Raw genomic sequence first — 57671 nt, 5'->3', positions numbered from 1 at the left:
CGAAGCGGGCATCTTATAAAAATTATACCGATAGTTCGTTCGTACTTGATCTTCCGTTGCCTTTTGCATACTTTCTATCGTATAAAATGCAGTAATGGCTTTCCGGTCTTCTTCTGTAAAGGTTTCAAACCCTGCCGGGGCCAATAAGATCAATGCGTCAACCTCTTCCGGAAATTTCAGGGCCGCCGTCACAGCTATTTGTCCTCCCATAGAATGCCCCACCAGCGTCACGTTCTTCAATTTCAACCGGTGGATCAAGCTGGAAATAATTTCCGCGTAAAAGCTCATGGTAGAGGGGTAATGCCCTTTACTCGATCGTCCGTATCCCGGTAAATCAACCGCCACACAACGGTAATTCTGAGACAGCTCGCCTAAGGTTTTCTCCCAAGCGGTCATATAGCTGGCCAAACCGTGGATAAATAGCAGCGTTTGCTTTCCTTGTCCTTCGTCCAGGTAAGCCACCTCTATGCTATCGGCAAGTTGTATATACTTTTCCGGGTAAGGGTAAGGAGCTATTATATCTTTGATAAAAAGATTTTCCGAATCTTGGGCAAGGCTTGGCATTGTGATAAAGAAAAGTGAGATGAGAAAAAGTTGTATTTTCATAAAGTAGAATAGAAAAGAGGATTCATAAAAATTAACGTGCATTCTGCAAGTCCATGGCAAAACTTTATAACAAGCCTTTCCGGTTAATCTTACCACTTTCCGTTTTAGGCAAAGCTTCTATAAAGGTAAAATATTTGGGAACTTTGAACTTCGCCAGGTTTTGCAAACAAAACTCTTTTAAGGCCTCCATATCTATCTCCTGGTACTTTTTGGGTACTACAAAGGCTTTACCTACTTCACCCCACTTTTCGTGTGCTATCCCAATGACAGCGGCTTCCGCAACATGCTCGAATTGCATCAATACGCGCTCCACTTCCACGGGATAGACATTTTCCCCTCCGGAAATAAACATATTCTTTTTGCGATCCACTACATAAAGGTAACCTTCCTCATCTTGCTTCACCAAATCTCCTGTATGAAACCATTCTTGCACAATGGCTTTTCGGGTGGCCTCAGGGTTTTTCCAATATCCCGGGGTAACCATCGGTCCGCGCAAACAAAGCTCGCCTACGGTGTTGATGTTGGCTTCCTGGCCTGTTTCGGTGATGATTTTGGTTTCGACATAAAAATTAGGCCGGCCAATAGAGCCTAGTTTGCGAATGGCATCTTTTTGATGAAGGGAGGTGAGGTTCGGACCTACCTCTGTCAAGCCGTAGCCTTGCCGGATACGAATACCTTTGAGATGCCAGGCATTGATCACGTGCAGGGGCAACGCTTCCCCACCGACTACAAAATAACGGATACTGAAAAGTTCTGTTGAAGCAAACTCCGGGCTTTCCATCATCATTTTCAACATGGTAGGAACCCCAAAAAACAAGTCCAGTCTTTTTTCATCAATCAAACGTAGAATGGTATCTGCTTCGAACTTTTTCAATAAATATACTTTACCACCACGATGTAGTAAAGGTGTTAGCAATACATTCCAACCTCCTGTATGAAATACCGGCATACAACTCACTGTGGTATCTTCCGGACTTAAATCCAAACTGATGGAAGTATTGATACTATTCCAAAACAGCATTTTATGGGTGTAAATAGCCCCTTTGGGAAATCCGGTGGTGCCGGAAGTGTATAAGATAAAAAGTGGATCTTCTTCCTTTATAACCTCGTTGGAAATCCTTTCAATAGAAAAGTGCTTTTTGCTTTCGCAAAATTCCCTTACGTCTTCCAATGACCTCAACGAGGTATGTTCGGTCAATCGACAAGCTTCTATTTGCCGGATAAATTTTTGTTCGGCGAGAATCAAGGAAGGTTCACTATGTTCGATGAGGTATTGAATTTCGGGGGGAGAAAGGCGATAACTCACCGGTACCAGAATAATACCTGTCTTCTGAGCCACAGACAAGAGAATAGCATTTTCAATACAAGGTTCTGCCAATAACATCACCCGGTCTCCTTTCCGGATTCCTCTTTGTTGAAAATCACTTGCCAAGTGACTGGCGCAACAGTGCAGTTCCCGGTAAGTAATTTGCCGGCCGGATTCATACTCTTCCAGCGCGACTTTTTCGGGCGTATACTCCGCCCATTTCTTCATCCAGTCGATCGTATTCATTTTCATATTTTTTTAAGGAATTCCATTGTTCCTTAGTTGTTTGATAATTGGTCAAACCTTCCAGGTTTTTGAAAACCTGGAAGGTTTTTTTGCTGTCAGGCGGATAGTTCTTGTTCTTTCAACGCCGGCCGGGAAACCTTCCAATATCTACCCAAAAGATAAATAAAAAAGCCCAGAGCTAAAGAGCTTAGCAGGGCAAAGGTGGCCGCTACTCCAGGGTTGTTGACAGGTTCTTGCATATAGCCCCCAATTCTGCCGTAATAAATGCCGAAATGCACCGCTAAAGCCGTTACCGAAGCCGCTGCAGGGGCAACCAAAGGTACTTTGTCTAAAAACATTCCGAAGAGTACCGGAATAAACGCAGCTGCAAAATAGGCATAGACACCGTTTTGAGCAAAGATTGCTACGCTTACGTCAGGAGCGACCAGTTGTTGATAGGACAAACCCATACTCACCGCAGCCAGAGTGCAAATTACCAGACGGTTGGTAATAACTTCTCTACCGGTATTTTCTTTTTCAAAAAAACGGGTTCCCAATACAGGTTTGATTAAATCAGCTGTAATGGTTGCCGACAGAGATTGTATCAAGCCTTCTAAGGTAGAAAGCCCCGCAGAAATCATCCCTAAGACCAGTATAAGACTTACGTATACGGGGAACTCTTGTACGACATAAGCAGAAATTAACCCATCCATAGGAATGGATTCATGGTTTATGGTCAGCTGTGGAAAAGCCAGACGTGCATACAAACCTGCAATGACTACCAAAAAGAAAAGCATTTCTACCAAGATCCCCACCAATAGATATTGATTGACTTCTTTTTCACTCTTTAAAAGCAAAGATTTGGTAATGATATGAGGTTGGCAGACGATGGCAATTCCAATGACAGCCTGACAAAAAACGATTTCAAAATAATCGCGAAACAAAAAGCTTGTAGGGTTGGTCCACTGGGATAAGTGGGGGTCTATCGCCTCTAATTTTTGTATAAATCCTTTCACTCCCTGGCTAAAATGCTCATATCCCGAACCTAACAGAATAATCGCCACTACCAACATCAACAAGGCCTGGATGGCATTGGTGTACACCATAGAATTGGCTCCTCCGAACATCATATATCCAAAAACAAACACTCCAATCCCTATCAGTACGGGCAAGACAGGTAAGTCCAGTGCTTTGGATAACACTTGTGTAAGCCCTACCAGAATCAGTACAATAAAAGAAATTAATAACAAGGAAAGCAGAGCAAAGAATAACGCATAATGCTTACTGTTGTAACGGTTGCCAATCCATTGAGCCATGGTCAAGGCTTTGATGCTCTTTCCGTATTTTCTGAATTTTTTGGTGAATACGATTAAGGAAACAAAAATGGCCAATGGCATCACTATACCGAAGGAGAGAATGCCACTTATTCCATATAGCCCTATAAAGCCCGGGTTAATGATAAAGGTAGCGGCACTGGTCATGGAAGCCGCTAAGGCCAAGCCAACGGCTACCGGAGAGAAATGGACACTGCCGACAGCATAATCTGCCATGTTTTTGGTTTTTAATGCTCCGCGGATGACGAAGACCAGGATCAAAACCATATAGGCAATTACTGCCATCCATGTGATGAAGTTATTGGTAAAGGATTCCATAAGGTTCGTTAAAGTTAAAATCGAAAAGCCGCACCGGCAAAGGCCAAGCCCCCGCCTGAGCCTATCAAAAAGATAAGGTCTCCTTCCTTTAATTTCCCTTGGGATACGGCATCGTCCAAGGCCATAGGGATACAAGCCGACCCCGTATACCCCTTGGTTTCCATGATTGTATGGGCTTTGTGTGTAGGAAGATCCAGCGCCTGTAAAGTTTCGTGAATGGAATTAATATTTAGCTGTGTAATGAAGTATTGTTCTACCTGGCCGGGGCGTATTTCCAAGCGTTGACACAAGGAATGAATCATAGAGCTCCATACTTCAGGATTCAGTTCCTTGGGGAAACGGTGCACAAACTTCAATTGGTGATCTTTGGTTTGTAACACTTTTTCATTTACCGGTTGATGTGTACCGCCGGCATAAACACCCATCCAACTATGGTATTGCCCCTCGGTACGCAATTCACTGGTAAGAAAGCCTCTGTCCGTATTCTTTTCCGCTTCTAATAACACAGCTCCGGCACCATCGGCAAACAAGGTGACCGTCTTTTTATCTTCCTTATTCAAATGTTTACTCATCGCATAGGCCCCGACCACTAATATATAGCGGTAGCGTTCATCGGCCATAATGTATTTGGCGGCCACGTCCAATGCCGTTACAAACCCGGCACAAGCCGTATTTAAGTCAAAAGTACCCGCCTTTTTGGCTCCGATACGATTTTGTATTACCGAAGCGGTGGAAGGAGAAATATATTCGGGGGTATCGGTGGCAATGATGATTAAATCGAGTTCTTCGGCACGTATGCCGGCCTTTTGTAAGGCGTCTAAGGCCGCAGCTTCGGCCAAATCGGCTGTGGACTCATGTCCTTTGCACCAATGCCGACTGCGTATATGTAAGTTCTCTTGTAGCCAGGTGTCTACATCTTCGTTTAAAAGTTCGTTAAAGTAGGTATTGGGAAGGAGCCATTCGGGCACGAAAGAGCCTGTAGAGCGAATCAATGCTTTTCTCATAATTTCTTTGGTAAGAGTTTAAAGGTCATCAAAACCTGCCAGGTTTCCGATACCTGGCAGGTTTTTGTCGTGGGGATGTTCTTTTTTTCAGTTTAAAGGGTCACGGCTCCGTCTACGCTGATGACGGAACCACTGACAAAAGAAGCCTCCTCCGAAGCCAGGAAGCTATATACAAAGGCTACGTCTTCCGGTTTGCCCAAGCGTTTTAAAGGAGTTTTCCCAATCATCATGTCCACAACTTTTGCGGGCATAGCTTCTACCATTTCCGTAGCAATAAAGCCCGGAGCTACGGCATTCACAGTAATACTATATTTTCCCAATTCTTTTGCAAGGGTCTTGGTAAAACCTACCAATCCCGACTTGGTGGCAGAATAGTTGGCCTGGCCGAAATTACCGTATAAACCAACCACAGAGGATGTATTAATAATCCGGCCGTGTTGCTGCTCCACCATCCAGGGAATAACCGCTTTCGAGCAATTAAACACCCCTGTCAGGTTAACATCCAACACTTGTTGCCATTCGTTATAGTTCATTTTTTTGATAGTCGCATCACGGGTAATTCCGGCGTTGTTAATCAGGATATCAATTTTACCGTACTTTTCCGCCACTTGATTGGCTGCCTTCTGTGTCTCTTCCGGGTCGGTAATGTTTAAGCAAATTCCATCAACTAATAGTTTTTTCAACTGCAATTCTTCCACCGTTTGATTGGTTTTAGCTTGGTTAACATCCCAGATAATGACTTGAGCTCCCTCCATGCCAAAGGAAAGAGCCGCTGCTTTTCCGATACCGGAAGCCCCACCGGTAATAATGACTACCTTATCTTTAAATTTCTTTTTCATATATACTTGTCTTTAGAGATCTTATGAAGTTCCAATTTATCAAGTGGAGAAAGGAGAAAGAGAAAGTATTTTTAATTTATACCCTGAGACTATAAGGCATATTCTTTATCTGCATAAGTTTAAGTTACTTATAATCAGATTGTTAATTTAAATACAAGCAGATGTGACTTTCAAATAAAGACTTAGCCGGTAGAACTTTCTATTGAGCAATAAAGCGATTTCTACACAGGTGATTTATTTTTGCACCTTTACAAGTAGAACTTTATAAAAAATTTTAAAATGAAATTTGATTGTGTGGAGCAAATAGGGCAGACCCTGGTGCAGCATGGCCCTAACAACAACCGGGTATATTTGATGAAACTCCATCCGGAAGATCATCCTCAGATGACACGGCACTTGGTGGAACTTGCCGAACAAAATCAGTATTCAAAGATCTTTGCCAAAATACCGGATTGGGCTTTGCCTTCATTTTCGGAAAATGGCTTTGAGGTGGAAGCTTCCGTTCCAAACCTGTTTAATGGGGAAGAAGACGGACATTTTATTGCTCGTTTTATGAACACAGAGCGGAAACATTTAGCCGAAAAAAAGGTCATTCGAGATGTGATTAAAACCGCCGAAGATGCAGAAGTAAATAAGGATATCCTGTCGGAAAATTCTTATGAAATACGTTTATTAGGGAAGGAAGATGTGAACGGATTAATTGCTTTATACCAAGAAGTTTTTGAGGTGTATCCTTTTCCGGTTTTTGATCCTGAATATGTAAAAGAGAGTATGGACGAGGGAATGCAATATTTTGGAGTAGTTGAAAATGGACAACTTCTTGCCACGTCTTCCGCTGAAATTAACTTTAAGCAAGCGCATGCGGAAATGACGGACTTTGCCACTCGTCCGGAAGCCAGAGGTAATAACCTTTCTCTCTTTCTATTACAGAAGATGGAAGAAGCCATGAAAGCCCAAGGCATCAAAACCTTATTTACCATTGCCAGGGCAACTTCCTACGGGATCAATAAAACCTTTGGCCGTTTAAATTATCACTTTGCCGGCACGCTCACTAACAATACCTTGATTGGGAAGTCTATTGAAAGTATGAATGTTTGGTTCAAACATGTGTAAGGATAAAAAACCTTCCAGGTTTCCGAAACCTGGAAGGTTTTAAATTTTGAAGAGAAAAAAGGCTTTATTGAGAAATTTCCTCCAGTTCCTCCACTTCGTCAGAATCCTCTTTCTCCGCTTTGATAAAACCGATACCCTCAGCATAGTATTTATATTCGATCGCGTCCGGTTCGAGAGGGTTATGCTCACGAGTTTTTAGACAATCGGTAAAAGTGCCGTAGGGAACGGTTATGGTAAAGCCAAAGCCGATGACTTCGGCCCGGTCTTCCGCTTCTCCTTCATAAAACTCTTGCCGGTATTTCAGTCCCGGAAGTGGTTCTGCCAGCATGATAATCCCCGGTTCTGCACCGTCTTCACCGGCTCTCCAGGAACCTTCGGTACTGACTACTTCCCCGTCTTCTATTTCCTTAGAATCCTCTCCGAAATACCAGACATTGCCATTCTTATCTTGAGCATACCAATCCAGGGTTTCTTCCACCAATTCCCCATCTTCGTATTCGCTGGCTTTGACTACCGTACAGTTTACTCCTAAAATCACCTCTACATTGGCCGTTACCTCTTCCACTACCATGATTGCCGTACCTTCATCATCCACTCCCGTATACGTATAGGTAGTGCCCGGGGTATAGGAGAGGTAGGGGTTGTCAATGACAGTTACAAAATCATCCGAATCAAGATCTTCTATATCCAATAAGACTTTGTCTACCAAGTCGGTAATTTCCACCAGTTCTTCTTTGTCTTCTCCTTCTATAGACTCGGCCAAAAGCAGACCTACACCGGATGCATAGTATTTGAATTCTTCCGAATCAGGTTCCAAGGGGTTAATATCTTTGATCTGCAAACAATTTTGAAAAGAGCCATAGGGAACTGCCACACTGGCGGTTAGACGAATCACTTCCCCTTGATCTTCGGCAATTCCTTCGGCAAATTCCTGACGGTATTTTTGGCCGGGTTGTGGATTCGCCAACATAATAACCCCCGGTTTGGCGCCATTCCTTCCCGCTTGCCAAGAGCCTTCAGTACTGACGACTTCCCCATCCTCTATTTCCTTAGAATCCTCCCCGAAGTACCAAACATTGCCATTCTTATCTTGAGCATACCAATCCAGGGTTTCTTCTACCAATTCCCCGTCTTCGTATTCGCTGACCAGTACTTCTCTACAGGTAATACCCAAAATTTCCTTTGTATTAAAGGTAATGGCTTCTACCACCCGAACTTCCTCTCCCTCTTCCTCTATTCCTTCGTATACAAAGAAAAAACCAGGACTGAGACTGAAATACGGATTATCGATTCCTTCTACAAAATCCGCCTGACTGAGATTGTCTACATTCAATAAGATATCATCTTGAAAGACTTCCACCGGAATAATTACTTTGTCGTTATCATCTTTACAGGCAAAGCACATTAATAGTAAGCATAACCAATAGCAGCTTTTTTTACATGTGTCCATTATTTTATGAGGTATGAGATAAATAAAGGTTAGTAGCTAAACCTACCAGGTTTTCAAAACCTGGTAGGTTGGAATGATTATTCGATGTAGAAAAAGTTTTAGGGATAATGCCTTTCTAACAATGCACGACAATGAGTCCCAAAGGGAAGGGAGGGATTCGGGTATTTTGAAAAAACACCTTTTAATTAGGTTGTAAATAAAGATAAAAAGCAAAAACCTTAACCAACCTTTTCGGCCTGGGCCTGCGTTACGTCTACAGATAAGGTTTGTAATTTCACAGGTCTTTTTTTGAGGGGAATTGGTTTCCGATAAAGAACTATACCGCATCATTGCCTCTTGTCAGAAAGGCAAACGCTCCAGTCAGGATTGGCTTTATCAGCATTATTACGGTTTCGCGATGGGGGTTTGCTTGCGCTATACCCAGTCCCGGGATGAAGCTGCAGAAATCGTTAACGATGGTTTTTTTAAGGTTTTCACCAAATTGGAAAAATATACCAAGGGGCTTTCTTTTATGGCTTGGCTCCGGAAGATCATGGTCAACACGGCAATTGACCATTACCGCAAAAACCTCAAATTCCACCAACATATCTCTTTGACCTATGCCCATACCGAGCCTTCCACAGAATCTACATTGGATCAAATTTCCGAAAAGGAAATCCTGAAGGCGATACAAGATTTACCACCCTCTTACCGGGCCGTATTCAACCTGTATGTGATAGAAGGGTATAAACATTCGGAAATCGCCAATATACTTGGTATTAGCATCGGTACTTCCAAATCCAACCTTGCGGTTGCCAGGGCAAAACTAAAGCAAACCTTACTTCGAAATCAAAAACAGCATATCAAACAACAACATGGATGATCGACAATTCGATAGGGAGATACAAGAAAAGATGAAAAACTACCAGGGTGAAGCCTTCGATGCCAATCATCTAGAAAGCCTGCACCAACGCTTGGATGCAGTGGTTGCCACTCCTTGGTATATACGGTACCGGTCCGAGTTGCTTTTTATTCTTTGCATCCTTTTACTTATGTTATTTTACTTTTTCCTTTATCCGTTTTTTTATAAAAATAGTTATCTTATTGAAAGTCAGTATATTAATTCAGGATTACAAACATTACAAGAGCAACAGGACAAGTTATTGGAAGAAAATAAAAAATTGCTAAACCAACTAGAACAACAAAGACAACAAACAAGTCAATTGAAAGCTGAGTTATACAATACTAAAAAAGAACTTGTCATTTCTGAAAAGAACACAGCGTATTTACAAAATGCATTGTGGGTTTATGCGCAAGAGAAAAGAGGTTCTTCTTTTTCCTTGCGGAAAGGAGAGGGGGCATGGGTACATCAAGCTTTATTACCTAAGGTACCTCCGGGTGTAGCTACTTCCAACGACTGGTTTGAGTCCGGGCTTTTATCGTTTGATCCTGTTCTGCAGGAGGGGGAAACACCTCCGAAAAAGAATGCCTCAGGAATGCTCTCCGGAAAAACGAGATTAAAGTTAAAACAACATTATTGGCGAGGGGTTGGCATTCAGTTAGGAGTTGTAGGAGGGCTTTCAAAAATTAAAAGCGACCTGGGTGAGGGGGATTTTAATCCGGAAATGGGTTTGTTAGGAGAGTTTCGCTTTACTCCGTCCTGGAGCTTGGAGGCGGGTGTCAAGTACAACCTCTGGACACATGAAATAGAAGATAAATTTCTTTTAGAACAATTAAACCTTCCTAATTTCAAATCCGGTTTAGGCGCTTTGGAAGCAACTGAGGTTGAGTCTTTTTTATTGGAATTCCCTTTAAACCTGCGATATAGACATCCTGTAGCCAACCGGTTTTCATTGGTGGGAAGTATGGGTATTTCTCCGGTATACTACATTACTCAGAAATTCGAATACGACTACAAAGTTGATTTTCAGTTGGATTCGGTTAATTATGCCCAATTGACCGTAAATGACAAATCGCCCCGACAAAAGCTGGGAAAACTCTATAGCGGCACATTGAACTTAGCCATAGGCGGAAATAAGGTTTTCTCTGATAGAAGCCAGTTTGAAGTGATGCTTTCTTATCAGATAGGTTTGAGAGAAATGGGTATTGAGCGGATGAAACCAAATCTATTGGCACTGAGAGCAAGGTATTGGTGGAAAGTCAAATAACTTTTCTATTTGACTTTGATGGCCGTTTGTTGAAACCTTCCAGGTTTTCAAAACCTGGAAGGTTTATAATCTGATGAGGTTTTTATACGTCTTTCCTTTTATTTGTAGGGGTGTTTTAAAAGTTTATTTTGTTATATAATTTATGTTATGTTAAATAGAGTTACAGCAAAACTTCCCTATCCAATCAAACGATGGCGAATATATATTTTCTACAGTGCTATTATAAATAAAAAAGACTGTGCAAACGAGACAGTCTTTTTTTGAAAAGTGGAGAGAGTAAACGTATTTGAAATCAGGTAAAAGATTCGTAATGCATTTTCATCAACTTGATCATTTCCGGAGCTATGTTTTCAGAATACATGCCAAAGGCATCGACCAACACTCCCTTGTAACCTTCCTTGGAAGTGATCGCATACAAAACTGAATTGTCATCGGGATTGGACATACCTTCAAAACGATACATCTCATCCACATCCATCTTTTCCACATCCAACTTTCTATGTTCATCCACACATTCCATCCCATCGTTTCGAATCACAAAATCATGGATATACCCCCGGGTTCTCAAATCATTGATTGCCGATGATAAGGTTTCGTAATGTCTCATAATTATATTGGATCAAAATAAATAACTTCACACTGATTATCAGCAGGTTGCTTCACGATGTGCACTTTAGGATTTATTCATAGAAGATACTAAAAATAATCAGGAATAGAAATCATTTAGTGGGATATTTTTACGGCAAATGCTTATTCTGTTTGCAGTTAAAAAATGCTTTTTCTCCCCTACTCTTGGCTTATTTTCCGTTATCACAATTATTTTTATAACCTATTGGTTGACAGTATTTTGTAATAAAATAATCATATACCTTAACCCATGGCATATGCTCCGCAATTAGTAACTTTTCCATAGAGAATATATGTAATTAAGCGGATTTACTTTGATGGGTTTGAACGGCCGGGTTTTGCTGGAAAGCCAGTTTCATCAACCGATAGAGTTCCGGGTGCTTTTTGCGGAAAAGCTTAGGGCGCTTGAAGAAATACTCACTGGCAACGGAAAAGAACTCAGCGGTATTCGTAGCGCCATAGGGATTGATATCCGATTCACTGGCTACAATCGCGGTAATACCCTGACGGATATGTTCTACCCAAGGCAATACATATTGATGTTGTAAAAGTATTTCGGGAATCCCGTCTACCGATCCATCCTCCCGGTCGATCAGGTGGATAAATTCATGAATGCCTACATTGTTCTTGGATGTTTTATTCCGGAAACCTTCCCGGAGCGACCTTTTGGAAAGCAATAAAGAATTTCGCATATAACCATTGCCAACCATACCGGCAATGGTACGTTCGTCCCCATCGGTTTCAAAATTCCGGTTGAAACTATTGGAATAAAGCAATACTTCTTTAAGATCGCGGTATTTCCATTTTGGAAAGGCAAACATCGGAATTACCGCACTCGAAGCAACCAACATCAAGTCCAAATCTTCTACTTCCGTATCCACCCCAACCACTTGTACATCATGGAGAAACTCCATAACATCGTTTTCAAATTGCTTTTTGTTCTTTTGAGAAAGTTGTTGGTAAAACGCCACCTCCTCTTGCAGGATTTGCTTCCATTCCTCCGGGGTTGGAGTGAGAACAGACAAGGTCTCTTTCTTAGAAGCAAAAACCCACTTCCAGCAAAAAAATAAGAATATGGCAACCGTTAGTACAATCAGTCCTTCTGTCACAGTTTTTATATTTAATCTATGAATTAGATAAATGTATACAAATAAGGAGCGCGATGTGCCCCACCCGATTTTCTTTCTTTGAGCCTTTTTACACTGCTCATACTCGATATTTTCTTGGCAAAATTCCTTCTGTCCAATGGCTCTCCCAATATGGTTTCGTACAGCTTTTGTAATTCCGGCATTGTAAATTTCTCAGGCAGTAAATACTTGCCGACCGGCTCCGTATACAATTGCTTGCGAAGTGTACCCAAAGCGGTTTGGATAATATGGGTATGATCAAACATCAAATCCGGAATCTCCGATAGGTTATGCCAACCACAAACGGATGATAACAAATCCGTATTGGGGGTCACCCGGTCGAAGTTGACCAGGGCCAGGTAACCTATCGAAATAAAGCGTTCAAACAACCAGTTGTCTTCCGGTAAAAAAATTCCCATCGCATCCAACATTTGCTGCATATCCTTGCTTCTGCTACGGTGCGGATCCCCAAAAGTAGCAAACTGTTTCAGGTACAATTTTTCAAGCCCGGTCCGCTCTTTTAAAATTCTATTTGCCGCTTGATCAATCGGCTCGTCTTGATGAATAAAACCACCCGGAAGCGTCCACTTATCTAAGTATTTCCATTGTACCAACAAGACTTTCATTTGGTTTTGAGCAAAGCCAAACACCACACAGTCGATAGAACATTGCCGGACATATCGCTTATCTCTATTGGAAATTAAAACTTTAAACTCTTCGGGTACTTTGATGTTTTCCATAGGCATTTAATACATAATGGCCCTGAAAGATAAAACCGAACTCCTCCATTCTCCAAACTTCTTTTATACAGTCGTACTCGAGTTCAGGTCGAAAAATCCGTAAGTGATTGATTCATAAAGTTATAAAACTTCATTGTGTATCAAATACACAATAAAAACATGCTTCATTGTGTATTTGATACACAATGAAGTTAAAAATAAAAACCAGTGAAAAAATAGAGTTTTAGCATCCTGAATCTTATAGGGCTATTCGCTTTCTACTCCGGAAAGGACAACCCCTACCCTTGTGTCGTTGACAACTTGCCTTCCGGGATTCAAATAAAGTCAGTCGGGTTTGTGTGAAGGCTTTAGGATGGCATTGGAAACCAGAATAGAAGATTTACGAACTCAAACACATCTTAAAGAAAAGCAGGCCAGCTATTTAGCAATAGGATAAGGTCGAATCATGATGGGCTCGTCCTTTTGTTGATAAAATTTTTCGGTGTAGGATTCTTAGAATGATGTTTTTGTGGTCCGACTTTCGGTGGTCCGGCATACCGGAGAATAATCAGCAGCTACTTCAGCCCAAATCGCAGAGGAAAAAATGAATCATTTTAATGCACCAGTTGTGAAAGAAACAGTCGCTTGGCACAATATCGCCCCAGGCAGGTTGTTCGGCTAGATGCAGGTACCGGGGCTTTGTATCCGTGTATTCACAATGGTCAGAGTTGACCGGGATACCAGTATTGGTATTGTCTTTTACGGCTTTTTGTTACAGCTTTACGAAGCTAATAAGAAAGGCGAGAATAGAAAGTAGTAATGCATTAATCACAAAAGACAATGAAAAAAATGTCTGATCGAATTGACCTATACAACAGGTATTACACTGAAAGAAATTTTGACAGAGCGGAAGTATTTCTTGCGTTGAGAGAAAAATATCAAATTCAGGATGTTTTATACCCCGGAAGTTTTGTACACATCACACCGGCATTTATTTTCCCTCATGTAGTATTCGTAGATAATGATAAAAATGCCAAAAGATTCTTCAATAATTTGGATCAGGTAAAAAGAATCATTGAAGCAAAGAAAGATTATACAGAGGAACCAACAATTGAGTTTTTGGGACAGAATTACCAAGCTCCCCTTCCACTTGCAGAAAACAAAATTGATCTTTTGATATCCCACTATGCGGGAATTATCTCTCAACCATGTAAACAATACCTTAGAGTAGGAGGCCTGCTTCTTGTCAATAATAGTCATGCCGATGCAGGTGTTGCATACCTTGACAAAGATTATGCTCTGATAGCAACTATAGACCCAAACCGGAAAAGTAGTATTTTAGAGACCAATCTACATCAATATTTTATTCCCCAAAAACAACCTGTTTCTATCAATGACTTAATCATCTCCGGTAAAGGAATCGGCTACACCAAAACGGCAGATTTATATCTATTCCAACGTATTGCATAAGATAAAAAGGGTTGCTGCGGAAATTACGTAACAAAAACTTAAATGAGATAAAAACCTAGCAGGTTTCGGAAACCTGCTAGGTTTTCAAATCCTCTATCCTTTAAATGCCACTTTTTTATGCGAGCCATCGCAGAAGGGTTTGTTTTGAGACGAACCACAGCGACAAAAAGCGGTGGACTTGCTTTTTTGTTCCTCCGTACCGTCTTTATGTACTACTTTAATAGTGCCCTGCACAATCAAGGGGCCATTTTCCGCAACAAGAATCTTCGTCATTTCAACCTTTTGAGTTGCTTTTGAGGTACCTTCTTCTTGATTCATATAATAACTCAATGCTCCCGAAGGGCATTGCTTTACCTGTGCGATCATCTCTTCGGTACCGGCTCCTTTTACATTGATCCAGGGTTTTCCGTCAGGGTCAAAAACATTGGGAAGTCCGTGTACACAAATCCCCGAATGCATACAAACCTTGGGTTTCCACACAATCGTCACTTCCCCATTGCTATACTCTTTTTTTACTTCCATTTTTTTGAATTAAAAAGAGAAAGATGAATGTAAAGGAGGATTATTGGTAAGTGGTTCAGAAGCTTTGTGCTCTCTATAAAAATACTGAATTATTCTCCGGCAACCAATCGCTCCTTCATTCTATTTATCGTTAATGTATCAAAACAAAAATCCCGGCAATGTCGAACATTACCGGGATTTAATGCATTATGTATAATTTACTTATAAGTCTTTGTAAGAAGTATCTTCCAAAAATTTTGTGTTGAAATCACCGGATTTGAATTGTTCGTTATCCATCAGTTTCAAATGGAAAGGAATAGTCGTTTTGATTCCTTCAATCACAAACTCTTCGAGTGCCCGTTTCATTCTCACCACCACTTCCTCACGCGACTGGGCGGTTACAATGATTTTCGCAATCATCGAATCGTAGTTCGGGGGAATGGTATACCCGGCATACACATGGCTGTCAATACGAACCCCGGGACCTCCCGGCATATGCAAGTTGGTAATGGCTCCCGGCGAAGGGCGGAAATCCTTTTCAGGGTCCTCCGCATTGATCCGGCATTCCATAGAGTATTGTTTCGGGTAATAATGCTTTCCGGAAACTTTGATTCCCGCAGCCACTTTGATTTGCTCTTTAATCAAATCGTAGTCGATGACTTGCTCGGTTACCGGGTGCTCTACTTGGATCCGGGTGTTCATTTCCATAAAGTAGAAATTCCGGTGTTTGTCTACCAAGAATTCCACCGTTCCGGCACCTTCATAACCGATGGCTTTTGCTCCGGCTACGGCGGCTTCTCCCATTTTATCTCTGAGCTCAGGGGTCATAAAAGGAGAAGGAGTCTCTTCTACCAACTTTTGATGTCTACGTTGGATAGAACAATCCCTTTCGGAAAGGTGGCATACATTACCGTATTGATCGGCAATGATTTGAATTTCGATGTGGCGAGGTTCTTCAATGTATTTTTCCAGATATACCCCATCGTTACCAAAGGCCGCCCCGGCTTCCTGACGGGCACTGTCCCAAGCTTTTTCAAACTCAGCTTCTTTCCGGATAATCCGCATCCCTTTACCACCTCCTCCGGCAGTCGCTTTCAGGATCACCGGATATCCCATTTCTTTGGCTACTCCTTTTCCTTCTTCCACGGAAGATAACAAGCCTTCCGAACCCGGGATCAAGGGCACCCCCGCTTTTTTCATAGTGGCTTTTGCCGTGGCCTTGTCACCCATTGATTCGATCATCTGGGCAGAAGGACCGATAAATTTGATATTGTACTCGGAGCAGATCGCTGAGAATTTCGAATTTTCCGCCAAAAATCCATATCCCGGATGAATGGCATCTGCATTGGTAATCTCTGCAGCTGCAATGATATTAGGAATGTTCAGATAGGATTCGGCACTGGCGGCAGGCCCGATACACACGGCTTCATCGGCAAAGCGCACATGCAAACTATCGATGTCGGCCTTAGAGTACACAGCCACCGTTTTAATTCCCATCTCTTTGCAGGTCCGGATAACTCTTAACGCAATTTCTCCTCTATTGGCAATTAATATTTTCTTAAACACAGCTTTCAGTAGTTATTAATTTCCACGAAGTTTTATACTATCTCTTCCGACCCTTTCTTTAAGAAGGATCTACTAAGAATAAGGGTTGATCGTATTCTACCGGAGAAGAATTTTCCACCAATACTTTTACGACTTTACCGGAAATTTCCGACTCAATCTCATTGAACAACTTCATGGCTTCGATGATACATACAACCTGTCCTTTGTTGATCGTATCTCCTACTTGGGCAAAAGCGTCCGCTTCGGGATTGGCCGAGCTGTAGAAAGTACCGATCATAGGCGACTTGATCGTAATGTATTTGTCAGATTCCTCCTGAGCGGCAGTATTGTTACTTGCCGGGGCTTGCTCAGCCACAACTTGAGGTTGTTGTGCGGGCTGCTGCACTACGGGTTGTACAGGGACTTGCTGAGGAATGATTGCCTGAGAATCCACTACTTTGTTAATTGCAGCTTCGGCGGTTTTCTTTACATGCAATTTAATTTCCTCTGTTTCAATATTAACTTCTTCTAAGCCTGAACTTGCAATGAAATTAATAAGCTCTCTTATGTCTTTTGCTTTCATGTCCGATTTAAATGTTATATTTCGATTAAGATAACTCTTCCGACGGTGTAAAGCATTTACCGGAAGCTCTTCATCTAAACTGAGGGAGTTACAAATGTTAAGTTGATCAGTGTTATCTGCCCCAGTAAAAAGAAATTTAAGTTATGGGTAATTTTTATTTTACTCTTTCAGAGTAAGAACGGGTACGGGTGTCCACACGAATCAGCTCTTCGTTGTCGATGAACAGGGGTACCTGAATTTCCGCACCGGTTTCGAGGGTTGCCGGTTTGGAAGCATTGGTAGCCGTATCCCCTTTCAAACCCGGTTCTGTATAGGTCACCTGCAATTCAACAAATTGTGGCAGTTCCACTCCCATAATGGTTTCTTGCTCGGCGTGGTAAACAATTTCCACTTCTTGCCCGTCTTTCATCAGGTCGGCATTTTCCACTAATTTTTCTTCGACAGCGACTTGTTCAAAGTTGTTACTGTCCATAAAGTGGTAACCCAAGTCGTCCTTAAATAAGAATTGGTGTGCTCTTCGCTCAATGCGAGCGGTGGTCACCTTATGTCCGGCTGTAAAAGTGTTCTCAATAACTTTACCTGTAGTGACACTTTTTAGTTTTGTACGGACAAAAGCAGGTCCTTTTCCTGGTTTTACATGTTGAAATTCAACAATCTGGAAAATATCGTGGTTGTATTCGATACACAGACCGTTTCTAAAATCAGCAGTAGTTGCCATTCTCGTCTAAATTTATAAGAATTTTTGTTGGTTATTTAATTCATCAGTGGTAGCAAATCAACCCGGAGCGCTAAGTGGTTACTTCTCGTCTCCGATGGCCCATTTCACATAAACCGCCCCCCAAGTAAAGCCTCCGCCAAAGGCGGCCAGAATCAGGTTGTCTCCCTTTTTAAGTTGGTTTTCATAATCCACCAGACACAATGGGATTGTGCCTGAGGTAGTATTACCATATCTTTGAATATTCAGCATTACTTTTTCATCTCCGATGTCCATACGCCTGGCGGTTGCATCAATGATCCGTTTATTGGCTTGATGGGGTACCAAAAAGGCAATATCGTCTCCTGTCAGCTTATTTTCCTCCATTACTTTTGCTGCGGCCTCCGCCATATGCGTTACGGCAAATTTAAACACCGTACGCCCATCCTGTTTTGCATAATGCTCCCGGTTTTCAACCGTCTGGTGAGATGCGGGTTTTCGACTCCCTCCTGCAGGCATATTCAAATAAGGTTCTCCGGCACCGTCAGACCGTAAATAAAAGTCCATGATTCCGTTTTCCCCTTCCGTTGGTTCTAACATGACAGCCCCGGCACCATCGCCAAACAATATACAAGTGGTGCGATCTTGATAATCTACAATGCTTGACATTTTATCGGCACCCACCACAATCACTTTTTTATATGTTCCGGACTGTACAAATTGAGCCCCGGTTACCAAACCATACAAAAAACCCGAGCAGGCAGCATTCAAGTCATAACTAAAGGCATTTTTAATCCCTACTTCAGCCGAGATAATGTTAGCAGTAGCAGGAAAAGGCATATCTCCCGTTACAGTACAACAAATCAACAAATCGACCTCTTCCGGAGAAGTATTGGTCTTTTCCAACAGCCTTTTCGTAGCCTCAATCCCTAGAATCGAGGTCCCTTTTTCCTCCCCTTTCAGAATTCTCCTTTCTTTGATACCTGTACGCTCTGTAATCCATTCGTCATTGGTATCCACCATGGTAGCTAACTCGTCATTGGTAAGGACATAGGAGGGTACATACCCCGCTACTCCTGTAATTGCTGCTCTCATCTTCGTCATTAGTCAAATAATTTATTTGGTCATGCACGTGCAAGGTATAAACTCGCGTGCAATTAACAAAAATAATGACTTGGTTTGTTAATTGCATGTTTAAACTTGCTCCTGTATACTGTAAAGGCGGTGCTACTCCAGCCTCTTGTACAGGTAAGGGTATGGTTTAAATACGTACAAAACGGCTATCACCTACCCAAAGAAAGATAACCCTTCCTTATTTTATAATAAAAAAGGAGAAGCTTTAACGCCTCTCCACTTGCAATAATTAATACCGGCTTCGCTTATACAGCTACTTCTTTTTCCATTACTACTTGTCCTTTGTAGTACAATTTACCTTCGTGCCAGTGAGCTCTGTGATACAGATGCGCCTCACCGGTAGTAGGGCAAATAGCAATAGTAGGCTTTTTCAACTTTTGGTGTGTTCTTCTTTTGTCTCTCCTCTGTTTCGATATTTTTCGTTTAGGATGCGCCATTGTCTTACTATTTTAAAATATTCCTAAAATTTAAGGTTTCGAAGTTTTTCCCATCGCGGGTCCACCTCTTTATTTTCATTTGTGTTTTCCTCGATATCTTGCTGCTCTTCGGATTCAGTGCTTACACTATAGGTAAACGTTTCCTCTGCTGACTCTTCGAATTTCGGATGCAATTTCTTGCTGGGGATGGCCAAGCTCAAAAATTCGTAAATATATTGGCTCAACTCTATGGAAATTTGCCCGGCAGGAATGATCAACATATCTTCCGCTTGCTCCTCATAATGCTCTCCGAACTTGATATAGATTGCTTCCCGTATCTCAACAGGGTAATCAAACAACTCCAGGCTGCGGTCACAAGTCAGCTCAATCATACCCTTGATCTCAAAGTTCAGGATCATCATGGTTTCTGTCTTGTTGATTGACACATGGGCCGTACAGTTGCCGTTCTGTAACAAGTCCGATTGAAAATGGTCAAAAAATGCTTTGCCAATTTCAAAATCAAAAGCGTGAACCTTATTACTAAGGTTGCGAATATTAATCGAAAATTCTCTGATATCAAACACAGCTTTCCGTATTTTGGAGCGCAAATTTATGAAGTTTCCCATTATCATCCAATAGCTACCTTAATTTTAAGAGATTATGAATGTAAGGGTTTTGAGGCAGAGGAGGTTACCAAGTCTCTGAAAGTGGAAACCTGCTAACCGGCACTGCCTGACAAGGCAAATATACAAAGGCTTCCCCTCAATCTTTTACATCCGCAAATAAGAACCCACAAATTACCTTAGGGTAGAAATAAGTGGATTTTTGAGGCATGGTATAGCCGCTGTAACAAATATCCTTTACTTGTTCTATGGAAATTTCATTGGTAATAAAGGCCGCTTGGGCATTCCCTTGTACTACAGCCAAGGCACATTCCGTATAATTTCTTTCAAAAAAGATATTCTGACTCTGGGTTTGGTACTTTCCTTTGATCCCTAAACATTTCTCAAACACAAAAAAATGCAACACGGTCAAATCCATCGCTTTTACTTGATCGGGAAAGTGCCAGGACAACTGTTCAAAACACTCGGGTTTCAAACTCATGTAAAAGGCCCTATCTTTTAATAACAGACCAAAATGCCAGGGTTTCCCGGAGATAAGCTCGTTCAATTGAAGTGGAGTATCTACTTCTTTCACTTTAAAGTATTGTTGTAAACATTCCAGAAAAACTTCAGGGTGAAATTCCGGCCAGCCTTTTAATAATCGATGGGTAGGCAAAATCCGGAGGTCTTTTGCTTCCGTATTGGTCAGGTAAATCAAATGATAATTATAGGGTTCCTTTCCTGTATGGTGAGGATTACTTTTTATTCTTTCCTTTTGATAAGCCAAAGAACCCGCATAGCGATGATGCCCATCGGCAAGGATCAGCCTTTGTCCTCGCATTTTCCGGACAAACTGTTTAATTACCTCCGGATCTTCTATTATTCCTAACACATCTTGCACTCCCTGATAATCTTCGGTTTTATATAAAGGCGTTCGAATGGCCTGGTCCATATAAGGTTCCAATTCAAAAGCCATATCGGAATACAGCCCGTGGGTGGGGCTTACATTAAAAGCTGTTTCTCTCAATAATGAAACCCGGTCATTTACGGCATGAGGCATTACATTCTCATGAATCAGAATATCGTTTTCTCCGGCGGCTAAATGTGCCATACAGATAAAGCCTTTCCGGCAATAACGTTTCGGATCATTAGGCAAATAAAAATATTGGTAATACACATAAATAGCGTCTTTCCGGTCTTGTACGATATCTCCTTCCCGTATCCATTGTTGCAATACTCTTCGGGCGGCTTTATCAGGCTCAACACCTTGAGGAACGGAGATATGGATGCTATTCAAGGGATTGGCGTATAGTTTTTTGCGCTGCGCTTCTGACACCACATCAAACAAAGGAGAGGTAAGCTGGTCAATTTGCCCGGCATGTTTTTCATGGTAGCGCCAGGCCTTAAAGGGTTGAATTAAAGGCATAGGATTGTGTGTTTATCAGTCGTTGGAAATCGTATATCAAGGAATGATTGCCCGTCTTGAAATTCTTCAATTTAGGGAACGATGGTACCCTGATTTTCTAAAATTAGAATTTATCTCTAAATTGGCCTACTAGTTTTGTTTAAAAAATTAAAACCACAACGAATTATGATCAAAAGACTCAATTGGATTTTTTTACTGAGCCTGGCTGTGCTTTTTAGCCAATGTACAGACGATGATGACCCGGATACGACAAAATCAAAAGAGGAAGTATTAGCGGGGGAAAACAGCAAAAAATGGAAACTTTCCAAAATGAATGTTCCCGCGAGTGCCTCGGGAATTACAATCCATCTGAATGTTTTAACCTTTGGCGAGGGAGTCTGTTTAAGTGATAATATCTTTGAGTTTTTTGCCGATGGAAAATTGCTTGTGGACGAAGGTACTCAAAAATGCAGCGAAAATTCTCCTCAACAGGTTTCGGGTACTTGGAAATGGGATGAAAGCGATGAGAATATTCTCATAATTGGCAGTACGGTATTTGATGGGATATTTGAAGAATATAACCTACCCGAATTTGACGGAAAGTTGACCGTAGAAACCCTTACGGAAACCAAAATGGTTATCCCTTATACATTTAAAACAGATAAGCCTATAACGATTGATTATAATGGCACCACAGCTACTTTAGGAGAGACCATCCATATAGAATTTGAAGCCATCCAGTAATAAGGATGCAAGCCATTTCTCAAAAGCATACCTTGTGTTTGAGAAGTGGCTTTTTAGTTACCACAAACTTAGCGCATTAGCATAATTAACTTTCTAACAACGAAACTTTAGCAACTTCCAGCAATGAGATTGTTTTATAGTGAAGACATTACCCCGGAGAGTCAACAGATCCAACTTGCCGAAGAAGATTCCCGCCACTGTATTAAAGTATTGAAAGCAAAGAAGTCAGATTCGATCACTTTAATTGACGGCAATGGTTACCGCTACCAAGGCATTGTCGAGGAGCCTCACCCCAAAAGATGCCTGATTGCGATAGAACAATGCGAAAAAATCGAAAGAAAACGCTCCAATACTATTCATATCGCGATATCTCCCACAAAAAATATGGATAGGATCGAATGGTTTGTGGAAAAATGTGTGGAAATTGGAGTCGATAAATTATCTTTTTTTATTTCCGAACATTCGGTGCGAAACAAAATGCGCCTGGATCGGATTAAGAAAATAGCGGTGGCTGCCATGAAACAATCCATTAATTTTTATTTGCCCGAAATCCATGATGTAATGCCCTATGACACCTTTTTGAAAGAAATAGCCCGGCAGGATCAGCAAGAACAGCGCTTTATTGCTTATGTCCCCACGGACAGTACAGCACATTTGGCAACAAAAGCGAAAGCAGAAGAAAATTATTGTATTTTAATCGGTCCGGAAGGAGGTTTTTCAGAACAAGAGGTAGCACTTGCTCAATCGCAGGGCTTTCAAACTGTAAGTTTGGGAGAAAACCGGCTGAGAACAGAGACCGCAGGAGTCGTGGCTTGCAATATCTTAAATTTAACTCATCTAATGAATAGATCATGAACCAATGGATAAAACTTGAATGGCTGACTTTAGGCTTACTTTTGTGGGGGATGAGCCTTGCCGCTCCTTTGGCCGCACAACAGCACTCCTTTAAAATAGCCCGGTTGAAGTACAATGGTGGTGGGGATTGGTATGCAAACAAAACTTCTTTGCCTAACCTGATTCACTATTGCAATGAGCATTTGAGTATGAACATCGCTCCCGAGGAAGAAATTGTCGAAGTGGGTAGTAAAGAGCTCTTTGCCTATCCCTTTGTACATATGACCGGCCATGGCAATGTGGTATTTTCCCAACAGGAAGCCGAAAACCTGCGAAACTATTTGGTTTCCGGGGGCTTTTTGCATATCGATGATAATTATGGCTTGGATAAATTTATCCGGCTGGAAATGAAAAAAGTATTTCCGGAGCTGGATTTTGTAGAGCTCCCCTTTAGCCATCCTATTTTTCATCAGAAATACGATTTCCCTAGTGGCCTTCCGAAAGTACACGAACACGATGGCAAAGCCCCTCAAGGTTTCGGAATTATCTACGAAGGGCGTCTTGTTTGCTTTTATTCGTACGAATGTGATTTGGGCAATGGTTGGGAAGACCAAATTATCTATAACGATCCTGAAGAAGTCCGGCAGAAGGCATTGAAAATGGGTGCAAACATTCTTTCTTATGCACTTACTGCCTATGAATAAAGAACAGTAATTTTTTTCTGCTACGGAGAAGCGAAAGGGGGAAATACCTTCATTCGCTTTTTTTATTTCAAACCCTTTCCTCTTATACCCAACCCCAGCCTCCACCCCATTTGAGTTTTGACTGAATTCTGCTTGAGCTATTTTTCTTTTATTTCAAAATATTCTGAAACTTCATATAATTTTAAATATTCTACAACTTTTTTACTCTTCGATTTATCCGAACTATGGTTTCGCAATAGCGATAATGATGATTATAAGCTTGAATAGAGAAAGACAAAGCGGAATAGTGATTAAAGCATTTTAGGAATATCCTTTTCCACTATTAAGCTGCGTTCAAGTATTCATCAAATTACAGGTTTATCCAAACAATTTTTTTCATTTGAGAGAATCAATGCCAGAAATGAGTTTGTGAAAATGAAGAAAAATCTCTTACTTTGAAATTCAAAGTACTTTTTAAATACAAATACTATGAAATATAAACTCCAGAAATTTCCAATACCGATCTTGCCCTCAAAGTCATTTTACAACCACCTGATTCTGGTGTCCATCACCTTAGGAATGGTTTTTATCATCAAGTATTGGTACATCTCCAGCACGGAAAAGGATTTATTCTTCATTCTTTATCCTGTAACAGGATTGATAGAACTCTACAGCGGCCAGCTTTCCGTTTACCTCCCGGACTCCGGTTTCTATTTTTCTTCTCTCAATATCCTGATTAACAAGTCTTGCTCCGGGGTTAACTTTTGGGTGATTGCTTTGTGTGTTTCTGCCTGGAACGTAGCAAACCATATACATGACTTAAAGAAAAAACTCCTCGGCCTTGCCTTGTCCCTTTTATGCGCCTATGTACTCACGCTCTTTACCAACTCCCTCCGGATCCTTACTGCCATTTGGTTAACGGACCTAAAAGAAATAGTGCCATGGATTGCCAGTAGTTGGTTTCATCAGGCACAAGGGGCTTTCACTTATTTATCTGTACTTGTTGCTTATCACTTGGGCATTCAAACCATTATATCGCATAAAAAAACATTTGATTATCCAACAGTTTAACCCGCACTCTTCAACCAGCTAGTAAAAAAAGAAACCTTATGAAAACCTTATTGAACCCTAAGTGGCTTTTGTTGACCAATACATTGCCCTTTGTCGTTACGTTTGTTATTTATTGGGAAACCTATCAGATCATCCATACTCTTTTAACTCCGGAATCCTTAACACTTTGGGGGCAATTTGGTATGACATTTTCTGCCTTGGTCATTGTCAATCTCAGTTATAGCATTATACAAATCCTCAGAAAAGAAGTCGTGCAAATCTGGTTTGCTCTTTATACCTTTTTAATTTCGATTACCTTCTTCTATTTCTACTTCACATATGAATCTTTACTGATACCCATAAATATCCCTCAATGGATGTTAGCTAAAGACATGTACTTGTATTTAGGCTTCCTGACAATGCCTGCCTTATTTCACGCCTTACTCATACTGGTGGTACACCTGACTCCCAATCCCGGCAACAAGAGTGCTTGGCAATCTTTTTTAATGGGATTACTTTGTCCTTTTGCCTGCTATCTCTTTTTCCAGATACTGGTACCCATGGACTTTGAACTTTCCTTTCATACCATCATCATCGTAGTCATATCCTTGACGGTATTATTCATTTTTTCACTGACCAGAGGAGTGTATCTTTTAGCCATGAAAAAGAGGCAAAGAAAAGAATTCCCTCAATGGCTTTGGAAGGTCCCTATTGCTTTATTACTTCCATTAACCGGATTAATATTGAACAATGGGCACCTTCCCGAAGGAATAAGAGGCTTCGGAAATACGCTTTTTGGGGATTTTAGCCACCCGATCTTTTATATCATCACCGTATTCAATGGGACCGTCCTTTGTATCCCTCCGGTTTCTCATAAAATTAGCCGTATAGGTTTGTTTATCACAAAAGCTGCTACCTTTAGCTATACCTTGTATTTCTTCATCATATTTTTGCCTTTCTTACCACTCTCTATCCCCGCAGTGCTCTTTTTGGGTTTGGGCTTTTTACTCCTCTCTCCTTTATTTTTGTTTTTACTTCATATCAAATCTTTGACGGAAGATTTTCATTATTTATCTTCTTTTTTGAAGAAGCCTCTGCTTTATGTTTTTGGATTATTGGGTTTGGCCACATTGCCTGTAGCCATTACCTATTCGTATTGGCAAGACAAAATCGCCTTAAAAGAAGCGTTACACTATGTATACCAACCGGATTTTACTTCGCCAAACCTAAAAAAAATAGACCCGGAATCACTGAACCGAGTACTCAAAACCATCAGAAAACACAAAAACCCAACTCTCTATCATCACTCACTGTTTCCACACGCACCCTTCTTGGCCCCCTTTTATCAATGGCTCGTATTGGACAACCTCACCTTATCCAATGAAAAGCTCAGCCATTTGGAAAAAGTATTTTTAGGAGAAACGCCTTATGAGGAAAATTTTACGGCAAGCACAGGGAATATGCCCCAAGCAGTGGAGATCAGCAATATACAAGTACAGTCGGCTTTTGACCGTAGTGAAAATACCTGGCGCAGCCAAATAGACTTGGAGCTTACCAATACTACAGGTCAATGGATGGCCGAATTCGCTACGACTTTCCAGTTACCGGAAGGTTGTTGGGTCAGCGACTACTACCTTTGGGTGAATGATGTAAAAGAGCCGGGAATCTTGGCAGAGAAGAAAACCGCTACATGGATTTATAACAATATTTTAAGCACCCGTAAAGACCCGGGGATCTTATACTATTTACCCAATAAGCGCATTGCTTTTAAAGTATTTCCTTTTGCCATAGACGAAGTCCGTAAAACAGGCTTTGAGTTGATTCACAAAGAACCTTTCAAATTGGAAATCGGTGGAAAAGAACTCATATTAGGCGATTTGTCTCAAACCCTTTCGCAAGCGGTCAAATTGCCCCATGGGTATTACCTTTCGGAAAGAGCCAAGCAAACCTTACCAAGGGTCAAAAGAAAACCGTATTTTCACTTTATTGTAGACTGTTCACAGGGTAAACAAAGCCTGTCCGCCTCTTATATTAAAAAGGTAGAGCAACTTTTTGAAAAAGGGATACTGGATAAGAATACCAGCAAATTTTCCTTTACCAATGCGTATACCCAAACCTATCCGTATTCGAAAGCCTGGAAAGAACACTTCCGGACACAAGCTTGCGAAGGAGGGTTTTATTTGGAACGGGCTATCAAAGAAGTACTGGTAAAATCTTATCATCTCAGGCAAGACGTTTACCCGGTAATCATTGTGCTTTCCGACTGGGTGGAAGGCGCAATTCTTCAGCACAATTTTTCAGATTATAAACTGGCCTTTCCCGAAAGCGATTTCTTTTATGAAGTAAGCAAGACAGGCGAACTCATTCCTCATTCTTTATTAACTTCCCCCGCAGCTCCGTTAGAAGAAAAAGTCGCTTTTAACCCTGAAGTCGAAGTATACGCCTGGCCTAATACCCGACAAGTGGAGGCATTTCTTCCTTTAAAAGGCGCTAGCATTATTCCTCATATCTCTCCCAAAATCGAAGAATCCGAGGAGTTACACCCTAAAACCTGGGAGTCGGCCTTTGCGTTGAATGCCCAATGGCTTTCCCACTGTTTTCACCAAGAAAACTTTCAACACAGCTGGTTGAATTTGGTCAAAAACAGCTTTCATACCCAAATTATGACTCCTGTAACATCCTTTATCGTAGTAGAAAACGAAGCACAAAAAGCCATGCTAAAGAAAAAACAAGAGCAAATGCTCAATTCCAGTGGTTTCTTTGACTTGGGAGAAGAGCCAGAAGCCATGAGCGAGCCTGGTCTTTTGTTAATGCTTTTACTTGGTCTTGTTTGTTTCTTACTGAAGCAGTGGATCCAAAACAGAAAGCGCTTCGCATAGTTGTTTGCATTTCACAGAGGGTATTGTTTCGGACAACCTTCAATACCCTCTGTGTTTTTTTACCGACACACCCTCCCTTGCCTTTTCTGTAGCAGATCCGTCCGGATTTTATCTTTTTTTATTTCCAAATTATTCTGAAACTTCCAATTATACGAATAATTATTTTCAGACTCAAAAAAGTATCCTTGCAGAAATTTGTGATTGAGGATTTTTTTTATGAAATTGCGCCCTAATTTATTTATGTAAACGGACTGTACATTAATACTACATAAATATCTCACCTGAGTTACCAGCAAGTTACTCTGGGAAAGAGTAAAAAACCTCCCAGATATTTCTTTAGTTTTAGTTCGGGTTTTGTAGTTCTACCAAAATGAGAAAATTCAACGAATCTATACAGTATTCAATTTCGTTACTACATATAGCGACCATCCGAAGGATACATGGGATTGACCTTAGGAGTTGGAGCGCTATTCATGCAAGAAATTAGTCACTTTTTTAAAAAATCCCGATCAGTTTGCAGATCGGGATTTTTTGTGCAAAGCCCAACATTCCCTTACACAGAGGGGCACCTCGTAACCAGATATTTTAAACAGAGACATGAAAACTGAAATCGCATGAGCACACTGATTGATCAGTACTTTCTGGAGGCAGACCAATTAATATCCTACGGAGAGATTATAGAAGCTAAAAACCTGCTGGAAAAAATTTTAAGTATGGAGCCTGATTATGGCAAAGCACATAATCACTTAGGATGGGTTTACCACCGACACCTTTCAGATTTTGCCCTTGCAGAGAAACACTTTCAATTAGCTATCAAGTTTGCTCCTAACTACCCCGCAACCTATTTGAATTATGCCTATTTACTCAATGAGTTGGGTCAATTTGAACAGTTGCGCTACTTATTGGACAATGCATTGAAAATGAGCAGTGTACCCAAATCAATGATTTACAATGAGTACGGAAAGCTCTATGAGTTAAATGAAAACTATGAAATGGCTATCAATGAATACCGCAAGGCAATCAGGGCTTCGACCTCCGATGAAGACATTGGAAGTTACAAGGCCAATGTTTCCCGGTGTAATGACAAGAAGAAGCTTCATATAGAGGAAAACGATACCGTATCTTTGCCCAAGCCGAAACAAGAAGGGACGGAAACGCCAAAAAAAGCCCCAAAAGAAGATAAGAAACAAAAATCTTCGAAACGCTGGTTTGGCTTAAGATAGCTTTCCAACAGCATCAAAGTATGATTAAGCAATATCTTAACATAATGAAAGGCTGCCCAAATGGGCCGCCTTTTGTTTTTATGATGCCTTTACTTTTTCAGAACCCTTATAGACAAAATGCAGGATTTCATCCATCTTTGTCACCTCTATAAATAAAAAAGAAAGCCCCTGTATTTTGAGACTTCCTTTTTACGGACGGGTATACCTCCGGAATTTCGTTGATATATTTCTTAAAAGCTTTCTTCGAAGAACGCTTCCCGGATCACATCCGGACTTTTATCGCCCGTCATGGCATTGAATTCTCTTTCAAAGAAAAATTCGTTTTCAAAAGCCGGTTCCAGGTCATCTAGCCATACCGCTTCTTCATTGTACTTGGCAAAAAACGGACGGTGGACCCAGTTGGGATTTCTACCTTGTAAAAAGCGTAAACTCATCACTTTTTCCCCGTTGATTTCCGACACACCCAATACTTGTACTTTTCCCGGAGCAGCAGACATACTAGGCCCGCGAACCGTTCGCGACACCCCGCTTACACTCTGATACGCTTTCCGGAAAATCTCCCAGGCTTTCACCAACGGTACGGCAAAGTAATCTTGCGCGCCTGTATCCCGCGCCAGAAACGTATAATAAGGAATACAACCTAGTTGGACTTGTTGCCTCCACATCGTTGCCCAATCTTCCGCCTTGTCATTGATATGGCGCATCATTGGAGATTGGGTACGGATTTGCGCTCCGGTGGCCAACACCCGCTTGATGGCTTCCTGTACTGCCGGGGTTTTCAGTTCTGCAGGGTGGTTAAAATGTCCCATAAAGGCCAAGTGCTTCCCTGATTTCACAATCTGCTCAAACAATGCCAACACCTCTTCGGCATCTTTGTCCGTAAGAAAGCGGTATGGCCAATAGCCCAAGGCTTTGGACCCGATACGGATTGTTTGAATATGCTCCAAACCTTCTTCCAACAAAGGTTCTATGTATGCCCTCAAACGCTTAACGTTCATGATCATCGGATCGCCTCCGGTAAACAATACATCGCTCACCTCTTTATGTTCTTTGAGGTATTTCACCAGCAAGTCCGTTTCGCGCATAGCAAATTTCAATTCATCAATTCCGACAAACTGAGGCCAGCGAAAACAGAAAGTACAATAGGCATGACAAGTCTGTCCGTGGTTAGGAAAGAACAAGAGTGTTTCCCTGTATTTATGCTGTACACCAGTCAACTTGGTGCCTTCGATTTCCGGTACATTGTGTTCCATCTGTCCGGCAGGATGCGGATTCAGGGATTTGCGGATTTCATTGACCAATTCGGAAAGTTCTGGCTTGGCCATCCCTGTTTTTAAGGCGTGCGCTACTTGATTGAAATGCTCTTCCTCCAACATTTCCTTTTGGGGAAAGGTCAAGCGGTAAATGGGGTCGTCCGGCACTTTGTCCCACTCAATCAGTTCGTTAACGACATAAGTATTCGCTTTAAAAGGTAATACATTTCCTACCACTTCAATCGCAAACATTTCCTCTTCACTGAGGTGTTTTTCGACTTGTGGTATTTTTCTAAAATTGTTAATGGTATAAGAACGATATTTATACGGTTCTTTAAAATCTATCATTGGCAATAATTTGATGATTTAAAAGAAAAATTTAATAGATATACAATACGTTAAGTTCACTCTTCCACACAAGCTGACAAGTGCAAAACTTCAAAAACACTCCTTATAAATAAGGAGGGCTAAAAAAATACGAAGAGAGTTTAGGGTAAACATACCACCCCAAACTCTTTTCATTTTTCTTTTATAAATGCTATACATTCCTGTTTCCAGCCATTTGAAAACGGCTTTCAGGAAAGGTATTCGTTAATAAAATTATATCCCCGTGTCAGGTACTTAAACCGTTAAAAGGCTTAAGCAATAATTGATGCGGCTTTACTTACAAACAAATCATGTAAGATATGTAGTCCCAATAAGTGATTAATCAAAGCATCCTTTCGGACAAGGGATACCGGGTCTGTATCCGCTTTATATGTTCTAATGAACGAAGATAACCTTTTCGGATCAAAAATCCCTATTTCTTTCACTTTATCTTCGTTCAAATAGCTATCCAGCAACAAATCCAGCGCTGCTTTCTTCTTATTTTCGGTGTGTCCCGGAGGCGCCATAAAGGCAAATTTCTCACGTTTATATAATGTCTCAGGCAACACATTTTTCATTGCTTCCCGCAACACCCACTTTTCCACATTTCCTTTGATCCGCATATGCGGTGGAATTTTCTTAGCGGCTTCGGCTACGTGATGATCTAAAAATGCCGGACGCGATTCCATAGAGTTGGCCATATCTACCCGGTCTCCTCCCCAATTCAGGATTTGACATTCCAACATGGTTTTGATCCAGGTGTATTGCGCTTTGTCCAGCACATGCCGATTGTTCAATTGACGGGTATCAAAAGAAGTGGCAATCTCCTGAATCGGGTCATACCCTCTCAAATCCTCCAAAATATCATCGTGCAACAAAGGGCTGGCGATATCCAGGGTTTGCATCCAAGGCTGAATCCAGGAAGGTGTAAACCCGCAAACTTCCTCCAATGCCGGGTGACTCACTTGGTTTTCGGCCAGGATCGCTCCCTTGAACAGTTTGTTACTTTCGTCCATCAATTTGCGATAGGACTCCAGTTCTTCTGCAGAAGCTCCTTCGTGTCCGTGTAACAACATATCCCGTTTAAAGGCCGGGTACCCACCAAACAGTTCATCCGAACCTTCCCCGGTAACGACTACGCGATAACCGCACTCATTGACCCGTTGACTCATTTTATATTTGGCCACCCCCAAGGTGTTGTAAAATGCCCTTTCGGCATGCCACAGGGTTTTGATATAACTTTCTCCATACAAATCATCGGCTTTCAAGCTGATTTGCTCTTGATCGGCCCCCACCCTATCAGCCATTTCTTTGGCAATGGCCGACTCGTCATACGCTTTATGATCAAAACTGATGGTAAAAGCTTTTACCGGAGACTGTTGCATCCCACTGGCCAAACCTAGCATGGAGCAACTGTCAATTCCTCCTGACAAATAACAACCCACAGGTACATCGGCTTCCAAACGGTGAAAAACAGCCTCCGACAATTCTTCGCGCACCGATTGGATGTAATGTGCTTCACTTTTGTGTTCGCGTTCATCTTTTTCCGGAAAGTCCATGTCCCAATAGCAATGCTCTTTCACATCCAACTGGTTCCCATGTCTTTCCAGGATCAACATATGCCCAGGTTTTACGGCATATATATCTTTAAACAAACTGGTACCCGGTGCAGTGGTATGCATTAATTGATGCAAAATACTTCTGTTATCAAAGGAGCTGGGCACATCCGGATGTGCTAACAAGGCCTTAATTTCCGACCCGTAGTACACATTCCCTTTATTGATATGATAAAACAAGGGCTTGATACCGAAACGGTCTCTAACCAAAACCAGACGTTGCCTGGACTGATCGTACAGAGAAATCGCAAATTCTCCTCGCAAATGTTCTACGAAATCCAAGCCGTATTTTTTGTAAAGAGGCAAAGCAATTTCACTGTCTGATTTACAAGCGAACTGAAAGCCCTCCAAGCGAAGTGCCGTACGGATGCGTTTATAATCATAAAACTCTCCGTTTACGGTAAGCACTTGTTCTTTATCATGACTCAACAAAGGTTGTTCCCCTGTTTCCAAGTCAATGATTGACAAACGCGCATGCCCCATTCCCAATCCCGCTCTTTCATCCACATGGAACCCATAACCATCCGGGCCACGGTGATACAGTTGGGCAGACATATCTTTTAGTATATCCCTGAATGCATGTATATCATTTTGATCGTTCTTCCAAAATCCGGCAATTCCGCACATAATAATGAATTAAATAATTGAAAATAAATTTGTTGTTATTAGCATAGAAGGGAAACACCCTCCGTCCCTTTATTCCGAAAAAGGAATATGCTCTTTGGGTAGTTTTGCAAACCGGTTGAGCACCGAAATAAACAAAGCCTGACGGATAAAGACCGCTCCATGAGCCTGTGTAAAATACAAGTTGTGAGTAGTGGTATCCAGGTTAGGATCCAACTCATCCAAACGGGCTAAGGGGTGCAACACCACTGCATCGTCTTTCAGTTTGCTGTCTTTATGTAGCTTAAAGCGGCTGTCCAAGGAGCGGTAACTATCGCCTAAAAAAGCGATGGAATTCATATAAATCACATCCAGATCGGATACCACTTCATTAATATCATTGGTGATAAAGTACTCCACACCGGAAGCACTCAACAGCTCCTCCAACTCTTCCCCTAAAGGATCGGCCATTTCGGAAACGATCGAAATCTTCCGGATACCTTGCCTGAACAGCAAAGACATGCGCAAAAAGCTATTCACGGCACGCATGCTTCCCGGAGTTCCCAAAATACCCAGATGAATTTTGGCCTCTTTGGTGACTTCTCCTTTGAGCTGAGGTTTCCATTTCAAAATAGCGAACCAATCGGCCAAGGCTTGTGTAGGGTGTTCTCCGGAACCATTACCGGCATTGATCAAAGGAATCCGCAAGTTGGACATCACTTCGTCTACCGATTCGGTTTCCGTATGGCGCATCACCACCACATCGCCATAAGCATTAAACATTTCTCCGATATCGGACAAGGACTCTCCTTTCGCCACCCCGGTAGAATTGCCATTGGCAATACTGACGATTTTCCCATCCAGACGCAACACGGCACTTTCAAAGGAAAGCCGGGTACGAGTGCTGGCTTCAAAGAAAGCCGTAATCACTATTTTCCCATCCAAAGGGTGGCTGGAAGCGATTTCCGTAGATTCCAACAAAGCCGCAAACTTACATACTTCCAGAACCAGCTCTTTATCAAACTGGTCTACGGAAATCACAGACTGACCTACCAGCCGTTTCAAAATATTCAGGTTAATCGTATCTTTTGATAGTAATTTTTCCGGATCCGGATATAAACCATCCGAATTCAAAGGGTTTTCATCCAGGACGGTTGTTTTCGATGTGTGAAATTTCTCTTTTACCATAATTTTTTGGTTTTGATATCTCTGATCATTAAGACAAGAAGGATGACAGCAGAAATTGCTATCGCCACCAAAGCGGTAATAATGACGATCAATAATAGTGTTTTCGGAAAAAACATACTCTATTCTGACATTGAAGGTTCAGACAATGAAGATTCGGTAATTGAAGGCTCGGACAAGGATTCCCATTCAAATTCATCGGGTTGCCACTGGCGGAATATGAGTACGGTGATCATCGATACGGCTGCCCCTATTAAAGAAGCCGTATACCAGCCCAAATAAAAATAAGCCGACAGACCGATAACCGACCCTAATAACATGCCCCAGAAAGCCCCTTGTGTACTGGCCTTTTTCCAGAACAGACCTGAAATGATCGGCCAAATCGTACTACCCACCATTGGTCCGGCAAAAAACAACACCGTAGCCAAATCGCTAATACGAGGCAGGCAGACCAGCCAAGCCAGCGTCCCTAAACCGATAATGATATAGGAGGAAACCTTTCGGATATGTTGTTCACTGGCATCGGGCCGGATCATTTTCCGGTAGATATCTTCCGTAATCAAATCGGAAGTAGCCGCAAGCAAACTATCAATACTGGATGCTAAGGAGCAAAAGAAAACAGCAAATACCACTACTGCTCCCACCTCCCCGAGAATATGCGCAGACACCAAGGGCCCCACCATATCCGGACTGGTGATATTGATTCCTAACGAATCCGTAGTCAAGGCAATAAAGCCCGCTGCAATGGGCACCGGCAACCAGAAAAGCCCGGACATCACATAGGCTTTTTTCCCAATTCCTTTCCGCATGGCAAAGGCCCTGCTCCACCATACATTGCTATGAAAAATCTCTCCAATACCAAACAATAAATTATTAAAGACGGCCATGATGGAAGCTGGCAAAAGCATGCTCACCAACATAGGGCGTTCGTCCAAAAGATTATCGTACATAAGGTCAAAATCAATAAAATTCATTACTCCGAAGCCTACCACTACAATCCCCACCAAAATGATTAAGGACTGGATAAAGTCGGTCCCGATCACGGCATACAAGCCTCCGAAAAGGGTATAGGTCACACATACGGCTAAAATGATCGTCATACCGAGGCGGTAGGGAATTCCGGCCAAAGCATTCATCAAAATCCCTCCGGCCATCCCCATACTGATCAGCCAGGTAAAACCATAAAACAGTGATATTATCAAAAACAAATGCCAGGTTCTCTTTCCGTATCTCAGGCGGATAAAATCACCGCTGGTAAAACCATTGGGCATCAACTCGCGAATTCGTTTGGCCAAAGGCGCAAACATGATCAAGCCAAAGGACGCGGTACAATAAGCCACCATTCCCCATACCCCCAATTCTAAAGCCAACTGAGGCGCCAACATGGTCGTATTGGAGGTAATCCAAGTCGCCATGGCGGTCGTCACCCCGAAGGCGAGTCCCACATTGCGACCGGCCAGCATAAAGCCTTCCATATTTTTTGCTTTCTTACCCCAGTAAATACCAAGTAAGATCCAAATTACACTCAGGGCAAAAAGCATAATCCACCCTGTACTTTCAGAAATAATGGCTGATTGATGTTTCATGAAGAGGTTTTATTTTTGGTTGCGCGACCCTTGAAATACCACTACGGCAGTAGCTAGAAACACAAATGTTCCTACACCGGCCAAGGTGAACGCCAAAGAGAGAGGATGGTGCTTCACTTCGATTCTAAGCGGGGAAGACCAAGGGCTTTTTTTCTCCAGGTCCTTACGTAAGGCCCGTATCCGGTAGAAATACGTACCGTTTTTCAAACCGGAAATAAAGGTTGCCAAATCCGGCCCGCGATAAATCGCTTTCTGTTGAACGAACTCACTGGACGAGGCTTGTTGCACTTCAAACTCCACCACATCTTGTTTCACCAGGTCTTTGGCATAAACCCAAGTCAAACGCAAAGCCCCCGAATTATAGACGCTTCCATCATCCACTCCAAAATCAGGCACTTCTAAGGATGACGGGGTTTGAGCATATAAATTAAGTTGTACAGAAGTGATTATAAATAAGAGAAGAAATATTTGTCTTTTTACAAAGAACATAATTTTTATTTAAATAATGATTTCGGACTTTATTCCATTGTGTCTTGTAAATTGACTTTATTCAAGCAATAGCATTGATGTACAATCATTTAAGAAGAGAATAAAGCTCAAGACTCAGGGTTAAACCACTTATTTTCACCGTAAAAAATAGCATTTCAACTGCATGTATGACTGGTGATAATTTGGCAAAGTGCTTAAGCAAAGGTATAAAATATGTTCTACAGGATGAAATATAATTTAAATTTCAAACAATAGGTTCTATAGAACATACCAGCCATTTCCCCTGTATTTTGAGGTTTTTTTAACAATTAACAGAAAAATCACACACAGGCTTACCTACAGAAGGTACAAAAAAGACAACAGAAAACCTCTCACCGGCAATATATTCCGGATATAATTCTTATACTACAATACCATTTAATAAGCAAAACTACTTTCAATACTATCACTTCCTTCTCTCTTCGAGACTCTCTCCCCCTCTCCTATTTCATATCCTATTCATGAAGCGGGAATCAATTTCTTTTATTTCAAATTATTCTGAAACTTCATATTTTACAAAAATATATTTACATAAAAAATACCCGACCAACTTTCCTAGTAAAAGTGATCGGGTATTTGTATCTCCGGCCGGATTAAGAGCGTCTGTAAGAACATATTTAAATTTCACCCTTTGGGTTAAAATGAATTTTAAACATACTCTCAATCAACCGTTGGAAACCGCTATTGTTTTTCCAACAACGGTTTTGACATGGAAGGTGGCGCCTGTTCCACACCCCATTGTTCTCCTGGCTTTTTACTTAGTTTCAATTCCAAGGTGCCTCCACTCACTACCTCGGCATATGGCAACCAACAGTTTTGAAGCGGTTTTCCCTTCCACCGGGCTGACTGTATATACCCGTGTTTTGCCGCGTCCCCTTTATCAACCTCAATGATAAATTCCTTCCCCGGATAATACATAGCATCCAATTGGATACGAACCTCATTGAACAGCGGAGTGGTCAGCTGTAAGGTAGGCTCTAAGGAACTGCCACCCTGCACATCAAACAAACCCATACCGGCCAGTACAAACCAAGCCCCTAATTGGCCCTGATCTTCATCCTGCCCGTAGCCATAACCATGCTGCCCGTCTGTCCCATAGAACGTACGGCAAATTTCCCGCACCCACTTTTGCGAAAGCCAGGGTTTTCCCGAATAGTTAAACAAATAGGAGATATGCAAGCTGGGCTGATTACCGTGATTATAGACGTTTTTTAAACCGGAAAAGGCGCTGATCTCTTTTCCTCCGCCAAACAAGGTTGTTTGCGCTTGTTCAAACAATTGGTCCAAACGCTGGTTAAAGGTTTCTTTTCCGATTCGCTCCACTAATCCGTTGACATCATGGGGTACATAAAACGTATATTGCCAGGAGTTCCCTTCCTGAAACCCTTTCCAGACTTCCGAAGGGTCAAAGCCTTCGAGAAATTTGCCATTCTCATCTTTGGGCCGGATAAAACCGCTTTGCTCATCAAACAGTTTTTGCCAGCCTTTGGCCAATTCGGTTAGTTGCCGCATGTCCTCCTTTTTATTCAATGCTTCCGCAAATTGAGCCGCGGCATAGGCGCTAAAGCTATATTCCAAGGTATGAGAAGCCGAAAACTGGGAACCGCTTGCATTGGAGCCCGAATAATACGTTTTGATCTCTTTGTAAGGCACATAGCCCTTTTCCATAAACACTTTGGTATCGGCTTTGCCTACTCCCTCCGGACGGTTCATCCAGCCTATCTCGTTCTTTTTTACAGCTTCGTAAGCCAGCTCCGCATCAAAATCCCGGATGCCCCGCAGGTAAGCACTGCTGACGACTTGCCCCATAAAATTCGTTCCTACGCCTGACACATATTTGGAAGCGGCAATACCGTCCGGCAACCAGCCTGCGTCTTTGTATTGATCCAACTGGCAGCGGACAAACTCCGAAAAATACCGGGGATAGACCAAGGCCCACAGTTGGGTCAGGTTCCAAAAAGCCCCCCAAACTGCATCGGTATTGTAATGATGATACTCAGGCTGCCCTTTTCCGTTCAAAGGGATCTGCCCGATCCCCCCGTTATTTTTAGGATAGGCCCCGTTTACATCACTGGTCAGGCCACGGCCTAGCAAGGCATGGTACAAACCGGTATAAAATTTCACTTTGTCTTCTTCCAAGCCTCCCGAGACTTGAATTTTCCCCAACTGTTTTTGCCAAACTGCTTGTGCTTTTTCTCTGGCTTGGTCGAAGTCCAGGCCCTCAGCTTCTGTTTTCAAATTCAACCGGGCATGGGCCACACTGGTATACGACAGGCCGACCTTTACTTCCAAGGCTTCTTGTTCTTTCATTGAAAAATGCAGATACATACCTGCCCCGGGTCCTATTGCGGTATTTTTTCCTTTCTCCTGCACCTCGCCATAAAAAGCGCCATAAGCTTCCGGCTTTTTACTCAATTCCGCTACAAAATACATTTTTACCTGCGCTCCCGGTTGGTAATTTTTTACATATTCAGGATGGGTAATCACAAAGCCTTCCAATTCACGCTCATTCGTCAAACGTACAAAAGCATCCAGCACTTTACCGCTTTCGCCCTGTTGATTGCCGATATCAAACAACAAATGTGCTTCGGAAGTAGCCGGGTAGGTGTAGCGGTGAAAGGCTACCCGGGGCGTAGAAGTGAGTTCCGCTTTTATTTGATAATCTTTCAAAAGCACTTGGTAATAACCCGGTTCTGCTTTTTCGTCCGGTTTGTCAAAGCGGGAACGGTAGCCGCTTTCCGGCTGGTCTTTTTCCCCCGGAACCGTTTGTAATTTCCCGGTCGAAGGCATCAAGACCACACCGCCTACTTGAAACTCATGGAAATTAGCAAACCCCTCAATAGAAGTATGCCGGTCGTCATAGCCTACCGCTTCCCAACCCCACTGATTGCCTTCATGTCCGTTGGTAGAAGGAGCCGGTTTGGCCATGCCAAACGGATTGGCAGCCGGAGTGTAAAAAAACCAACGGGAATGTGCGGAACCTATATTGGGATCGACACAATCGAGGGGCGATTTCTGTTGAGCTTCCGCCTTCCAAAAACTGAACAGCACCCAGGCAAAGACGAGTATCCTTTTCTTTAGCATATTTTCAACTATTTTTAAAACAATTACTTGTTCATATGTTCAAACATAATAATTATCTCTTTGAAATAGTCCCCGAAAACCGAGATTTTTGGAATGATTGAAGGAGCGTCAACAAAAAAAGAGGCCTGATGCAGTTACATCAGGCCTCTTTTTCAATACGAATGTGTCTTTATAATTCGATTTTCGTACCCAACAGTTTTAAAAACTCGGCGATAAAGCGTGGGTGTCCGGGCCAGGCAGGTGAAGTCACTAAGTTACCATCCACGACGGCTTCGGTAGGATCCACTTCCACATATTCTCCACCGGCAATGCGCACTTCAGGACCTACAGCCGGATAAGCAGTGAGCCTTTTCCCTTTTACGGTGTTGGCAGCTGTCAATATTTGAATACCGTGGCAAATCGCAGCCAATGGTTTATCGGTTTCTGCAAAGTATTGTACAATTTGAATCACTTTCGGGTTCAAGCGCAGGTATTCAGGGGCTCTACCACCGGCTATTACCAACCCGTCATAGTCTTCTGCTTTCACCTCGTCAAAAGTGTAATTCAGTTGGAAATTATGACCGGGCTTTTCCGTATAGGTTTGGTCTCCTTCAAAATCGTGAATGGCAGTTTTAATGGTTTCGCCTTTCTTTTTGTCAGGACAAACCGCATGCACTTCATGCCCTACCATCAGGAGCATTTGAAAGGGCACCATGGTTTCGTAATCTTCCGCAAAATCACCGGTTAAAAATAAGATCTTTTTCATGTTTCAAATTAAGTTTTGATACCGAGTACATCCATTCATTCTTTTTGCCGGACTTTGTAGTTTTCCGAAAGCGATGGATATCCTCTTAAAAAAATAGAATTTTGAAAGCTTATCGTAGGCAAATACAGCGATAATGACTACACATCAAAAGCCATTTGCTATCAGTGTAAAAAGTTGACAGCCATTTACCTTGGCTATAAAGGTAGTAGAAACTTGGGATTTTACAGAGACCTTCAAATTATAATTTTGTTAAATTATTTGTACAAAATCAGCCCTTCCGGATTCTCAAAACCCGGAAGGGCTTGAAGCATAAGCACCTTACTCATCTATTACTTCCAAATACCTTCCTAACCAATAAGGTAATAAAAATTCATCGCCAGCCAATTCAGCCGTTCCTCCCGATCCTCCGTCCAAAGTAAATGGATTGGCATTGTGCCGGTGGATTTTCCGTTCACCAGGAGGCAAAAGTTCTTCCGTAGACTGTCCCCGGAAATTTTCAGGTAAGTACCGTAAGTCTTTCCGGTGAGCATTACGTACATCGTACCGTATCAAATCCATAGGGAATTCGCGTAAATGCCATCCGGTAGCTTCCGGATCCATCTTTCCGGCCGTACCGTACGTAATCAGGTTCCAGAGGGCGTTTTTCTCCGGTTTTTCGATTTGCCAATGATTTTCAATCACCTCTCCGTAAGTTGTTTTTAAACTACCGTCCAAAGCATAGTGATACAAGACCCAGTAGGTTAAAAAAGCCATTTCGTCATCGGAATGATTCCAACCTCCGGCTCCCATATTATGCCCGTCATAGATCACTCCGGGGGTGGTACGAATGCAATTCACATCAATCCGGATATTGTCCAGATACCCATGCTCCTTGAAGAGTTTCTCTATTTCACGTTTATAGATCTCTTTTCCGGTAACGTGGTAGCCCAGTTGCAAACCGGCTATAAGGGTCGTACTGCCCAATTTTCTATCCACCACGGTTTCCGGATATTGATTGATGTATTCGGGATTCCAACGCCCCCAAGTAGTAGGCTTTCCGTCAATGTCCACAAAATAATAATCGTTATTGAGAACATGCATAAGGATCTTATCAATAAACTGCGCCACCCGGTATTTTTCTTCCGGGGTTTGGGCAATCAATTGATCCATCAAAGCCGCTACCCAGATATAACCGACAAACTCATCGCTGCTTGTATGTCCTTTCCATTCCCAAGCTTCTTCCGGAGAATTCCGCCAACGTTCCGGATCGGACACCTTATACCCTTTCCGCTCGAAAGTCCTTGAAGGAAAACCGTCTAAGGAATTGATTGACAACAGGCGCTCATACGCTTCAAAAGCCTCCCAGACATAACGTTTGGCTTTTGCCTCTCCGGTAACGGCATAGCGAAATGCCTGGCTTCCCATATAAAAGGCCGTCCACAAGCCATCATTGTCGGTGTCCGTCAGCTGAGCGGTACGGATATCCCCGGCTTTTTGATAGCGCAGTGGAGAAATCAAGCCATAACGGATGTGCTTTTGTCTGATTTTTCTTTGAAAATAAGTTGCTTTTTCTGCCAAGGTTTGCCCTTGATACTGCACTTTATTCAAGCCGCCGGGAGTCAGAAAATAGGCATTTCCTTCACTGTCGACTGCCAAATCAATCACCTTGTTTTCATCCAGCCATCTTTGTGAGGCAAAATACCGGAACGCCCCCTCGGGGCTTAACTTAAAAGCACCTTCAGGAGTAGCCGCCCATACATCATGTTGGTTTACCAACAAAGTATTCAACTCATTTACAGGTAATTGCTCCTGAACAGGCAAAGTATTTCTAAAGTCACGAATGCTCAAACAATAGTAACCTTTACGGGTAGCAATGTATACATCCGTTGGCCCGAAAGCAATATCCCGAATTCCTTCTCCTTCGTGTATTTTTTCCCAGGTGAAATTATTCAACCGAAAGACCGCCCGGCCGGTACAGTAATAAAACACCCCTTGATGCACTTTGACCGCAACCATGGATCCTTTGGGAAGGTTGATCTTTTGAAAACCATCCTTTTGATACACGGTGGCACTCGCCTTGGCCACTAATAAAACCCGGCCATCCTCTGCCACAGCCAAATGTGTGTATTTGCCTTTGGGTACGGAAGCATAATGAATGCCGGCATAGGCATTGGTTAGCCACTCGTCTTCATAGAGGTAATACATATACCCTGTATTCTCCTGAAGACAGATGTCCAAGGGCGTTTTACCGGCTAAAGGCCTATAGAGAATATCTTTCAATAATTGTCCTTCCAACACCCGGTAGAGTCCTTTGTCACTCAATACATACACGATGTCATTGTAATCTACCAACACCTTTTTCAAGCGTGCCTCCGACAACTCCGAGGGCAGCGAATACTTCAGCGATACGGCCTGTTGAAATACCGTATCCTGAATTAGTTGCGCATTAGTAGTGAAAGTAATACTTAAACATAGGAGAATCAGATAGTTTTTCATTATCAAATACATTAGAGGATCATATACATTACAGGGGGAACTGCTTCTGTAATACTTTTGAAGGTTTATCAAATCCCTTTACCGGAGCTATGGTCTAACGTTCAGCCCTCACCAATGAAGTTTCCGTTTTCTCAAAGCTTTCAAGAGCAGCTCCGGTTCATCGGTTTGGATGATATTCGCACCAAAATGCAACAGTTCATCCAATGCTTTTTGAGCGTTTCCCTTTCTGATTTCCGCGTCCGTATCCCCCAAGGCATTCATCCACACACGAGCCTTTCCGTCCTTAATTTTCTGCACAACTTCAGCGGTATAGAATCCTTTATCAATATGGATAATTTGAGGGGTAAATAATTTAAGGGCTTTAATGGTATGTTTGCTGGAATAGCACCGGGGCATCAACATCCACTCAGGCTTTTGCTTTTGTATAGCTTTTAAGATTGCATAATCACTGTCAAAGAAGAATACTTGGTCTTCCGCCTTACATTGCTCGATTACCGCGATAATTTCATCTACTGAATTTACTTTTAAATCCAGGTCGATTAGAATTTTACCTTTCGCCTGTTCCAAAGCCTGCTGTAAGGAAGGGACTTTATACGGGGTAACTTGGTTTTGCTTGTCCGTTAAAGAAAGTTTTTGTAATTCCTTCCAAGTCAGGTCTTTAATTTTACCACTTCCATTGGTAGTCCGGTCAATGGTACCATCATGCAAAATCACAGGCACCTTGTCCTTGGTTAATCGCACATCCAGTTCCACAATATCCACCCCCCAAGGTGATGGCATGCTCAATGGCCATCAAGGAGTTTTCCGGGTATTTCAAATGAGCTGCCCGGTGAGCAGCCACCATCACGGTCTTGGAGGCCGGATTTAGCAAAGTCGTTTGCAAAGTGGCCATGGAAGATATAGGCTGGGCTAGCATAAAATGCCAACCCAGCACTGATGGTAATGAAATCAATAGATAGCGAAGTTGTTTGTCAATCTGCTGTTTGGTTCTCATTTTTTAGTTAATTGGAATTTTTTTTGATTATTTAGATCACTCCGATAAGAGTTTTTTTATTCATAAATGCATTTGCCAAGGCTTCCAGTTACAGTCGCTCGGGCACATGTTCGGGAATTTTATTTTTTAGGATTTTCTTTCCTTTTTTCTTGATAATTTCAAAAGCATCGTAAAGCACCCGGTCAGCGGTAAACGCTTGATACTGCAAGCGGTTCCCCTCTATTTCAATCACTTGAAAGAGCTGTGTATTTCCCGCTTTGCGATCCATCCAAGGCGCACTTTGCACTTCATACATCTTTGGTCCACTCACCGAAACTACATACATTGTCTGCCCGTGATTGTCAGGAATCTTTTTCATTCCCCGGGCATAGCCATGATCGTGCCCCTGTAAAACCAAATCCACTTTGTATTTGTCAAAAAGAGGTTTGAAATGCATTCGCAATTTTTCATTATCCCGGTTGGGCTTGGTGGAATAAATGGGATAGTGAAAGGTAATGACGGTCCAAGCTTTCTCATTTTCAGCCAACACTTTTTCCAACCAGTTTTTTTGCTCATCCCGCCAATGCTCAGACTCATCAATTTGCTCCGCATCCAGGGAAATCACCCTCGCCTGAGGATAATCCACATAATAGCACACTTCTTTCAATCCATCCGGGCCATTGAGCGGCAACGCAAACTGTGCCTGCCACTGAGGGCAAAGTCCCCATTCTTTTCCTTTGTATTCATGATTACCCGGTGTCATTACCTGAGGAATAGAAGCCATGGTAAAGGAAGCTGCTTCAAAAAACTCGCCCCACTCCTGATCATTAGCTCCGGTATTGACCAAATCTCCCGCATGCAAGTAAAAATCCGCTCCGGGATGTTCGGCATATGCCTGGCGCACGACTCTCGACCAACGAGAACGCAAATCGTTTTGCGCATCGCCAAAGAAGACAAAAGACAGTTTATCTTCATTTTTCATCGTGTTGAACTGATACCATTCACTCCAGTGTTTTCCGTCTCCTGCCCGGTATATATACAATTCCCCCGGTTGCAAGTTTTGCATTACTGCCGAATAATAAGCTAATGTACGTCCATCTTGCAGTTGATGTACCTCCCGCTTTGCCTCCACACGGCTCAGCTTCTGTGTAAGGTCCGGACCGGCTTCGGCTATTCCCAACTCTACCCAACCTTTCTCTGTCTCTAAAGACGTTCTCCAAGATACCGCTATCGAAGTAGCCGCTTGAGCTGTTGGGTTCAGCACTACCCGGTCCGGATACACGGATGTGGTGTATGGTTTTTGTGGATAGGCCGAATGATATACCATACCGGATAAGAATAATACGATGAGTCTCCTAACGTTTTTGCCCATTGGTTCAAGGGGATTTTACTTGAGTAGAAACCTTTTCTTTTTACTATTTTAATCTTGTAAATACCATATCTTTTCATTGATCCCGTCTTCCGCCCAACCTTGTTGCACAATCGCTTGTTCATAATTCACTTCGTTGGTTGCTGCTTCTTCTGTAGGATAAATCATCCGCGAAGGAATTACCTTTTGCACCGCCCGGGGGCCAATAGGGAAAACAGGAAACCCCGTTCGCCGGAAGTTAAACCAAGCTTCTCCGCCAGTCAGCCACAGCGCCAACCACTTTTGAGTGATCAATTGCTCTAAAGAGTTGTCATATTTCACCAGCTCCTGATCGTTATACGCTTGGTCTTCCGCCTCCTGCATTACTTCGTATTGCTCCATAGATGCCCCGATTGCCTTATAATACAAGCTTTCTGCAGTTTCTCCACTTACAGTCACATTTCCTTTTTGTACCGTCTCCGCTAAAATGAATAGTACTTCGGTGTAATTCATCATCATGGCCTGCACCATAGGGTGGTTATTCTTCCGGTATATATCGGCCAACAGTGATTGATTGTCCCCTCCACCATTGTATTCATAAGGAGCCGGAATAGCATGCGGCACTCCCACATATTCATTTTGATCACTAATTCCACTGGCCGGGTCTGCCTTGACCGGGTTAAACCACACTTTCATACGAGGATCGTTGCGTTCCAACAAATGCCGTATAAGCACTTGGCTTGGGCGCCTCTTTTCGAAATCCCAAACTTCCAATCTATTTTCCCCTCCCGGCCACATATTATCCGTGATCAATCCCAAATATTCCAGGTTGGCATTGTCTTCATTACTTTCAAAAATGGGGTATGTACTGGGGTCATTGGCGATTTCCTGTATTTTAGCAAAGGCATCGTTCAGTTTATTGGATACCCGCAACAGCAAGCGAAGCCGTAAAGAATTGGCAAACTTTCTCCATTTCATCGCATCACCCTGATAGATCACATCCATTTCCTCATCGATAAACCCTTCTGAAGACAAGAGCTCATTGGCGGTTTTCAGATCTGATAAAACACCCTGATACACTTCTTCTTGTGTATCATAGGAAGGGTAAATGATATTTTCCTCTTTCGATAAAAGTGCTTTGCTATACGGTATATCCCCAAAGAGGTCACTGGTATACGAAAACAGAAATGATTTAATAATTAAAGAAATAGCCTGACAGTGTTTCATTTCCAGTTCGGATGACAAATCGTACAGGTTTTTATTATTGGCCAGGATTTCATACTGACCGCTCCAACTATTTCCTGTCCAGTGAAACAAGTCGTCCGCTTCATTCCGGGTAAGGGTAATATAGCGATTTACCGATGCAAGTTTCCCCATATAGGAGTCGCTTTGATAGAGGTAAGCAGTGCGCACCAACACATCCGATAAAATAAATTCCGGAGCTATTTTATCAGGTTTATTGGGATTGGTATTGATTTCTTCAAAATTTGATTCACATGCCCCCAATCCCCCCATCAACAGGCCCAAGCAAATATATTTATATAAAAACTTCATAATCAACTACTTATAAGAATAATTAATTAAACACAACGGCTACATCCTTTCTTAAAAATCAAACCCTAGTTTCATCCCAAAAGAACGGGTGGCCGGCAAACTCCAGGCAGCTACGCCTTGCTTAAAGCCGCTTCCGGAGGGGATTACCTGTGTCTCCGGGTCATAGCCCTTGTCATAATCCGTATAAATAAAATCACCTTTTTTGTTGTCCTTTTTGTAGGCAAACCATGCGTACAGATTTCTTCCGGTCAAGGAAATGTACAAACCGCTTATAGGCCAATTCGCAAGTTTATCCAGGTGATAGGTCAAAGAGACTTCCCGCAGCTTTACATAGGCTGCACTAAAGGTTGAAAATTCTTCAAAATCCCAATAGATACTGCCGTAATAATCTTCGGGGTTGACAATGTTCTCATTCGCCCGGTAGGTTCCGTCACCATTGTCAATATATCCGGGAATGATCATTCCGTCATTTCGGGCTACTCCGTTACCATCTACCCAAGGCAAGCCTCCGGACTGCTCATCCCGGCCATGTACGGTAACTGTTGTCCGTCCGTCTGATAATAAGTTTTTGGCCGTATAGGCATAGAATTCACCTCCCTTCCGCCAATCAATCAAAAAGTCCAACTGAAGCTTTTTCCAGGAGAGTGTGTTGTGCCAGCCCAACATAAAGTCGGGGTTGTAATTTCCTACTTTGGTCCAAGTATTATCCCGTACCGGATACCCCTCCTCGTTCACCACATATTCGCCTTTTAGCTCCCCCTCTTTAATGGTCAGCCAAGTGCGTTTATCATACAAATCTCCCAGGCTCCCACCTTCGTAAACATCTTCGTAAATACCGGTAGCTTCTCCCAAACGGAAGCGTTCCACTCCCTCAACCAGTTTAATTACTTTATTTTCATTCCGGGTAAAATTGACGGTTGTATTCCACTGCAGGTTTTTAACCTTGACAGGTGTTGCCTTCAAGGCAATCTCCCAACCGGAATTTTGGATTTCTCCGGCATTCACCAGTTTTTCCGAAGCTCCGGAAGTGATACTGGTCGGGATGCGAATAATTTGATTTCTACTACTGGTTTTATAATAAGTAAGGTCCAGACCGATTCTGCCATTAAAGAATTGTAAATCCACCCCACCTTCATAGGTGGTACTGATTTCCGGTTTTAACCTGCTGTTTTTTAATAATGTAGAAATAGACGCTCTTTTTACATCCCCCCAATCATTTTCGAAATCATAGGTATTGTACAGCTGGTACGGTCCGGTGTCATTCCCCACCTGTGCAAAATTTGCGCGGATCTTTCCATAGGAAAAGAACCGGCTGTCTATTTTGAACAAGTCGGTAAAGACCGTACTAAAAGAAACCGAAGGGTAGAAATAGGCATTATTCTCCAAAGGCAAAGTGCTAGACCAGTCATTCCGGGCGGTTACATCCAGAAAGATCATATTCTGATAGGCAAACTGGGCCATTCCATAAATGCTGTTCACCCGTTTCCAGGAATTGTTTTGTGTGCCGATCAAGGTTCCGGCAGCCGCATTGGACACATTGTACACCTTCGCCAAGTTCAAGCGTTCAGCTTTATGGGCCGAATCTCGGATTTTACGATCCATCCGGTTACCCCCCAAAGAGAAAGAGAAGTACCATTGGTGATCATGGATACTTTTGTTGTATGTTAACAGAAAATCGTGGTTTATTTCTTGGTAATACAGTTTCTGCATCATATAGGCCCCTTTAGGATATTTCAAAGTACTAAAGGCCCGTTTGTTTTCTCTTTCTTCATTATAAAAATCAACCCCCGAACGCAGCATTACACTTAAACCCGGCACTATTTCATAGTCCAGTTTTACATTGCCAATTACCCGGTTGCGAAGAAAGCTATTGGTATTTTCATGCACCACAAAGTAGGGATTGTCAGCCTCTCCCGGCAAATGTGATTTTTGCTCTAAATCTTTGCGATTCTCCATCCAGTAATCCGATAATTTGACGACATTGATATTAGGCGTGGTCCGGTAAAGAGTTTCTATGATATTTTCGGAAGATTTATAACTGGCAGGACGGTTGTCACTTTCCGACTGGATATAAGACACCGTCCCCCTCACCTTCAAGTTTTTAGCAAGGTGATACCCCGCATTCAAGTTAAAATTGTTCTTTTTCAGATTGGTATTCGGTACAATCCCCCGGTTGTATAAATTGGAATAAGAAAACCGGAAATCGCCTTCGTTATAATTTCCTGTGATAGCAATGTTATTATTAAATGTCTGCCCCGTCTGAAAGAAGTCTTTGTGCCGGTCGGGATAAGCCACCCAATCGGTCGGAAGGGGTTTGCCTTCGCCATCCAGAGGGCTGTCCCATTGCAAATGTTTCGTTCCTTTATCCAACCGAGGCCCCCAGGAAGCATCGGATAGTGTTTCATTGGTTCCTTCCCGGTCGCCGGCCCCAAACTCGTTTTGAAACTCGGGATATAACCAAGGCTGATCCAAGGTAACAGAAGAATTAAAACTGACACCCAATCCTTTTTTCGCTCCTTTCCCTGATTTGGTCGTAATCAGAACCACACCGTTACCGGCCCGCGAACCGTACAAGGCCGCTGCACTTGCCCCCTTCAAGATAGAAATACTGGCCACATCGTCCGGATTGATGTCAATGGCGGGATTTCCAAAATCTATCGGGGCATCCGTAGAAGAAGATACATTGGCATTGTTCGTTACCACAGGCACCCCGTCAATCACAAACAAAGGCTGATTATTGCCCGTTAGAGACGATTGTCCCCGGATTGTAATCAGCACCGAAGAACCCGCATCCGGGCTGGTGTTCCGGATATTTACCCCGGCCACTTTTCCTGCCAGGGAATTCACCACATGGGCTTCTTTCACTTTACTTACCGCGTCTCCATCCAGCTGGGCCACCGAGTAGCCCAACGCCCGTTGTTCTCTACTGATTCCCAAGGCAGTAACGACCACTTCCGTAAGTTCTTTGGAAGACATCGCTAAAGCAACCCTGAATTCCCTTCGCTTTCCAACGGCTATTTCCTGACTCTGATACCCTACAAAACTGAACAATAGGCTACTATTACGCCCCGCTATTTGCAGGCTGAACTGCCCGTCTGCATCCGTAATAGTCCCGTTGGAGCTTCCCTTTTCCAATACGTTCACACCAGGTAAGGGCTGATTCTGCTCATCCACCACCTTACCACTCACTTGGATGCGTTCCTGTTGCGATATCGAAGCTGAAGGTTTGATTACAAAATGATTTTCATCGAGTTTGATACAATTTAAGTCTACCTTTTTTACCAATACCTGTAAGTATTCTTCGGCCGGTAATTGCTGGGACGGCAATTGGTGCTTGGGTAAAAATATTTTTTGTACGGTTTCCGGATTATAATTTAAACTCAAGGCATGTCTGGTCGACAATTCTTTGAGTATTTCGTTTAGCGATACTTTTTCTTGGTTAGATGCAAGGTGTTTGGACGAGCCCTCTTGAGCACTCAACCCATGCTGAAAAGCCAGTAAGATAAAAAACACTAACAGTTGTAAGCTAGTAGTTCTATTTTGCATAAGGTTCGAAAATTAGGTAAATGTTTTTGACTCATTTTGTCAATGTTAATCAGGGAGTTTCCGATGAAATGAGTCATGGCCAAACGCCCTTGTTCAGAGCAGCCTTCGTACAATCCTCAAATCAAATAAAGCGCTCCCTCAAAGCTGGTCAAACCCATTAAGCACTTATCCTGCACTTAATAGATTACCCAACCTGGTATCAGTAAGGGATTTACCTAAGTTAGTCGTGGGCAGCTCACTGGTTGCTTTTTACTACCCATGCGTTTTTTACTTTCGAAAGTTAAAACAGAAGCGGTTTAAACGTATAGTTTTTGACCGAACATGGAATCAAAACCGGCTCATCAAGGCACTTTTTTTAAGAGAATAGCCAAAGCTATTGTTGAAAAAAGTAACACAGAGGAGGCGTTTTCGAAACATTTTTTTAGGAAAAAGAAAAAGGTTAATTCACTTCACAATAAAGAAATAGTCGACTGTAGATATTTTTTGCTGGTTGAACCTTGAAAAGGTTAGTTGTATGTCTGTAAAGCCGCCTGGTTCAACGGCTTACGCTAATGGTATTTTTATCTGTAGTAATGGTCAGATTATGCACTTGGGCAATGCTTTTCACCAACAAAGAAAGGTTGTCGGCAGCACTGCTCCCGGTAAAAAGCAGATGCCTTAACGAATCATTGGCAAATTGGACTTCATACCCAAACGTATTGCGAAGCTCCCGGGCTACAGCCTCTAAAGTTGCATTGTCAAATGCCAATAGCTGCTTCCGCCAAGCCACAATGGCAGCCCCTTTTACAGTTTGTTTCGTTAACTGATTCACCTCCACAATGGCCAATTCATTGGGCGATAACAGCAATTTTTGACGGGTATTTGTATGGGTTACTTCGACTTTTCCTTCTTCCAGATACACTTCACTATGCTCCGCCCTTGCCTCCATATTAAAGGCCGTTCCCAACACTTTCACTTCAGAGACACTGGAATGCACTACAAACGGATGATCCGGTGATTTTTTCACATAAAAAAAGGCTTCTCCTTCCAACCAAACTTCCCGTTTAGGAGCTGTACTCCACTGCTTGGCCACTTCCAAACGTGTATTCCCATTAAGCAAAACCAAGGTGCCGTCTTCCAACCATAAGGAATCCATCTGGCCAAAAGCAGTACTGTAGATTGTCTTTTCAGGTGCGTTTCCCCACCACCAAACGCTCCCCCAAACAAGTAAAAGTGTAATCACTGCTGCTATCGATGCATACCAATACTTACCTATATTTCTTTGTTTACCCTTCCCCAATGCTTCTTCTTTCCGGGCAATTTGTGCATCGATCTCTTGTTTGACCGTAAACATCTCTTCCATCCCGGGAGCCTCCACAGTAAACTCCATGGCCTTCAACAAGTCAGTTGCCTGCTCTGCCAAAACTCGTTTCTCCGGATGATCTAGGAGCCACTGTTCCCATTGTGGAGATTGTTGGGTCTGACGCACCCACTCCACAAAGCTGCTGTCACTCAAAAAATCTTCTATGGAATTATATTCAGGCATTGTTTCCGTCAAAATGGATTTTTACTGCTTTTACTACTATGTACCGGCAAACCTTAAAATGCCCTCAAAAAAATTTACTTTTTTTCTCAAACCCAGAAAAATGGTAAAAAATGTATGATAGGTGTTAAAAAGATTAACAACGCAAATAGCCCATTGTTAGTAACAATGGGCTATTTATTGAACAAAAAGAGATAGATATTGGAGTTTAAAAGAAGAATGAGGGTTGAGAGTCCCAACGCTCGTCAATGATTTCATGTACAATCATTTCTGCCACGGTAAACCCTTCGGCAGCGGAGTTAATGCTTCCTGTAAAACTATTTTTAGCATCGCCAACTATATAAATGCCTTCAACACTGGTTTTTCCCCATTGGTTGGTTTCGTAAGTTCCGTATTCTTCTTCCTCAACCCCTAGCTGTACAGGGAATAAGGTCGATTGTTGACCACCTGTATTCATCAGGAAACCGCCCGTCCGGTGTACAACTTTTCCACTGAGCAATTCTACTCCGGTAAGCTGTCCGTTTTCCGACAAAAGTTCCGAAACCTTTTCTTCTTCTACTTCGACATGGTGCCTCAACAGCATTTTCTTCTCTGCCTCGGAAACCATCTTCTTCCCATTGGTAAAGACAATCAGGTCTTTGGTCCAATTGCTCACTGTTTTGGCAAAATCCACCACATACCTTTCTTCTCCGAACAAAGCCAAAGGTTGATTTTTTCTTTCCCATCCATCGCAAAAAGGGCAGGGAAAGACCGATATTCCATAAACTTTTTCTACACCTTTTAAGTTAGCTTGTCTCAAATCGTCTTTATACCCAGTAGCAAAGACGACTCGCGGAGCCTTAAAAACATCATTATTTTGTGTATTCACCAGATAACCTTCGTCTTCTCTTTTCACGCCGGCCACGAGCCCTCTGACATACTGCACCGTATTGTATTTTTCTAATTGGTGTTTTGCAATCTTTAAAAATTCCAAGGGATGGATACCATCCCGGGTCACAAATCCATAAGAGCCTTGCGTTATCCGGTTTCGGGGGTTTTCTTCATTAATCACCACGGCATTCACCATAGCTCTTCCCAAAACCAAGGCAGCATTCATCCCTGCCGGACCGCCACCAATTACAATCACATCCAGATTTTTGTCGCTCATATATGCTTTATTTATTACTACTTACTCATAGAATGCCTAAATAAAGCCAAAGGTTGATTGTGGATTTCCCAGTCCTTGCGAAAAGAACTGAGGTACAAGGATATACTAATAGACTTTTTCCATCCCTTTTAAATCAAGCAGAACCATACCGTTTTTGTATCAGATTGAAAATATCATTATTTCGTGTTTTTATCAGCTAGCTGGCCTTTCTACCCCATAGATTCCTTCTTTTTTTGCAATGGATGAAATAAAGAAATACTTTGCCGCTCACCTCAATTTGTTTTTTTGCCGTAGGTATTTAATGGCTAATTTTAACTGTGTCAATTGCTTTAAAGCAATGGTCGCTTTCCGCATATCTTTATGTAACAATTCGTCTTGTTTAATCCGTTTTTCCAGGTTTCTCTTTTCGGACATAAGAAGTTCAATCACATAATCCATATTCCCTGTTTTTATTTGCTTAATCGTGAATGTTGAGTAGAATCAGTAATACTTAAGCCTCCAAAGTTTTCCCGATCCTTTATTACATTTTCCCTAAATACTCCTGTACGATATCATCCAGCCACAACGCTTCTATTTTTACCTTGCCGGAATGTTTTAAAAATTCCTTATAATAAAGTATAGCTCTTCCCAACTCTTTTTGAAGCTCTATGTACTCGTCTAATTTTTTCTTTTTTAAACTCAACAAATGGGCGATATAACAAATGCTTCGCTTCAACATCCTGTCTGCCTCCTGGTAAAGCCCCAATTCACTGTATGTATTGGATAAATTATTACAAGAAATAATAAATACCTGGACAAAAGGAATCCCGTAAGATTTACAGGATTCCCTATGTTGATTCAATACTTCTGCCCGGGCCAACGACTCCGTATACCCTGTCAAGGCTTGGTCGAAACAGCCTTTGTCGAACAACTTATTGGCCAGATTGGTCTTCACTTTCCAGGCTTCTTCGATATGTTTCAAACAAAACTCACTCATGGCCCTTCAGGTTTTGATTGGCAAAGTCCCAATTCACCATTTCCCAGAAACCTTCCACAAACCTTGGCCGTTGGTTGCGATGGTCGATGTAATAGGCATGCTCCCATACATCCAATGTCAAAATAGGGGTTTGACCATTGGTGATGGGGGTGTTGGCATCTTTTAAAGAGGCGATATCCAGTTTGTCCTCCTTGTTCAAAACCAACCAAGCCCAACCCGACCCGAACAACTGTACTGCGGCTTGTGAAAACTGTTGTTTGAAGTTTTCAAATGAGCCAAAACCCGAATCAATCAGTTGCGCGATATGCCCTTTAGGAAGCCCTCCTCCTTTTTCCGATAAGCAATTCCAATAAAAACTATGGTTAAAATGCTGGGCGGCATTGTTAAACAAGCCGATATTTTGCTCTTCTAAACTTTTGACAATAATCTTTTCCAGTGGCAGCTCTGACCAATGGGTGTCTTGAATGAGCCTATTCAAATTGTTGACATAGGCATTATGATGTTTTCCATGATGGTAGTCAAAGCCCTCCTCCGTAATGATGGGCTCAAACACTTTCTTATCAAAAGGTAAATCCGGTAATTGGTACATAGTAGTAGATTTTATTTTTAGTCTAACCTAAATTTATTTTTAGATATAACAAAATTATAAAATCTAAATAGACTATCAAACAACAAAAGCGTTTTTCATTCCGAATCAAAATGGAAAACGGACACAGGTTTGTGGATTACAGGTAAGCCTTTGGTCCGTTATTTTCATTCCAATAGTAACTATCCGGATAAGGTCTTTTCCCAAAAATCGCAGTACCTACTCTCACCATTGTGGCCCCTTCTTCAATCGCAATTTCCAGGTCACCACTCATCCCCATGGAAAGCTCGTCCAACGACACACCCGGTAAGTTCAATGCCATGGCTTGTTCTTGCAAGTTTTTTAATAAGCGGAAACATTTCCGGACTTTTTCAGGCTCGGCACTGAATAACCCAATAGTCATTAAACCTTTGATTTTCAATCGGTCCATACTCGATACTTCCTGTATAAGTTTAAGGGTGTTTTCCGGGGCTGCGCCAAACTTACTTTGTTCATAAGAGGTATTCACTTGGATAAAAACATCCATCCTTCTATCTTCAAATGTCAGGCGGTTTTGGAGTTTTTCCGCTAACCTGATCCGGTCAACCGATTGGATGCAAGTTGCGTACTTAATGACTTCTTTTACTTTGTTCGTTTGCAAGTGACCGATAAAATGCAGTTGGTTCGAAAAAGGATGTAACGCCTCGTATTTACTTTTTAATTCCTGCACTTTATTTTCACCAAGCAGTGACTCTCCGGCCTCCATGGCTATCCGGATATTTTCGGCACTGACCGTTTTGGTCGCCAATAACAATTTCACAGATCCGGGATCTCTTCCCGCTTTCAAACAAGCCGCTTTCACCCGCGCTTTTACATGAGATAAATTGGTTAATATGTTATGCTTCATAGAAAAAGATATCTTTGAGAAAAAAAACCTCTACTTTGGATGGCTTCAAAGTAGAGGTGAGAAAATTTACCCAAAGCTTGGGCTTAAAATATCACATTCTTTCAACAGGGAAACCAATTCCTGGTTTTCCACTTCAGAAAGTGGCTGTAGCGGACTTCGAAGCTGCCCACCTTCTTCGCCAAGAATATTGAGTCCCGCTTTAACTGTTCTTGGAAGGCCTTTCTGGACGATAAACTTCAACAGGTTAACTTGTTTGTAAAATACCTTTTGCGCTTCTGCCAAATCATTCTTTTGAATGGCTTCGTACAGGGCCAAATTGAGTTCCGGAATCAAGTTAGGTGCGGCAGTACACCAACCTTTTGCCCCTGCAGCAAAAGCTGCCAATGCCAAAGGATTAGATCCGTTGAAAAATGCAACCTCTTCTCCCAACTCTTTGCGCAGGTAATGCATCCTTTGTACATCTCCGGTACTTTCTTTAATCATGGTCACATTCGGAATCTCCAACAAACGCTTGAGCAGAGCCGGTGACATATCAATCCCTCCTGTAGCCGGATTATTATAAGCCATTATCGGAATGGAAATATGCCGGGCTACCGTATCATAATGTTTTACAATTTCCTCTTCGGTCAACTTCCAATAGCTCATCGGTAAAATCATTACCGCTGTAGCTCCGGCTTTTTCAGCGAATTTTGCATGATAAAGGGTTCTTTCAGTAGTCAAGTTAGACACCCCCACCAATACCGGTACCCGGCCAGCCACTTGTTGCATAGTCGCTTCTGTCAGTTCCTCTTTTTCTTCATCGGTCAAATAAGGTAGTACCCCGGTACTTCCCAAAGGAGCAATCCCCTGCGAACCATTCACCACCAACCTCTCCACTAACTGCTTAAACAAGGGGATATTTACATTTTCCTTCTCATCAAAAGGTGTAATAGGATAGGCAATCACGCCTTCAAAAGGGACATTTTTCATGTGTATTTTTATCAAGATTTAAGGTAATAACAGGAATGAGGAGCCCTCACGAAAGAGGGCAATAGATGTTACAAGTCTCTTCCTTCTTCTTCACGAAGGGCTACTCCTAAATTTTGGAGTTGAGGAGCATTTTCACATGCGATGTATTTGGCACTTTGATCTTTGTTCAAATTGCCATGACGGTGCCAAGCCCAACTTGGGATATACACGGCATCTCCGGCTTTCCATTCTACTCGTTCGTCTTCAATTTCCGTCCAACCTTCACCTTCTACTACATACAGTACGGTTTCATATGTATGTCTGTGGCGATTCGTGATCTGATCCGGAAGCAACCCGCCAATAGTCATGCTGATATTTTTGGTAGGGAGATCCACAAAGAAAACCGGGTGTTTCCGCTCGGTTGAAAATTGGTTGTGTACCCCTTCCTCTTCTACATTTTTGTGAATAATCTTAGAGGGTTTCACAAAAGTGGGTCTGGCAAATGTCTTGTGAAAATCGTTTGAACTGAATTGCTTTTTTTCTGTGCTCATAAGTTATTTTTTTAAGTTTTACTGAGTGATGATGCAAATGTATCGCATACCTGGACTACCTTTGTGGTACAGAAATCATAAAAACAACCAGTCCAGATGCTAAGACCTTGGGATTTACAAATCGAGCTTACTTATCACAGTGAAAAAGCGGTGTATTTACAAATAGCCGATGCCATCATTGATGCGATTCAAGAAGGGAAACTGAAAAGTGGGGACGCACTGCCCGGAAGCCGAAGGTTGGCGGGTCTATTGACAGTTAACCGGAATACGGTAGTGGAAGCATTGGATGTACTATTGACCGAAGGGTGGCTGATATCCAAAGAAAGAAAAGGAACTTTTGTGGCTAAAAATTTACCAAAAGTTGAAAAGCACACAGCACAACATTTCAAACAGCAAGTCACAGAAAAGGTTAATACGACTCCACGTATCGTCTTCGATGATGGCGTACCGGACAGCAAACTGGCCCCCATGAATGAACTGGCCAGGGCCTACCGCCAACTCTTTAACCAAAAAGCCCGCTGGCGATTAATGGGCTACAGCGATCCCTTGGGGGATATCGGATTCCGGGAGGCAATTGCCAAAATGCTCAACTTTAAAAGGGGAATGCATGTTTCTACCGGTCAAATTTGCATTACCAGAGGAAGTCAAATGGCGATGTACTTGGCCGCACAAAACCTATTGGCAAAAGGAGACAAAGTCATCATTGAAAACCCCGGGTACAAGCCCGCCTGGCAAACCCTGGAAAAAGCAGGTGCACAACTCCTTCCGGTCAATGTGGATGCAGAAGGAATTTGTCTAGAAGAAGTGGAGACATTGATAAAAACCCAAGGTCCTGTCAAAGCCGTATTTCTTACTCCCCATCATCAATTCCCCACCACCGTTTCACTGAGTTTATCAAGGCGTTTGCATTTAATTGACCTTTCTAACAAGCATGGATTCACCCTGATTGAAGATGATTATGACCATGAGTTTCACTTCGGGCAACGCCCCCTGCTTCCCTTATCCAGTTACAAAGAAACCGGAAATTACATCTATATAGGCTCCATGAGCAAAGTAGTGGCCCCAGCCTTACGTATTGGATACTTGGTGAGCAACGAAGCTTTTATCAAAAGCGCAGGAAGTCTACGCAAACTCATTGATGTACAAGGTGATAATATAATGGAACAAGCAGTACTTCAACTCATCCAAGACGGTGAGATCAGGCGGCATTTAAAAAGAGCTTCGGGGATTTATAAAGACAAAAAAGATTTTTTTGAAACCTTATTAAAGCACTACTTGGGCGAAAAAGTCAGGTTTACCCCACCGGAAGGAGGGCTCGCGTATTGGCTGGAACCCTTACACCCGGAAAGCTTGAAGTCCATCCACGAGAAACTGCTGGAGAAAAACATAAAAATTATGTCACCGGAGCACTTTAGCTTTGCCCAACCGGTAAATGGCTTACGATTAGGCTATGCATCCCCGACAAAAGAGGAATTGGAATGCGGGGTTCAGGCCTTGGCAAAGTTATTATAGAAGTGAAAGCTTCCGTATAAACCCGTTCCTTTTTCAACGGCTTAATAAAGCGTTAAGGAAGTTTCTTTTTTTTTCAAATATTCTTTCAACACCGTCAGAGAAC

50 protein-coding genes (2 of these 50 only partly in view) are annotated in these 57671 nt (G+C 42.3%); 11 read left to right on the top strand and 39 right to left on the bottom strand.

Features of this window, described 5'->3' with window-relative positions; translation table 11 throughout:
* From AAG747_RS04445 to fabG, 5 genes are all read right to left on the bottom strand, one after another.
* Nucleotides 1–606, bottom strand: the 5' portion of a protein-coding gene (locus AAG747_RS04445; RefSeq protein WP_346819929.1) for an alpha/beta fold hydrolase. The gene continues 342 nt to the left of window position 1, outside the view; only the first 606 of its 948 coding nucleotides appear in the window; its start codon is at nucleotides 604–606; the stop codon falls past the left edge of the window.
* 64 nt (nucleotides 607–670) lie between these two features.
* Nucleotides 671–2158 carry an acyl-CoA synthetase gene (locus tag AAG747_RS04440; RefSeq protein WP_346819928.1) on the bottom strand — a complete coding sequence of 496 codons (1488 nt, stop codon included), beginning with the start codon at nucleotides 2156–2158 and terminating at the stop codon, nucleotides 671–673.
* 95 nt (nucleotides 2159–2253) lie between these two features.
* Entirely contained in the window at nucleotides 2254–3789 is a 1536-nt protein-coding gene (locus AAG747_RS04435; RefSeq protein WP_346819927.1) for a sodium:solute symporter family transporter, read from the bottom strand.
* A 14-nt stretch (nucleotides 3790–3803) separates the two neighbouring features.
* Nucleotides 3804–4793, bottom strand: a complete 990-nt coding sequence (locus AAG747_RS04430) for a 3-oxoacyl-ACP synthase III family protein (RefSeq protein ID WP_346819926.1) — start codon at nucleotides 4791–4793, stop codon at nucleotides 3804–3806.
* Between the two features lie 92 nt (nucleotides 4794–4885).
* Nucleotides 4886–5632 carry a 3-oxoacyl-ACP reductase FabG gene (fabG, locus tag AAG747_RS04425; RefSeq protein ID WP_346819925.1) on the bottom strand — a complete coding sequence of 249 codons (747 nt, stop codon included), beginning with the start codon at nucleotides 5630–5632 and terminating at the stop codon, nucleotides 4886–4888.
* A gap of 279 nt (nucleotides 5633–5911) precedes the next feature.
* Here fabG and ablB point away from each other — a divergent pair, with 279 nt between their 5' ends.
* On the top strand, nucleotides 5912–6745 hold the full coding sequence (gene ablB, locus AAG747_RS04420) for a putative beta-lysine N-acetyltransferase (RefSeq protein ID WP_346819924.1): 834 nt from the start codon (nucleotides 5912–5914) through the stop codon (nucleotides 6743–6745).
* A gap of 64 nt (nucleotides 6746–6809) precedes the next feature.
* On the opposite strand, the gene AAG747_RS04415 is transcribed toward ablB, so the two are convergent.
* Entirely contained in the window at nucleotides 6810–8195 is a 1386-nt protein-coding gene (locus AAG747_RS04415) for a hypothetical protein (RefSeq protein ID WP_346819923.1), read from the bottom strand.
* A gap of 298 nt (nucleotides 8196–8493) precedes the next feature.
* Between AAG747_RS04415 and AAG747_RS04410 the strand changes: the two genes are divergently transcribed.
* Both AAG747_RS04410 and AAG747_RS04405 read left to right on the top strand, forming a co-directional pair.
* A complete protein-coding gene (locus AAG747_RS04410) occupies nucleotides 8494–9057 on the top strand; it encodes an RNA polymerase sigma factor (RefSeq protein WP_346819922.1) in 564 nt (187 codons plus the stop codon).
* On the top strand, nucleotides 9050–10342 hold the full coding sequence (locus AAG747_RS04405) for a hypothetical protein (RefSeq protein WP_346819921.1): 1293 nt from the start codon (nucleotides 9050–9052) through the stop codon (nucleotides 10340–10342). Before AAG747_RS04410 ends, AAG747_RS04405 begins: the two co-directional genes overlap by 8 nt.
* Before the next feature lie 292 nt (nucleotides 10343–10634).
* On the opposite strand, the gene AAG747_RS04400 is transcribed toward AAG747_RS04405, so the two are convergent.
* The 3 genes from AAG747_RS04400 to AAG747_RS04390 form a co-directional block, all read right to left on the bottom strand.
* Nucleotides 10635–10949, bottom strand: coding sequence for a phosphoribosylpyrophosphate synthetase (locus AAG747_RS04400; protein ID WP_346819920.1), 315 nt, complete (start codon nucleotides 10947–10949; stop codon nucleotides 10635–10637).
* 319 nt (nucleotides 10950–11268) lie between these two features.
* The gene (locus AAG747_RS04395) at nucleotides 11269–12078 is read right to left on the bottom strand and encodes a M90 family metallopeptidase (protein WP_346819919.1); all 810 of its coding nucleotides are present in this window, start codon (nucleotides 12076–12078) and stop codon (nucleotides 11269–11271) included.
* A gap of 23 nt (nucleotides 12079–12101) precedes the next feature.
* The gene (locus tag AAG747_RS04390) at nucleotides 12102–12836 is read right to left on the bottom strand and encodes an NUDIX hydrolase (RefSeq protein ID WP_346819918.1); all 735 of its coding nucleotides are present in this window, start codon (nucleotides 12834–12836) and stop codon (nucleotides 12102–12104) included.
* Between the two features lie 819 nt (nucleotides 12837–13655).
* On the opposite strand from AAG747_RS04390, the gene AAG747_RS04385 reads away from it, so the two are divergent.
* Complete coding sequence (locus AAG747_RS04385) at nucleotides 13656–14285, top strand: hypothetical protein (RefSeq protein ID WP_346819917.1); 630 nt, start codon at nucleotides 13656–13658, stop codon at nucleotides 14283–14285.
* Between the two features lie 93 nt (nucleotides 14286–14378).
* Here AAG747_RS04385 and AAG747_RS04380 read toward each other — a convergent pair whose 3' ends face one another.
* From AAG747_RS04380 to AAG747_RS04345, 8 genes are all read right to left on the bottom strand, one after another.
* Nucleotides 14379–14807 (bottom strand): (4Fe-4S)-binding protein, encoded by a 429-nt coding sequence (locus AAG747_RS04380; protein ID WP_346819916.1) that lies wholly within the window; start codon nucleotides 14805–14807, stop codon nucleotides 14379–14381.
* A gap of 201 nt (nucleotides 14808–15008) precedes the next feature.
* Nucleotides 15009–16352, bottom strand: a complete 1344-nt coding sequence (gene accC / locus AAG747_RS04375; protein WP_346819915.1) for an acetyl-CoA carboxylase biotin carboxylase subunit — start codon at nucleotides 16350–16352, stop codon at nucleotides 15009–15011.
* Nucleotides 16353–16410: 58 nt separating this feature from the next.
* Complete coding sequence (accB, locus tag AAG747_RS04370; protein ID WP_346819914.1) at nucleotides 16411–16914, bottom strand: acetyl-CoA carboxylase biotin carboxyl carrier protein; 504 nt, start codon at nucleotides 16912–16914, stop codon at nucleotides 16411–16413.
* Between the two features lie 154 nt (nucleotides 16915–17068).
* The gene (gene efp / locus AAG747_RS04365; protein ID WP_346819913.1) at nucleotides 17069–17632 is read right to left on the bottom strand and encodes an elongation factor P; all 564 of its coding nucleotides are present in this window, start codon (nucleotides 17630–17632) and stop codon (nucleotides 17069–17071) included.
* A 78-nt stretch (nucleotides 17633–17710) separates the two neighbouring features.
* The gene (locus AAG747_RS04360; RefSeq protein ID WP_346819912.1) at nucleotides 17711–18712 is read right to left on the bottom strand and encodes a beta-ketoacyl-ACP synthase III; all 1002 of its coding nucleotides are present in this window, start codon (nucleotides 18710–18712) and stop codon (nucleotides 17711–17713) included.
* A 275-nt stretch (nucleotides 18713–18987) separates the two neighbouring features.
* Complete coding sequence (rpmF, locus tag AAG747_RS04355) at nucleotides 18988–19179, bottom strand: 50S ribosomal protein L32 (RefSeq protein ID WP_346819911.1); 192 nt, start codon at nucleotides 19177–19179, stop codon at nucleotides 18988–18990.
* 23 nt (nucleotides 19180–19202) lie between these two features.
* Nucleotides 19203–19784 (bottom strand): YceD family protein, encoded by a 582-nt coding sequence (locus AAG747_RS04350; protein ID WP_346819910.1) that lies wholly within the window; start codon nucleotides 19782–19784, stop codon nucleotides 19203–19205.
* A 136-nt stretch (nucleotides 19785–19920) separates the two neighbouring features.
* Nucleotides 19921–21186 carry a DUF1015 domain-containing protein gene (locus tag AAG747_RS04345; protein ID WP_346819909.1) on the bottom strand — a complete coding sequence of 422 codons (1266 nt, stop codon included), beginning with the start codon at nucleotides 21184–21186 and terminating at the stop codon, nucleotides 19921–19923.
* A 165-nt stretch (nucleotides 21187–21351) separates the two neighbouring features.
* On the opposite strand from AAG747_RS04345, the gene AAG747_RS04340 reads away from it, so the two are divergent.
* From AAG747_RS04340 to AAG747_RS04315, 6 genes are all read left to right on the top strand, one after another.
* Nucleotides 21352–21909, top strand: coding sequence for a hypothetical protein (locus AAG747_RS04340; protein ID WP_346819908.1), 558 nt, complete (start codon nucleotides 21352–21354; stop codon nucleotides 21907–21909).
* A 123-nt stretch (nucleotides 21910–22032) separates the two neighbouring features.
* Nucleotides 22033–22764: a 16S rRNA (uracil(1498)-N(3))-methyltransferase gene (locus AAG747_RS04335; protein WP_346819907.1), complete on the top strand. Its 732-nt coding sequence runs from the start codon at nucleotides 22033–22035 to the stop codon at nucleotides 22762–22764.
* Between the two features lie 50 nt (nucleotides 22765–22814).
* Nucleotides 22815–23447, top strand: coding sequence for a DUF4159 domain-containing protein (locus tag AAG747_RS04330; RefSeq protein WP_346820184.1), 633 nt, complete (start codon nucleotides 22815–22817; stop codon nucleotides 23445–23447).
* A gap of 468 nt (nucleotides 23448–23915) precedes the next feature.
* Nucleotides 23916–24497, top strand: a complete 582-nt coding sequence (gene xrtK / locus AAG747_RS04325; protein WP_346819906.1) for an exosortase K — start codon at nucleotides 23916–23918, stop codon at nucleotides 24495–24497.
* A gap of 38 nt (nucleotides 24498–24535) precedes the next feature.
* Nucleotides 24536–27355 (top strand): MSEP-CTERM sorting domain-containing protein, encoded by a 2820-nt coding sequence (locus AAG747_RS04320; RefSeq protein WP_346819905.1) that lies wholly within the window; start codon nucleotides 24536–24538, stop codon nucleotides 27353–27355.
* A 614-nt stretch (nucleotides 27356–27969) separates the two neighbouring features.
* Nucleotides 27970–28578 carry a tetratricopeptide repeat protein gene (locus AAG747_RS04315; protein ID WP_346819904.1) on the top strand — a complete coding sequence of 203 codons (609 nt, stop codon included), beginning with the start codon at nucleotides 27970–27972 and terminating at the stop codon, nucleotides 28576–28578.
* 230 nt (nucleotides 28579–28808) lie between these two features.
* Here AAG747_RS04315 and AAG747_RS04310 read toward each other — a convergent pair whose 3' ends face one another.
* From AAG747_RS04310 to AAG747_RS04210, 21 genes are all read right to left on the bottom strand, one after another.
* Nucleotides 28809–30179, bottom strand: coding sequence for a KamA family radical SAM protein (locus AAG747_RS04310; RefSeq protein WP_346819903.1), 1371 nt, complete (start codon nucleotides 30177–30179; stop codon nucleotides 28809–28811).
* 290 nt (nucleotides 30180–30469) lie between these two features.
* Nucleotides 30470–32440 carry an asparagine synthase (glutamine-hydrolyzing) gene (gene asnB / locus AAG747_RS04305; RefSeq protein WP_346819902.1) on the bottom strand — a complete coding sequence of 657 codons (1971 nt, stop codon included), beginning with the start codon at nucleotides 32438–32440 and terminating at the stop codon, nucleotides 30470–30472.
* 69 nt (nucleotides 32441–32509) lie between these two features.
* Complete coding sequence (locus tag AAG747_RS04300; RefSeq protein ID WP_346819901.1) at nucleotides 32510–33604, bottom strand: aspartate/ornithine carbamoyltransferase family protein; 1095 nt, start codon at nucleotides 33602–33604, stop codon at nucleotides 32510–32512.
* A 119-nt stretch (nucleotides 33605–33723) separates the two neighbouring features.
* Nucleotides 33724–35187, bottom strand: coding sequence for a sodium:solute symporter family transporter (locus AAG747_RS04295; RefSeq protein WP_346819900.1), 1464 nt, complete (start codon nucleotides 35185–35187; stop codon nucleotides 33724–33726).
* A 9-nt stretch (nucleotides 35188–35196) separates the two neighbouring features.
* Complete coding sequence (locus tag AAG747_RS04290) at nucleotides 35197–35676, bottom strand: hypothetical protein (protein ID WP_346819899.1); 480 nt, start codon at nucleotides 35674–35676, stop codon at nucleotides 35197–35199.
* Nucleotides 35677–36396: 720 nt separating this feature from the next.
* Nucleotides 36397–38799 carry a GH92 family glycosyl hydrolase gene (locus tag AAG747_RS04285; RefSeq protein ID WP_346819898.1) on the bottom strand — a complete coding sequence of 801 codons (2403 nt, stop codon included), beginning with the start codon at nucleotides 38797–38799 and terminating at the stop codon, nucleotides 36397–36399.
* A gap of 169 nt (nucleotides 38800–38968) precedes the next feature.
* Nucleotides 38969–39544, bottom strand: a complete 576-nt coding sequence (locus AAG747_RS04280) for a DJ-1/PfpI family protein (protein WP_346819897.1) — start codon at nucleotides 39542–39544, stop codon at nucleotides 38969–38971.
* 318 nt (nucleotides 39545–39862) lie between these two features.
* Nucleotides 39863–42019 (bottom strand): ligand-binding sensor domain-containing protein, encoded by a 2157-nt coding sequence (locus AAG747_RS04275; protein WP_346819896.1) that lies wholly within the window; start codon nucleotides 42017–42019, stop codon nucleotides 39863–39865.
* A 108-nt stretch (nucleotides 42020–42127) separates the two neighbouring features.
* Nucleotides 42128–42799, bottom strand: coding sequence for a glycerophosphodiester phosphodiesterase family protein (locus AAG747_RS04270; protein WP_346819895.1), 672 nt, complete (start codon nucleotides 42797–42799; stop codon nucleotides 42128–42130).
* Nucleotides 42720–43013, bottom strand: coding sequence for a hypothetical protein (locus AAG747_RS04265; RefSeq protein WP_346819894.1), 294 nt, complete (start codon nucleotides 43011–43013; stop codon nucleotides 42720–42722). Before AAG747_RS04265 ends, AAG747_RS04270 begins: the two co-directional genes overlap by 80 nt.
* 88 nt (nucleotides 43014–43101) lie before the next feature.
* Nucleotides 43102–44364: a purple acid phosphatase family protein gene (locus AAG747_RS04260; RefSeq protein ID WP_346819893.1), complete on the bottom strand. Its 1263-nt coding sequence runs from the start codon at nucleotides 44362–44364 to the stop codon at nucleotides 43102–43104.
* A 48-nt stretch (nucleotides 44365–44412) separates the two neighbouring features.
* Complete coding sequence (locus AAG747_RS04255) at nucleotides 44413–45894, bottom strand: SusD/RagB family nutrient-binding outer membrane lipoprotein (RefSeq protein ID WP_346819892.1); 1482 nt, start codon at nucleotides 45892–45894, stop codon at nucleotides 44413–44415.
* Between the two features lie 51 nt (nucleotides 45895–45945).
* The gene (locus tag AAG747_RS04250; protein ID WP_346819891.1) at nucleotides 45946–49440 is read right to left on the bottom strand and encodes a SusC/RagA family TonB-linked outer membrane protein; all 3495 of its coding nucleotides are present in this window, start codon (nucleotides 49438–49440) and stop codon (nucleotides 45946–45948) included.
* Nucleotides 49441–49975: 535 nt separating this feature from the next.
* Nucleotides 49976–50965 (bottom strand): FecR family protein, encoded by a 990-nt coding sequence (locus AAG747_RS04245; RefSeq protein ID WP_346819890.1) that lies wholly within the window; start codon nucleotides 50963–50965, stop codon nucleotides 49976–49978.
* Between the two features lie 205 nt (nucleotides 50966–51170).
* Nucleotides 51171–52109, bottom strand: coding sequence for an NAD(P)/FAD-dependent oxidoreductase (locus AAG747_RS04240; protein WP_346819889.1), 939 nt, complete (start codon nucleotides 52107–52109; stop codon nucleotides 51171–51173).
* Between the two features lie 267 nt (nucleotides 52110–52376).
* Nucleotides 52377–52547, bottom strand: a complete 171-nt coding sequence (locus AAG747_RS04235; RefSeq protein ID WP_346819888.1) for a hypothetical protein — start codon at nucleotides 52545–52547, stop codon at nucleotides 52377–52379.
* Nucleotides 52548–52629: 82 nt separating this feature from the next.
* Complete coding sequence (locus tag AAG747_RS04230; protein ID WP_346819887.1) at nucleotides 52630–53085, bottom strand: tetratricopeptide repeat protein; 456 nt, start codon at nucleotides 53083–53085, stop codon at nucleotides 52630–52632.
* Nucleotides 53078–53674, bottom strand: a complete 597-nt coding sequence (locus AAG747_RS04225) for a superoxide dismutase (RefSeq protein WP_346819886.1) — start codon at nucleotides 53672–53674, stop codon at nucleotides 53078–53080. The genes AAG747_RS04230 and AAG747_RS04225 overlap by 8 nt, the downstream gene beginning before the upstream one ends.
* Before the next feature lie 136 nt (nucleotides 53675–53810).
* On the bottom strand, nucleotides 53811–54557 hold the full coding sequence (locus AAG747_RS04220; RefSeq protein WP_346819885.1) for a YggS family pyridoxal phosphate-dependent enzyme: 747 nt from the start codon (nucleotides 54555–54557) through the stop codon (nucleotides 53811–53813).
* A gap of 66 nt (nucleotides 54558–54623) precedes the next feature.
* Nucleotides 54624–55526 carry a dihydrodipicolinate synthase family protein gene (locus AAG747_RS04215; protein WP_346819884.1) on the bottom strand — a complete coding sequence of 301 codons (903 nt, stop codon included), beginning with the start codon at nucleotides 55524–55526 and terminating at the stop codon, nucleotides 54624–54626.
* A 68-nt stretch (nucleotides 55527–55594) separates the two neighbouring features.
* Nucleotides 55595–56056, bottom strand: a complete 462-nt coding sequence (locus AAG747_RS04210) for a cupin domain-containing protein (protein ID WP_346819883.1) — start codon at nucleotides 56054–56056, stop codon at nucleotides 55595–55597.
* A 96-nt stretch (nucleotides 56057–56152) separates the two neighbouring features.
* On the opposite strand from AAG747_RS04210, the gene pdxR reads away from it, so the two are divergent.
* Nucleotides 56153–57568, top strand: coding sequence for a MocR-like pyridoxine biosynthesis transcription factor PdxR (gene pdxR, locus AAG747_RS04205; RefSeq protein ID WP_346819882.1), 1416 nt, complete (start codon nucleotides 56153–56155; stop codon nucleotides 57566–57568).
* Nucleotides 57569–57609: 41 nt separating this feature from the next.
* On the opposite strand, the gene AAG747_RS04200 is transcribed toward pdxR, so the two are convergent.
* Nucleotides 57610–57671, bottom strand: partial view of an RNA polymerase sigma factor gene (locus tag AAG747_RS04200; RefSeq protein ID WP_346819881.1) — the 3' end only. It continues 475 nt past the right edge of the window; only the last 62 of its 537 coding nucleotides appear in the window; the start codon falls outside the window, past its right edge; it ends in the stop codon at nucleotides 57610–57612.

The sequence above is a fragment of the Rapidithrix thailandica genome (genome assembly GCF_039710355.1).
Classification (GTDB): domain Bacteria; phylum Bacteroidota; class Bacteroidia; order Cytophagales; family Flammeovirgaceae; genus Rapidithrix; species Rapidithrix thailandica.
Note: the sequence above shows the minus strand (reverse complement) of the source record. Positions and strands in the feature narration are given on the sequence as shown.

Coding starts and splice junctions, on each gene's coding strand:
- AAG747_RS04415 (WP_346819923.1), bottom strand. CDS start 8,195: ATGGACACATGTAAAAAAAGCTGCTATTGGTTATGCTTACTATTAATG.
- AAG747_RS04230 (WP_346819887.1), bottom strand. CDS start 53,085: ATGAGTGAGTTTTGTTTGAAACATATCGAAGAAGCCTGGAAAGTGAAG.
- AAG747_RS04310 (WP_346819903.1), bottom strand. CDS start 30,179: ATGATAGATTTTAAAGAACCGTATAAATATCGTTCTTATACCATTAAC.
- asnB (WP_346819902.1), bottom strand. CDS start 32,440: ATGTGCGGAATTGCCGGATTTTGGAAGAACGATCAAAATGATATACAT.
- AAG747_RS04350 (WP_346819910.1), bottom strand. CDS start 19,784: ATGGGAAACTTCATAAATTTGCGCTCCAAAATACGGAAAGCTGTGTTT.
- accB (WP_346819914.1), bottom strand. CDS start 16,914: ATGAAAGCAAAAGACATAAGAGAGCTTATTAATTTCATTGCAAGTTCA.
- AAG747_RS04385 (WP_346819917.1), top strand. CDS start 13,656: ATGAAAAAAATGTCTGATCGAATTGACCTATACAACAGGTATTACACT.
- AAG747_RS04275 (WP_346819896.1), bottom strand. CDS start 42,019: ATGAAAAACTATCTGATTCTCCTATGTTTAAGTATTACTTTCACTACT.
- AAG747_RS04345 (WP_346819909.1), bottom strand. CDS start 21,186: ATGCCTTTAATTCAACCCTTTAAGGCCTGGCGCTACCATGAAAAACAT.
- AAG747_RS04245 (WP_346819890.1), bottom strand. CDS start 50,965: ATGCCTGAATATAATTCCATAGAAGATTTTTTGAGTGACAGCAGCTTT.
- pdxR (WP_346819882.1), top strand. CDS start 56,153: ATGCTAAGACCTTGGGATTTACAAATCGAGCTTACTTATCACAGTGAA.
- AAG747_RS04215 (WP_346819884.1), bottom strand. CDS start 55,526: ATGAAAAATGTCCCTTTTGAAGGCGTGATTGCCTATCCTATTACACCT.
- AAG747_RS04255 (WP_346819892.1), bottom strand. CDS start 45,894: ATGAAGTTTTTATATAAATATATTTGCTTGGGCCTGTTGATGGGGGGA.
- AAG747_RS04220 (WP_346819885.1), bottom strand. CDS start 54,557: ATGAAGCATAACATATTAACCAATTTATCTCATGTAAAAGCGCGGGTG.
- AAG747_RS04300 (WP_346819901.1), bottom strand. CDS start 33,604: ATGGTAAAAGAGAAATTTCACACATCGAAAACAACCGTCCTGGATGAA.
- AAG747_RS04405 (WP_346819921.1), top strand. CDS start 9,050: ATGGATGATCGACAATTCGATAGGGAGATACAAGAAAAGATGAAAAAC.
- AAG747_RS04430 (WP_346819926.1), bottom strand. CDS start 4,793: ATGAGAAAAGCATTGATTCGCTCTACAGGCTCTTTCGTGCCCGAATGG.
- AAG747_RS04320 (WP_346819905.1), top strand. CDS start 24,536: ATGAAAACCTTATTGAACCCTAAGTGGCTTTTGTTGACCAATACATTG.
- AAG747_RS04295 (WP_346819900.1), bottom strand. CDS start 35,187: ATGAAACATCAATCAGCCATTATTTCTGAAAGTACAGGGTGGATTATG.
- AAG747_RS04210 (WP_346819883.1), bottom strand. CDS start 56,056: ATGAGCACAGAAAAAAAGCAATTCAGTTCAAACGATTTTCACAAGACA.
- rpmF (WP_346819911.1), bottom strand. CDS start 19,179: ATGGCGCATCCTAAACGAAAAATATCGAAACAGAGGAGAGACAAAAGA.
- fabG (WP_346819925.1), bottom strand. CDS start 5,632: ATGAAAAAGAAATTTAAAGATAAGGTAGTCATTATTACCGGTGGGGCT.
- AAG747_RS04285 (WP_346819898.1), bottom strand. CDS start 38,799: ATGCTAAAGAAAAGGATACTCGTCTTTGCCTGGGTGCTGTTCAGTTTT.
- AAG747_RS04260 (WP_346819893.1), bottom strand. CDS start 44,364: ATGGGCAAAAACGTTAGGAGACTCATCGTATTATTCTTATCCGGTATG.
- AAG747_RS04335 (WP_346819907.1), top strand. CDS start 22,033: ATGAGATTGTTTTATAGTGAAGACATTACCCCGGAGAGTCAACAGATC.
- xrtK (WP_346819906.1), top strand. CDS start 23,916: ATGAAATATAAACTCCAGAAATTTCCAATACCGATCTTGCCCTCAAAG.
- AAG747_RS04235 (WP_346819888.1), bottom strand. CDS start 52,547: ATGGATTATGTGATTGAACTTCTTATGTCCGAAAAGAGAAACCTGGAA.
- ablB (WP_346819924.1), top strand. CDS start 5,912: ATGAAATTTGATTGTGTGGAGCAAATAGGGCAGACCCTGGTGCAGCAT.
- AAG747_RS04240 (WP_346819889.1), bottom strand. CDS start 52,109: ATGAGCGACAAAAATCTGGATGTGATTGTAATTGGTGGCGGTCCGGCA.
- AAG747_RS04265 (WP_346819894.1), bottom strand. CDS start 43,013: ATGAGAACCAAACAGCAGATTGACAAACAACTTCGCTATCTATTGATT.
- AAG747_RS04340 (WP_346819908.1), top strand. CDS start 21,352: ATGATCAAAAGACTCAATTGGATTTTTTTACTGAGCCTGGCTGTGCTT.
- AAG747_RS04400 (WP_346819920.1), bottom strand. CDS start 10,949: ATGAGACATTACGAAACCTTATCATCGGCAATCAATGATTTGAGAACC.
- AAG747_RS04270 (WP_346819895.1), bottom strand. CDS start 42,799: ATGCCATCACCTTGGGGGGTGGATATTGTGGAACTGGATGTGCGATTA.
- AAG747_RS04330 (WP_346820184.1), top strand. CDS start 22,815: ATGAGCCTTGCCGCTCCTTTGGCCGCACAACAGCACTCCTTTAAAATA.
- AAG747_RS04225 (WP_346819886.1), bottom strand. CDS start 53,674: ATGTACCAATTACCGGATTTACCTTTTGATAAGAAAGTGTTTGAGCCC.
- AAG747_RS04440 (WP_346819928.1), bottom strand. CDS start 2,158: ATGAATACGATCGACTGGATGAAGAAATGGGCGGAGTATACGCCCGAA.
- AAG747_RS04380 (WP_346819916.1), bottom strand. CDS start 14,807: ATGGAAGTAAAAAAAGAGTATAGCAATGGGGAAGTGACGATTGTGTGG.
- AAG747_RS04390 (WP_346819918.1), bottom strand. CDS start 12,836: ATGGAAAACATCAAAGTACCCGAAGAGTTTAAAGTTTTAATTTCCAAT.
- efp (WP_346819913.1), bottom strand. CDS start 17,632: ATGGCAACTACTGCTGATTTTAGAAACGGTCTGTGTATCGAATACAAC.
- AAG747_RS04360 (WP_346819912.1), bottom strand. CDS start 18,712: ATGACGAAGATGAGAGCAGCAATTACAGGAGTAGCGGGGTATGTACCC.
- AAG747_RS04315 (WP_346819904.1), top strand. CDS start 27,970: ATGAGCACACTGATTGATCAGTACTTTCTGGAGGCAGACCAATTAATA.
- AAG747_RS04280 (WP_346819897.1), bottom strand. CDS start 39,544: ATGAAAAAGATCTTATTTTTAACCGGTGATTTTGCGGAAGATTACGAA.
- AAG747_RS04290 (WP_346819899.1), bottom strand. CDS start 35,676: ATGTTCTTTGTAAAAAGACAAATATTTCTTCTCTTATTTATAATCACT.
- AAG747_RS04435 (WP_346819927.1), bottom strand. CDS start 3,789: ATGGAATCCTTTACCAATAACTTCATCACATGGATGGCAGTAATTGCC.
- AAG747_RS04250 (WP_346819891.1), bottom strand. CDS start 49,440: ATGCAAAATAGAACTACTAGCTTACAACTGTTAGTGTTTTTTATCTTA.